The 57,671-nt window shown below is 67.6% G+C and carries 50 protein-coding genes and 2 tRNA genes (2 of these 52 cut by a window edge); 17 read left to right on the forward strand and 35 right to left on the reverse strand.

Features of this window, described 5'->3' with window-relative positions; translation table 11 throughout:
• The 4 genes in view from rpmF to MNR00_RS09505 are tightly spaced (at most 58 nt apart) and all read right to left on the reverse strand, a layout consistent with a single transcriptional unit that may run on beyond the window.
• Nucleotides 1–180, reverse strand: the 5' portion of a protein-coding gene (gene rpmF / locus MNR00_RS09490) for a 50S ribosomal protein L32 (protein WP_241925689.1). It extends 30 nt beyond the left edge of the window; only the first 180 of its 210 coding nucleotides appear in the window; its start codon is at nt 178–180; its stop codon lies beyond the left edge, outside the window.
• A 2-nt stretch (nt 181–182) separates the two neighbouring features.
• Complete coding sequence (locus MNR00_RS09495; protein WP_241928813.1) at nt 183–731, reverse strand: DUF177 domain-containing protein; 549 nt, start codon at nt 729–731, stop codon at nt 183–185.
• A gap of 58 nt (nt 732–789) precedes the next feature.
• Nucleotides 790–1,287, reverse strand: a complete 498-nt coding sequence (coaD, locus tag MNR00_RS09500) for a pantetheine-phosphate adenylyltransferase (protein WP_241925690.1) — start codon at nt 1,285–1,287, stop codon at nt 790–792.
• A 49-nt stretch (nt 1,288–1,336) separates the two neighbouring features.
• The gene (locus MNR00_RS09505; RefSeq protein ID WP_241925691.1) at nt 1,337–3,508 is read right to left on the reverse strand and encodes an ATP-dependent DNA helicase RecG; all 2,172 of its coding nucleotides are present in this window, start codon (nt 3,506–3,508) and stop codon (nt 1,337–1,339) included.
• Nucleotides 3,509–3,582: 74 nt separating this feature from the next.
• Here MNR00_RS09505 and rsmD point away from each other — a divergent pair, with 74 nt between their 5' ends.
• Nucleotides 3,583–4,173, forward strand: coding sequence for a 16S rRNA (guanine(966)-N(2))-methyltransferase RsmD (rsmD, locus tag MNR00_RS09510; RefSeq protein WP_241925692.1), 591 nt, complete (start codon nt 3,583–3,585; stop codon nt 4,171–4,173).
• Here the strand turns inward: rsmD and thiL are convergent.
• A complete protein-coding gene (gene thiL / locus MNR00_RS09515) occupies nt 4,170–5,174 on the reverse strand; it encodes a thiamine-phosphate kinase (protein WP_241925693.1) in 1,005 nt (334 codons plus the stop codon). The genes rsmD and thiL overlap by 4 nt on opposite strands.
• A gap of 23 nt (nt 5,175–5,197) precedes the next feature.
• On the opposite strand from thiL, the gene MNR00_RS09520 reads away from it, so the two are divergent.
• The gene (locus MNR00_RS09520) at nt 5,198–5,686 is read left to right on the forward strand and encodes a DUF3515 family protein (RefSeq protein ID WP_241925694.1); all 489 of its coding nucleotides are present in this window, start codon (nt 5,198–5,200) and stop codon (nt 5,684–5,686) included.
• Nucleotides 5,687–5,719: 33 nt separating this feature from the next.
• On the opposite strand, the gene MNR00_RS09525 is transcribed toward MNR00_RS09520, so the two are convergent.
• The 7 genes from MNR00_RS09525 to MNR00_RS09555 form a co-directional block, all read right to left on the reverse strand.
• Nucleotides 5,720–6,808, reverse strand: coding sequence for a D-alanine--D-alanine ligase family protein (locus MNR00_RS09525; protein ID WP_241925695.1), 1,089 nt, complete (start codon nt 6,806–6,808; stop codon nt 5,720–5,722).
• Nucleotides 6,714–7,844, reverse strand: coding sequence for an NAD(P)H-dependent glycerol-3-phosphate dehydrogenase (locus MNR00_RS09530; RefSeq protein ID WP_241925696.1), 1,131 nt, complete (start codon nt 7,842–7,844; stop codon nt 6,714–6,716). The genes MNR00_RS09525 and MNR00_RS09530 overlap by 95 nt, the downstream gene beginning before the upstream one ends.
• Complete coding sequence (locus MNR00_RS09535; RefSeq protein ID WP_241925697.1) at nt 7,834–8,583, reverse strand: lysophospholipid acyltransferase family protein; 750 nt, start codon at nt 8,581–8,583, stop codon at nt 7,834–7,836. Before MNR00_RS09535 ends, MNR00_RS09530 begins: the two co-directional genes overlap by 11 nt.
• A gap of 4 nt (nt 8,584–8,587) precedes the next feature.
• The gene (murA, locus tag MNR00_RS09540) at nt 8,588–9,952 is read right to left on the reverse strand and encodes a UDP-N-acetylglucosamine 1-carboxyvinyltransferase (protein ID WP_241925698.1); all 1,365 of its coding nucleotides are present in this window, start codon (nt 9,950–9,952) and stop codon (nt 8,588–8,590) included.
• A 106-nt stretch (nt 9,953–10,058) separates the two neighbouring features.
• Nucleotides 10,059–10,679 (reverse strand): 3-isopropylmalate dehydratase small subunit, encoded by a 621-nt coding sequence (gene leuD / locus MNR00_RS09545; protein ID WP_241925699.1) that lies wholly within the window; start codon nt 10,677–10,679, stop codon nt 10,059–10,061.
• Nucleotides 10,679–12,106 carry a 3-isopropylmalate dehydratase large subunit gene (gene leuC, locus MNR00_RS09550; RefSeq protein ID WP_241925700.1) on the reverse strand — a complete coding sequence of 476 codons (1,428 nt, stop codon included), beginning with the start codon at nt 12,104–12,106 and terminating at the stop codon, nt 10,679–10,681. Before leuC ends, leuD begins: the two co-directional genes overlap by 1 nt.
• A gap of 192 nt (nt 12,107–12,298) precedes the next feature.
• Nucleotides 12,299–13,288 (reverse strand): TerC/Alx family metal homeostasis membrane protein, encoded by a 990-nt coding sequence (locus MNR00_RS09555; protein ID WP_241925701.1) that lies wholly within the window; start codon nt 13,286–13,288, stop codon nt 12,299–12,301.
• Nucleotides 13,289–13,514: 226 nt separating this feature from the next.
• Here MNR00_RS09555 and MNR00_RS09560 point away from each other — a divergent pair, with 226 nt between their 5' ends.
• The 6 genes from MNR00_RS09560 to MNR00_RS09585 are packed head-to-tail and all read left to right on the forward strand — an operon-like array spanning nt 13,515 to nt 18,776.
• Nucleotides 13,515–14,069, forward strand: coding sequence for a sigma-70 family RNA polymerase sigma factor (locus MNR00_RS09560; protein ID WP_241925702.1), 555 nt, complete (start codon nt 13,515–13,517; stop codon nt 14,067–14,069).
• Nucleotides 14,066–15,169, forward strand: a complete 1,104-nt coding sequence (locus MNR00_RS09565) for a DUF4349 domain-containing protein (protein ID WP_241925703.1) — start codon at nt 14,066–14,068, stop codon at nt 15,167–15,169. The genes MNR00_RS09560 and MNR00_RS09565 overlap by 4 nt, the downstream gene beginning before the upstream one ends.
• A 32-nt stretch (nt 15,170–15,201) precedes the next feature.
• Nucleotides 15,202–15,552, forward strand: coding sequence for a PadR family transcriptional regulator (locus tag MNR00_RS09570; protein WP_241925704.1), 351 nt, complete (start codon nt 15,202–15,204; stop codon nt 15,550–15,552).
• The gene (locus MNR00_RS09575) at nt 15,549–16,925 is read left to right on the forward strand and encodes a hypothetical protein (protein WP_241925705.1); all 1,377 of its coding nucleotides are present in this window, start codon (nt 15,549–15,551) and stop codon (nt 16,923–16,925) included. Before MNR00_RS09570 ends, MNR00_RS09575 begins: the two co-directional genes overlap by 4 nt.
• 59 nt (nt 16,926–16,984) lie before the next feature.
• Nucleotides 16,985–17,524 carry a helix-turn-helix domain-containing protein gene (locus tag MNR00_RS09580; RefSeq protein WP_241925706.1) on the forward strand — a complete coding sequence of 180 codons (540 nt, stop codon included), beginning with the start codon at nt 16,985–16,987 and terminating at the stop codon, nt 17,522–17,524.
• 1 nt (nt 17,525) lies between these two features.
• Nucleotides 17,526–18,776, forward strand: coding sequence for an MFS transporter (locus tag MNR00_RS09585; RefSeq protein ID WP_241925707.1), 1,251 nt, complete (start codon nt 17,526–17,528; stop codon nt 18,774–18,776).
• Here MNR00_RS09585 and MNR00_RS09590 read toward each other — a convergent pair.
• The 3 genes from MNR00_RS09590 to MNR00_RS09600 all read right to left on the reverse strand — a co-directional run bounded on the left by MNR00_RS09590 (nt 18,745) and on the right by MNR00_RS09600 (nt 21,837).
• Nucleotides 18,745–20,166, reverse strand: coding sequence for an MFS transporter (locus tag MNR00_RS09590; RefSeq protein WP_241925708.1), 1,422 nt, complete (start codon nt 20,164–20,166; stop codon nt 18,745–18,747). The genes MNR00_RS09585 and MNR00_RS09590 overlap by 32 nt on opposite strands.
• 3 nt (nt 20,167–20,169) lie before the next feature.
• Nucleotides 20,170–21,597, reverse strand: coding sequence for a cellulase family glycosylhydrolase (locus tag MNR00_RS09595; protein WP_241925709.1), 1,428 nt, complete (start codon nt 21,595–21,597; stop codon nt 20,170–20,172).
• A 167-nt stretch (nt 21,598–21,764) separates the two neighbouring features.
• Nucleotides 21,765–21,837 (reverse strand) — tRNA-Glu (locus tag MNR00_RS09600).
• Between the two features lie 146 nt (nt 21,838–21,983).
• Between MNR00_RS09600 and MNR00_RS09605 the strand changes: the two genes are divergently transcribed.
• Nucleotides 21,984–22,619 carry an MBL fold metallo-hydrolase gene (locus MNR00_RS09605; RefSeq protein WP_241925710.1) on the forward strand — a complete coding sequence of 212 codons (636 nt, stop codon included), beginning with the start codon at nt 21,984–21,986 and terminating at the stop codon, nt 22,617–22,619.
• A 9-nt stretch (nt 22,620–22,628) separates the two neighbouring features.
• Here MNR00_RS09605 and pepN read toward each other — a convergent pair whose 3' ends face one another.
• Together pepN and MNR00_RS09615 are read right to left on the reverse strand one after the other, a co-directional pair.
• Nucleotides 22,629–25,133: an aminopeptidase N gene (gene pepN / locus MNR00_RS09610; protein ID WP_241925711.1), complete on the reverse strand. Its 2,505-nt coding sequence runs from the start codon at nt 25,131–25,133 to the stop codon at nt 22,629–22,631.
• Nucleotides 25,134–25,209: 76 nt separating this feature from the next.
• Nucleotides 25,210–26,409, reverse strand: coding sequence for a PLP-dependent aspartate aminotransferase family protein (locus MNR00_RS09615; RefSeq protein WP_241925712.1), 1,200 nt, complete (start codon nt 26,407–26,409; stop codon nt 25,210–25,212).
• A gap of 112 nt (nt 26,410–26,521) precedes the next feature.
• Between MNR00_RS09615 and MNR00_RS09620 the strand changes: the two genes are divergently transcribed.
• The 3 genes from MNR00_RS09620 to MNR00_RS09630 all read left to right on the forward strand — a co-directional run bounded on the left by MNR00_RS09620 (nt 26,522) and on the right by MNR00_RS09630 (nt 36,586).
• On the forward strand, nt 26,522–27,013 hold the full coding sequence (locus MNR00_RS09620; RefSeq protein WP_241925713.1) for an Lrp/AsnC family transcriptional regulator: 492 nt from the start codon (nt 26,522–26,524) through the stop codon (nt 27,011–27,013).
• Nucleotides 27,014–27,062: 49 nt separating this feature from the next.
• The gene (locus tag MNR00_RS09625; RefSeq protein WP_241925714.1) at nt 27,063–27,539 is read left to right on the forward strand and encodes a carboxymuconolactone decarboxylase family protein; all 477 of its coding nucleotides are present in this window, start codon (nt 27,063–27,065) and stop codon (nt 27,537–27,539) included.
• Between the two features lie 86 nt (nt 27,540–27,625).
• On the forward strand, nt 27,626–36,586 hold the full coding sequence (locus MNR00_RS09630) for a DUF5979 domain-containing protein (RefSeq protein WP_241925715.1): 8,961 nt from the start codon (nt 27,626–27,628) through the stop codon (nt 36,584–36,586).
• Between the two features lie 84 nt (nt 36,587–36,670).
• Here the strand turns inward: MNR00_RS09630 and MNR00_RS09635 are convergent, their stop codons facing one another.
• Genes MNR00_RS09635 through MNR00_RS09650 form a run of 4 tightly spaced genes read right to left on the reverse strand, consistent with a single transcriptional unit; the run spans nt 36,671 to nt 39,782 of the window.
• Nucleotides 36,671–37,666 (reverse strand): pirin family protein, encoded by a 996-nt coding sequence (locus MNR00_RS09635; protein ID WP_347271907.1) that lies wholly within the window; start codon nt 37,664–37,666, stop codon nt 36,671–36,673.
• Nucleotides 37,667–37,695: 29 nt separating this feature from the next.
• Complete coding sequence (locus MNR00_RS09640; protein ID WP_241925716.1) at nt 37,696–38,202, reverse strand: hypothetical protein; 507 nt, start codon at nt 38,200–38,202, stop codon at nt 37,696–37,698.
• The gene (locus MNR00_RS09645) at nt 38,199–39,038 is read right to left on the reverse strand and encodes a cytochrome c biogenesis CcdA family protein (RefSeq protein ID WP_241925717.1); all 840 of its coding nucleotides are present in this window, start codon (nt 39,036–39,038) and stop codon (nt 38,199–38,201) included. The genes MNR00_RS09640 and MNR00_RS09645 overlap by 4 nt, the downstream gene beginning before the upstream one ends.
• A 6-nt stretch (nt 39,039–39,044) precedes the next feature.
• Nucleotides 39,045–39,782 carry a thioredoxin domain-containing protein gene (locus MNR00_RS09650; RefSeq protein ID WP_241925718.1) on the reverse strand — a complete coding sequence of 246 codons (738 nt, stop codon included), beginning with the start codon at nt 39,780–39,782 and terminating at the stop codon, nt 39,045–39,047.
• Between the two features lie 127 nt (nt 39,783–39,909).
• On the opposite strand from MNR00_RS09650, the gene MNR00_RS09655 reads away from it, so the two are divergent.
• The 3 genes from MNR00_RS09655 to arfB are packed head-to-tail and all read left to right on the forward strand — an operon-like array spanning nt 39,910 to nt 42,146.
• Nucleotides 39,910–40,788, forward strand: a complete 879-nt coding sequence (locus MNR00_RS09655) for an aldo/keto reductase (RefSeq protein WP_241925719.1) — start codon at nt 39,910–39,912, stop codon at nt 40,786–40,788.
• A gap of 13 nt (nt 40,789–40,801) precedes the next feature.
• Complete coding sequence (locus MNR00_RS09660; RefSeq protein WP_241925720.1) at nt 40,802–41,671, forward strand: helix-turn-helix transcriptional regulator; 870 nt, start codon at nt 40,802–40,804, stop codon at nt 41,669–41,671.
• Between the two features lie 52 nt (nt 41,672–41,723).
• Nucleotides 41,724–42,146, forward strand: coding sequence for an alternative ribosome rescue aminoacyl-tRNA hydrolase ArfB (gene arfB / locus MNR00_RS09665; RefSeq protein ID WP_241925721.1), 423 nt, complete (start codon nt 41,724–41,726; stop codon nt 42,144–42,146).
• 71 nt (nt 42,147–42,217) lie between these two features.
• On the opposite strand, the gene MNR00_RS09670 is transcribed toward arfB, so the two are convergent.
• The 9 genes from MNR00_RS09670 to MNR00_RS09710 form a co-directional block, all read right to left on the reverse strand.
• A tRNA-Gln gene (locus MNR00_RS09670) sits at nt 42,218–42,289 on the reverse strand.
• 111 nt (nt 42,290–42,400) lie between these two features.
• A complete protein-coding gene (locus tag MNR00_RS09675; RefSeq protein ID WP_241925722.1) occupies nt 42,401–43,690 on the reverse strand; it encodes a threonine/serine exporter family protein in 1,290 nt (429 codons plus the stop codon).
• A 20-nt stretch (nt 43,691–43,710) separates the two neighbouring features.
• Nucleotides 43,711–45,219: a glutamate--tRNA ligase gene (gene gltX, locus MNR00_RS09680; protein ID WP_241925723.1), complete on the reverse strand. Its 1,509-nt coding sequence runs from the start codon at nt 45,217–45,219 to the stop codon at nt 43,711–43,713.
• A 55-nt stretch (nt 45,220–45,274) separates the two neighbouring features.
• On the reverse strand, nt 45,275–46,033 hold the full coding sequence (locus MNR00_RS09685; RefSeq protein WP_241925724.1) for a class I SAM-dependent methyltransferase: 759 nt from the start codon (nt 46,031–46,033) through the stop codon (nt 45,275–45,277).
• A 37-nt stretch (nt 46,034–46,070) separates the two neighbouring features.
• Complete coding sequence (locus MNR00_RS09690) at nt 46,071–47,339, reverse strand: MFS transporter (protein WP_241925725.1); 1,269 nt, start codon at nt 47,337–47,339, stop codon at nt 46,071–46,073.
• Nucleotides 47,336–48,112, reverse strand: a complete 777-nt coding sequence (locus tag MNR00_RS09695; RefSeq protein WP_241925726.1) for a fumarylacetoacetate hydrolase family protein — start codon at nt 48,110–48,112, stop codon at nt 47,336–47,338. Before MNR00_RS09695 ends, MNR00_RS09690 begins: the two co-directional genes overlap by 4 nt.
• Before the next feature lie 137 nt (nt 48,113–48,249).
• A complete protein-coding gene (locus MNR00_RS09700) occupies nt 48,250–49,344 on the reverse strand; it encodes a branched-chain amino acid aminotransferase (protein WP_241925727.1) in 1,095 nt (364 codons plus the stop codon).
• A 76-nt stretch (nt 49,345–49,420) separates the two neighbouring features.
• A complete protein-coding gene (locus MNR00_RS09705) occupies nt 49,421–50,470 on the reverse strand; it encodes a 3-isopropylmalate dehydrogenase (RefSeq protein ID WP_241925728.1) in 1,050 nt (349 codons plus the stop codon).
• A gap of 123 nt (nt 50,471–50,593) precedes the next feature.
• The gene (locus MNR00_RS09710; protein WP_241925729.1) at nt 50,594–52,138 is read right to left on the reverse strand and encodes an MFS transporter; all 1,545 of its coding nucleotides are present in this window, start codon (nt 52,136–52,138) and stop codon (nt 50,594–50,596) included.
• A gap of 99 nt (nt 52,139–52,237) precedes the next feature.
• Here MNR00_RS09710 and MNR00_RS09715 point away from each other — a divergent pair, with 99 nt between their 5' ends.
• Nucleotides 52,238–52,801 carry a TetR/AcrR family transcriptional regulator gene (locus MNR00_RS09715; RefSeq protein WP_241925730.1) on the forward strand — a complete coding sequence of 188 codons (564 nt, stop codon included), beginning with the start codon at nt 52,238–52,240 and terminating at the stop codon, nt 52,799–52,801.
• Nucleotides 52,802–52,922: 121 nt separating this feature from the next.
• Here the strand turns inward: MNR00_RS09715 and serA are convergent, their stop codons facing one another.
• The 3 genes from serA to MNR00_RS09730 form a co-directional block, all read right to left on the reverse strand.
• Nucleotides 52,923–54,542, reverse strand: coding sequence for a phosphoglycerate dehydrogenase (gene serA, locus MNR00_RS09720; RefSeq protein WP_241925731.1), 1,620 nt, complete (start codon nt 54,540–54,542; stop codon nt 52,923–52,925).
• Nucleotides 54,543–54,685: 143 nt separating this feature from the next.
• Nucleotides 54,686–55,042: a hypothetical protein gene (locus tag MNR00_RS09725; protein ID WP_241925732.1), complete on the reverse strand. Its 357-nt coding sequence runs from the start codon at nt 55,040–55,042 to the stop codon at nt 54,686–54,688.
• Nucleotides 55,039–55,593 carry a DNA polymerase III subunit gamma/tau gene (locus MNR00_RS09730; protein ID WP_241925733.1) on the reverse strand — a complete coding sequence of 185 codons (555 nt, stop codon included), beginning with the start codon at nt 55,591–55,593 and terminating at the stop codon, nt 55,039–55,041. Before MNR00_RS09730 ends, MNR00_RS09725 begins: the two co-directional genes overlap by 4 nt.
• 69 nt (nt 55,594–55,662) lie before the next feature.
• Here MNR00_RS09730 and MNR00_RS09735 point away from each other — a divergent pair, with 69 nt between their 5' ends.
• Complete coding sequence (locus tag MNR00_RS09735) at nt 55,663–56,580, forward strand: hypothetical protein (RefSeq protein ID WP_241925734.1); 918 nt, start codon at nt 55,663–55,665, stop codon at nt 56,578–56,580.
• A gap of 94 nt (nt 56,581–56,674) precedes the next feature.
• Here MNR00_RS09735 and MNR00_RS09740 read toward each other — a convergent pair whose 3' ends face one another.
• Together MNR00_RS09740 and MNR00_RS09745 are read right to left on the reverse strand one after the other, a co-directional pair.
• A complete protein-coding gene (locus MNR00_RS09740; protein WP_241925735.1) occupies nt 56,675–57,436 on the reverse strand; it encodes a copper homeostasis protein CutC in 762 nt (253 codons plus the stop codon).
• Nucleotides 57,433–57,671, reverse strand: the end of a protein-coding gene (locus MNR00_RS09745; protein WP_241925736.1) for an alpha-L-fucosidase. Its footprint extends 1,105 nt past the window's final position; the window shows 239 of its 1,344 coding nt (coding positions 1,106–1,344); its start codon lies off the right edge, out of view; it ends in the stop codon at nt 57,433–57,435. Before MNR00_RS09745 ends, MNR00_RS09740 begins: the two co-directional genes overlap by 4 nt.

Genomic DNA, 57,671 nt, shown 5'->3' on the forward strand with positions numbered 1-57,671 from the left:
CTCGAGGAACAGCTCAGTGCCCTGCGAGTCGGTGACGACCTTGGCCTGGTGCGGACGGCTGTAGACGACCTGACCGTTCTCGATGGTCTTCACCAGAGCGGTGGGCGTCGCCTTCCACTGCGCACGGCGCGAGCGGGTGTTCGAACGGGAGACCTTGCGCTTCGGGGGGTTACCGGCCATGACTAGCTCTCTTCTTTCTCGGCGGCACGACTCTCTGTCGTGTCGTCCTGGTCTGTGATCTGTCGGAGCGCGCTCCACCGTGGATCGATGGGAGCAGCGCTCTCTGCTCCGGTGCTAACGGTCAGCTTCTCGCCCGTCACAGGGTCGAGCCCCAGGCAATCCGGCTGACACACCGGCTGAAAAGGAAGCGACAATACCATCGCATCCCTGACCAGAGTTTCAAGATCCACGTGGTCGTCTTGAACCTCGAAGTCAGTTTCTTCCTGTCCAGGATACGCGAAAAGCTCCTGGAACTCGACTTCGACAGGCGCAGAGATGTCTGTGAGGCATCGACCGCAGACTCCGACGTACTCGGCATCGACCGTTCCTGACACCAGGATCCCCTCGTGCACCGACTCCAGACGCACGTCCAGATCCAGCGTCTCACCGGCTTCGACGGTGACGATCCCCTCACCCCACTTGTCGGCGAGAGTCACTTCGAAGCGATGCTCTCGCATCTCTCCGGGCTTTCGTACGATATCGCGGACGGGCAGGAAGAACGGGCCGTTCACTCGGGACTTCACCCCGCCATGCTACCTGGCCCACATGTCCGCGGGGCCGGAAGCCCGTTCAGAGACCGCGGGCGCCCGTGTCGAGGAACGAGGCCACCACGGGTGGCACGAACGGCGACACGTCGCCGCCGAGAGACGCGACCTGCCGCACCAGCGAACTCGACACCATCGCGTGCGACGGGTCTGGCAGCAGGAACACCGTCTCGATCCCGGCGAGGTGGCGGTTCACGATCGCCATGGGCGATTCGTAGGCGACGTCGACCTGCGAGCGGATGCCCTTGACGAGCACCCCGGCATCGACATCACGCGCATAGTCGACGAGAAGTCCCATGCTCCAGGAGCCGACGATGATGTGCCCTTCGATCCCGGCCTCGGCGATCGACTGCTCGAGCAGAGTCATCCGCTGCGCGATCGGCAGCATCGCCTCTTTGCCGGGGTTGTGCACCACCAGCACATGCAGCTCGTCGTACAGACGCGCGGCACGGGAGATCACATCGAGGTGACCGAGAGTGGGCGGGTCGAAGGATCCTGGGACGACGGCGATCCGACTGTTCACTTCGACTCCCTCCGGCCGCTCACTGCGGCGCGCGATCACAGCCTATCGGTCAGTTCTTTGCAAGCGCCGCACGGTCGGATTCGCTGACGCGCCCCTCGATCGCCGCGCGCAGACCGGGATGGTCGGCCAGCGTTGGGTCCTGTTCGAGGATGCCCTCGGCGAGCTCGCGCGCATGCGCGATGAGCCCGGCATCCTTCACCACGCGCAGCAGTCGCAGCGACGATTTGACCCCGGCCTGTGCGGCACCGAGCACGTCGCCCTCGCCGCGCAGCTCGAGATCGACCTCGGCCAGTTCGAAGCCGTCGATGGTCGCCGCCACGGCCTCGACCCGTTCGCGCGCCAAAGACCCGACCTCGGCCTCTGTCACCAGCAGACACAGCCCGGCGTGCTCACCTCGGCCCACCCGGCCACGCAGCTGGTGCAGCTGCGAGACACCGAAGCGATCGGCGTCCATGATCACCATCATCGAGGCGTTCGGCACGTCGACGCCGACCTCGATGACGGTCGTCGCGATGAGCAGGTCGAGCTCGCCTCGGGCGAAGGCCTGCATGACCGCGTCCTTCTGCTCGGAGGGCATCTTGCCGTGCAGCACCGCCCGCCGCACCTGCGAGAGCACGGGGTGAGTGGCCAGCGTGGCGTCCAGCTGCACGACGCCCCACCTCGGTCCCTTGCCCTCGGCATCCGGTGGCGTCGCGTCGCCCGATTCCACCGCGTCCTTCTCGGTGTCGATCGCCGCGCACACGGCGAACACCTGCCGCCCCTTGGCGATCTCCTCGCCGGCGCGCTCCCACACCCGTCCGAACCACTCCGGCTTCTCGGCGAGGGGGGCGACGAAAGTCTGGATTCCGGCACGACCGGCCGGCATCGAGCGGATGACCGAGGTGTCGAGGTCGCCGAAGACCGTCATCGCGACCGTTCGAGGGATCGGCGTCGCCGTGAGCACGATCGCGTGCGGTGCGGTGCCCTTCGCCCGAAGCGTCTCGCGCTGCTCGACGCCGAAGCGGTGCTGCTCGTCGACGACGACGAGCGCGAGATCGGCGAAGGTCGTCTTCTCGGACAGCAGGGCATGAGTGCCGATGACGATCAGGGATTGACCCGAGGCCACCCGCAGAGCGGCTTTGCGTCGCATCGGCGCCGACATCTGGCCCGTGAGCAGCGTCGGGATGAGGTGAGCTGCGACGTCGGGCCCGAGCATCTTCGTGATCGATCGAAGGTGCTGCGCTGCGAGCACCTCGGTGGGGGCGATGAGCGCGGCCTGTCCCCCGGACTCGGCCACCTGCAGCATGGCGCGCAGCGCGACGAGCGTCTTGCCAGATCCGACCTCGCCCTGGATCAGCCGGTTCATCGGGCGGTCGGCCGTCAGATCTGCCGCGATCTCGGCGCCGACGCGCTGCTGATCGGCGGTGAGGGTGAACGGCAGGGTCGCGTCGAAGCGCTCCAGCAGCCCGCCCGGCGTCGCGTGCCGCGGCGTGGCGGTGAGTGCCCGCACCTGTTCACGCTGCTGCAGCAATGCAGCCTGCAGAGTGAGCGCCTCATGCGCCCGCAGAGTGCGCACGGCCGGGTCGATCTCGTCGCGTCGCTGTGGGCGGTGGATGCTGTCGATCGCCTGCCGTGCCGTCAGCAGCCCTTCCTGCTGCCGCAGGCCGTCCGGCAGCGGGTCCGGCACGTCGCCGAGCTTGTCGAGAACGGTGGCGATCATCTTCGCGAACTGCCAGCTCTGTACGGCGGAGGTGGCCGGGTAGATCGGGATCGGCACGTTCTTCAGCGAATCGGCCTGCTTCTGGGCCGACTCGGTGTCTTCGAAGAGCTCGTAGTCGGGGTGCGCGAACTGCACGGTGTCGCGGAACATGCTGACCTTGCCCGAGAAGATACCGCGGCGTCCGACTGCCAGCTGCCCGGCACGCCAATTCGCGTGGTGCATGTCCTTCGCGAAGAACGTCAGCGACATCCTGCCGACACCGTCGCTGATCGTCACCTCGGTCATCGCTCCCCTGCGGTTGCGCATCTGCCGGGGAGTGGAAGAGACCACTTCGGCGACGATCGTGACGGTCTCGCCGATCGGCAGTTCGCTGATGGGGGTGAGTTCGCCGCGGTCGGCGTAGCGGCGTGGGTAGTGCCCCACCATCGCGCCGACCGTCGTCATGCCGAATGCCTTCTCGAGTGAGCGCGCTGTCGTCTTGCCGAGCGCTTCGGTGAGCGGCGTGTCGAGCGCGAAGACCATGATCCGAGTCTAGAGAGGGCGACGGACGTCCGACGATCGCCAGCACGCCCCCACGCGTGTCGTATCGTGAACGGGTGACCAGGATCATCGCCGGCCGCGCCAGAGGCGCCAGACTCGAGGTGCCGAGCGCCGGCACGCGCCCCACGAGTGATCGGGTGCGCGAGTCGCTGTTCGGCGCGCTGGAGTCGATGGATGCCATCGACGGCGCCCGTGTGCTCGACCTCTATGCGGGCAGCGGTGCGCTGGGGCTGGAGGCCTGGAGCAGAGGGGCAGCGGCGGTCGAGCTCGTCGAACTGTCCCGTCCAGCAGCCACCGCCGTCGGGCGCAACGCTGGTGTGGTGGCGAAAGCCATGGGCGTGCCGGCCTCGGCGAAGATTCACCAGAGCGGCGTGCGGCAGTATCTCGCCCGGGCGAGGGGACCTTTTGACCTGGTGTTCAGCGATCCGCCGTACGACCTCGAGGACGCGGCCATGACCGCGGACCTCGAAGCGCTGGTTCCGCTGTTGAGCGAGGATGCCGTGGTGGTCATCGAACGAGGCAAGCGCGCGACACCGCCAGAGCTGGAACATGCCGGCCTGGAGTTGCTGCGGAGCAAGACCTACGGCGACACGACGCTGTGGTGGGCGACGCCCGCCGGTGAACAGCCACTGGCGTATCGCGACTAGAGCGCGCCGTCCCAGTCCCGATACGGGTCCCAGCCGGCGTGTGTGATGGGTGCCCCATCGACGAGCACGCCATCCGCCGCGCGAGCGGTGACGACACCGAGGCGGTGGAATCCCTCCGGCAGCACTCCGGGCGGGAACGTCGCCAGCAGTCCGTGATCCTCTCCCCCGCCGATGGCACGCTCGCGGTCGGCCGCGAAGGCGAGTGCATCCAGTGCTGCGCCATCCAGAGCGAGCGTCACGCCCGAGGCATCCGCCAGCCGCGCGGCATCCAGAGCGAGGCCGTCGGAGACATCCATCATGGCGGTCGCCCCGGCTTCCGCCGCGACCGGACCGAGCGCGATGGGAGGTGCAGGACGCAGCTGCCTGTCGAGGGCGTGCCGCTGCGCAGCATCCAATTCGCTCCGCTCCACCGCCACCGGCGTCTCCCCCGCGCGGAAGCGCGCGAACAGCAGCGCCAGTCCTGCCGCCGCCGCACCCAGCTCGCCCGCCAGCGCGACCACGTCGCCCGGCCTGGCGCCAGCGCGGGTCACGGCGTCCCGCCCGTCGAGGTCGCCGAGCGCGGTCACCGCGATCAGCAGCAGCTCCGACACGGTGAGGTCGCCACCGACGACTGAGCATCCGGGGGCGAGCGCTGCGCATGCCTCACGGAACCCGTCGGCCATCTGCTCGACGAACGACAGCCGGGTGCTGCGCGGCACGGCCAGCGAGACCAGCAGACCGGTGGGCACCGCGCCCATGGCAGCGATGTCGGCGAGGTTGACGGCGGCGGCCTTCCAGCCGAGGTCGTAACCGCTCGACCAGGCGGTGCGGAAGTCCGGCCCTTCGACGAGGGTGTCAGCGGTCGCGACGACCGACCGTGACGGTGCCGCGATCACTGCGGCGTCATCCCCCGGCCCGAGGATCGTATTTGCGGCCGGCGCCGTGCGTGCAAGGATCGCGCGGAGCACCGTCCCCTCAGAGATGTCGCCGATGCGCTGGTCGTCGTCCGGAGCGGATGCCATGTCGACAACGGTAGCCTGGAACCATGCTCCGTCGTCTCGCCCTGACCGCGGGCGCACTGTCCGCCGGCACCATCATGCTTCTCGCCCTCACCGGCTGCTCGAGCACGGTGGCCCTTGAGCCCGCGGCGGATGCGAACAACCCGCTCTGCGCAGAGGTCAGCGTGCGTCTGCCGGATGCTGTCGCCGGAGAGGATCGCCGCTGGACCGATGCCCAGGCCACCGGCGCCTACGGCGACCCGACCAGTGTCATCGTCTCCTGCGGCGTCAAGGTTCCCGGCCCCACCAGCACCCTCCAGTGCATCACTCTGGAAGGCATCGACTGGCTCGTCGACGAATCACAGTCGCCGAACATGCGCATGACGACCTACGGGCGCGACCCCGCTGTGCAGGTGTTCGTCGACACCGAGGTCGTCAGCGCGAACGAGGCGCTCTCGAACAGCGGCATCGTCTCGGGCATCCGCATGATCCCCGCGACGAGCGCGTGCACCGAGGCGAACGAACTGCCTGAGTGACCTACCCAGGGTTCCCGGCCCCGGGAGCAGCGCTCAGCGCTGCAGCCCGGCCTCGATCAGCTCGGTGATGAGCTCGCTGTAGCTCAGCCCCGAGGCGATCCAGCACTTCGGGAACATCGAGATCGGCGTGAATCCGGGCATGGTGTTCAGCTCGTTCACGACCAGCTCGCCCTCGGGCGTCACGAAGAAGTCGACCCGCGCGAGGCCCTTGCCGTCAACAGCCTCGAACGCCCGTACAGCGGCGTCCTGCAGCGCGGCGATCAGCGGCTCGTCGACCTCCGCAGGGCAGACGATGTCGACGCCGTCGCCGCCGAGGTACTTGCCCTCGAAGTCGTAGAAGCTGCGCGAGGTCAGCACGACCTCGCCCGGCAGCGAGGCCCGCGCCCGCGCGCCGTCGCGGCCGGCCAGCACACCGACCTCGATCTCACGGCCGGTGACCTTGGTCTCGACGAGCACCTTCTCGTCCTCGGCGAACGCGATCCGAAGCGCCTCGTCGAGCCCCGCACCGTCGTCGACGCGCGAGACGCCGACGCTCGAGCCGGCGCTGGCCGGCTTGACGAAGACGACATCGCCGAGCGCCTCCACAGCGGCGCGAATGCGCTCGGGATCGGCGTCCCATTCCACCTGGCGCACCGTGATGCCAGGCGCGACGGCGATTCCGGCTGCCGACAGTGCGAGCTTGGTGAAGTGCTTGTCGAGGCACACCGCTGAGTCGAGGATCCCTCCACCCGCGTACGGCACCTCGATCACGTCGAAGAAGCCCTGGATCGCGCCGTCCTCGCCGTGCAGTCCGTGCAGCAGCGGCAGGACCACATCGATCTCTCCGAGGTCGATGGTCGAGCCGTCCGGAGCGGCGACGCGCAGCATCCGATCTCCGCCGGGTTCGGGCCAGCGCACCCTGGTGCCGTTGTCGATCACCTCGGGAAGGTGTTCCGCATCGAGCGGGAACTTCTCGGGACGGTCCTCCTCGAGCACGAACGCGCCCTCGCGCGTGATCCCGACCGGGATCACCGTGTACCGCTCGCGGTCAATCGCTCCCAGCACTCCGCCCGCCGTTGCGGAACTGATCGAATGCTCGCTGGAACGCCCGCCGAAGAGCACCACCACCGTCTGCTTGTCCATGATTGGTTCTCTCCTCCTGCGGAGTGTCGTCGTCGGTGGTGAGGTGCGGGGCGATGTCGCGCGGGTCGAGGCGCCCGTCGAGCACCATCTTCACCTGCTCGACGATCGGCATGTGCACCTCGGACTCGTGCGCCAGCTGCAGCACCGGCGCGACCGACGCGAGTCCCTCGGCGGTCTGCTCCATCTGCTTGATGACGTCCTGAAAGCTGTAGCCCTGTCCGAGCAGGCGCCCCGCTGTGTTGTTGCGGCTGAGCGGCGACTGGCACGTCGCGATCAGGTCGCCGAGGCCGGCGAGCCCCTGCAGGGTCTCGGGCTGCGCGCCGTTCGCGACGGCGAAGTCCGTCATCTCCACAAGGCCCCGCGTGATGATCGAGGCTTTGGTGTTCTCGCCGTAGCCGACACCGTCGACGATGCCGATCGCGACCGCGATGAGGTTCTTCAGCACGCCGCCGAACTCGGTGCCGATCACGTCCGTGTTCACGAACGAGCGGAAGTACTTGTTGCGGGCTGTGCGGGCGACAGCATCCGCCGTCTCCTGACTGCGCGACGCGATCACCGCCGCCGTCGGCTGCTCGCGCGCGATCTCGAGAGCGAGGTTCGGCCCGGATGCCACTGCGATCCGGTCCGGATCGCACCGCAGCTCCTGCTCGATCACCTGGCTCATCCGCAGCCCCGTCGAGCGCTCCACGCCCTTCATCAGACTGATGATGGGGGCGTCGCTCTCGGTCAGCAGCGGCCTGATGGCCTTCAGGTTCTCGCGCAGCGACTGGCTGGGCACCGACAGGTAGATCTGATCTGCGCCTTCCAGCGCGCGGGCGATCTCGTGCGTGGCCATCATGCTGCGCGGCAGGTTGATGCCAGGCAGGTACTTGGAGTTACGCTTCGCTTCTGAGATCTCCAGAGCCAGCTCAGGGCGACGAGCCCACATGGTCACCTGGGATCCGCCGTCGGCGAGGATCTTCCCGAACGTAGTGCCCCAGCTGCCCGCGCCGATGATGGTGGCGCGCGTGGTGACATCGGTCCGCTTACGGTTCAAGGCGCCCCGTCTCGTTCTGTCCGTGCTGTGCCGGGTTCCAGCGGGTCGCAGGCGCCTTCTCGCCGCGCAGCTCTTCGAGCAGCGCGGTGATCGCGGCCATCAGGCGGTCATTCGCCTCATTCAGCACACCGGGCTCCCCCGCGCGCCCGCGCAGGTCTGTGAGGTCGACAGGGTCGCCGAACAGCACGCGGACCGGCTTGCGCAGCGGCCACAGGCTCAGTCCCTTCTGGTACCGCCCCATGATCTCCTGCGTGCCCCACTGGGCCACCGGGATCAGCGGGATGTCGCCGGAGAGGGCGAGGCGCACCGCACCCGACTTGCCGCGCATCGGCCACAGGTCGGGGTCACGGGTCAGCGTCCCCTCCGGGTACACGATCACCCCGCGGCCGTGCTCGACGAGCTCTTTGGACTGCGCCAGCGTCTGCTTCGCCGCCGCGGCGGAAGACGAGCGTGCGACCGGGATCATGCCGGTCTTCTTCAGTACCCAGCCGACCACCGGCACGCGGAACAGGCTCTCCTTCGCCATGAACCGCGGAAGGCGACCGGTGCGGAACACCGCCAGGGCGACGATCAGCGGGTCGAACTCCGAGTAGTGGTTCGGCGCGAGCACGAATGCTCCCTGCCGCGGCAGCTTCTCGTCGTGGATCGCGATCACCTTGGCGATCAGCGACAGGATCGGCACGACGACAGCCGCGAGCGGCCAGAACATGCTGGGGTGGCTGCGTTCGGATCTTGCCATCAGATCACCGGACGACGTCGAAGTCAGCGCCGAGCACTCGCAGCTTGTCGAGGAACTTCTCGTATCCACGGCTGAGGATGTCGACACCCGAGACCTGCGACTCGCCCTCGGCCGTCAGCGCGGCGATCACGTGGCTGTATCCGCCGCGCAGGTCGGGCACAACGATGTCGGCGCCGTACAGCGGCGTGGGTCCGGTGATCACGGCGGCCTGCTCGAGCTCACGACGCGGCACGCGACGCGGACCGTCCTGCAGGCCGTGCGGGTGCACCTCGATGTCGGCGCCCATCTTCACCAGCGCCTGTGTGAATCCGAAGCGGTTCTCGTACACCGTCTCGTGCACGATCGAGCGGCCGGTTGCCTGGGTCAGCGCGACGATCAGCGGCTGCTGCCAGTCGGTCATGAATCCGGGGTGCACATCGGTCTCGACGATGACGGGCTTGAGCTCGCCGTCGCGGCGGAAGAGGATGCCGTCCTCCTGCACGTCGAACCAGCCGCCGGCCTTGCGGAACACGTTGAGGAAGGTCAGCATCTCCTGCTGCTTGGCGCCGCCGACGAAGATCTCGCCGTCCGTGGCCAGCGCTGCTGATGCCCAGGAGGCGGCCTCGTTGCGGTCGAAGATGGCGCGGTGGTCGTAGCCGCGCAGCTGCTCGACGCCCTCGATGAGGATCACCCGGTTGGGCTCGTACGAGATGATCGCGCCCATCTTCTGCAGCACGGCGATCAGGTCCATGATCTCGGGCTCGATAGCCGCGTTGCGCAGCTCGGTCGTTCCCTCGGCACGCACCGCTGTGAGCAGCACCTGCTCGGTGGCCCCGACGCTCGGGTAAGGCAGGTGGATGTTCGCGCCCCTGAGCCCGTTCGGGGCCGATAGGCGGATGCCGTTCGGCTCCTTCTCGACGACGGCGCCGAACTTGCGCAGCGCGTCGAGGTGGAAGTCGATCGGACGATCACCGATGCGGCAGCCGCCGAGATCGGGGATGAAGGCCTGTCCGAGACGGTGCAGCAGCGGGCCGCAGAACAGAATCGGGATGCGGGATGCACCGGCGTGCGCGTCGATCTCCTCGTAGTGCGCCGATTCGACGGCACTCGGGTCGAACACCAGGGCACCGGGCTCGTCACCCTCGGTGACGGCGACACCGTGCACCTCGAGCAGCGAGCGCACCACGGCGACATCACTGAGATCCGGCACATCGCGCAGGGTGCTGGCCGTCTCGCCAAGCAGCGTGGCGACCATCGCCTTGGTGGCGAGGTTCTTCGCGCCCTTCACGTCGACTCGGCCGCGCAGCGGCCTGCCTCCGCGGATCGCGAGCACGGATGCGGTCTGAACCGGAGCCAGCTCTGCTGCTGCGTCGCGCGCGGATGTCGTCATTCGGGCCTCTTCTTCGTCTCGACAGACGCGGCGGTCGCCGCGAGGTCTGTATTGATCACGGCGGATGCCGCGGGGGCTTGTGACCCCCGGCCCACCTGCTTCTCGTCTAGCGGACGGGGAGCGTACGTGGCCGCCACGACTCGCGGCGGGCCTCGAACTGCGCGATCTTGTCTTCGTTGCGCAGCGTGAGCCCGATGTCATCGAGCCCTTCGAGGAGCCGCCATCTAGTGTAATCGTCGATCCCGATGGCGGTCTGGAAGAGCGGCTCCGAATCAGGAGTGGCGCCGGGAACGGTCACAGTGCGCGCCTCGAGGTCCACAGTGATCGCGCGCCCTGGCTGTTCATCGATCAGCGCCCAGATGCGCTCGATGTCGGCCTCGTCGACGGTCGCGGCGAGCAGTCCCTGCTTACCGGAGTTGCCGCGGAAGATGTCGGCGAATCGCGGGCTGAGAACGACCTTGAAGCCGTAGTCGCGCAGTGCCCACACGGCGTGCTCACGGCTGGATCCGGTGCCGAAGTCGGGGCCGGCGACCAGCACGGATGCCCGCTGGAACGGCTGCTGATTCAGCACGAACTCGGGGTCCTGACGCCACGCGTGGAACAACGCGTCTTCGAAGCCGGTCTTGGTGACGCGCTTGAGGAAGACGGCCGGGATGATCTGGTCGGTGTCGACGTTGGAGCGCTTGAGGGGCGCTGCGACTCCGGTGTGCGTGGTGAACTTCTCCATCAGTTGCTCCCCTCCAGGTCGGCCGGACTAGACAGTGTGCCTCGTACTGCGGTCGCGGCAGCGACCAGCGGCGAGACGAGGTGGGTGCGGCCGCCCTTGCCCTGTCGTCCTTCGAAGTTGCGGTTGGACGTCGACGCGCAGCGCTCTCCCGGTGCCAACTGGTCGGGGTTCATCCCCAGGCACATCGAGCATCCGGCGAAGCGCCATTCGGCGCCGAACGCCTCGACGATCTTGTCGATGCCCTCAGCCTCGGCCTCGAGACGCACGCGTGCGGAGCCGGGGACCACCATGACTCGAACGCCGTCGGCCTTCTTCTTGCCCTGGATGACCGAGGCGAACGCCCTGAGGTCCTCGATGCGGCTGTTGGTGCATGAGCCCATGAACACGGCGTCGACCTTGACCTCCTTCAGCGGAGTGCCGGGGGTCAGGTCCATGTAGTCGAGCGCCCGCTCTGCGGCGGCGCGCTCGTTGGCATCCGTGATCTCGGCAGGATCCGGCACGGATGCTGACAGCGAGCTGCCCTGGCCGGGGTTGGTACCCCAGGTGACGAACGGCTCGAGCTGCGCCGCGTCGATGAACACCTCGGCGTCGAAGACCGCACCCTCATCGGTGGGCAGCGTGCGCCAGTAGGCGACCGCGTCGTCCCAGTCCTGCCCCTGTGGGGCGTGCGGCTTGTCCTTCACGTAGGCGAAGGTCGTCTCGTCGGGGGCGACCATGCCGGCGCGGGCACCGGCCTCGATCGACATGTTGCAGATCGTCATGCGCCCCTCCATCGAGAGGGCTCGGATGGCGCTGCCGCGGAACTCGAGCACGTAGCCCTGTCCCCCGCCGGTGCCGATCTTCGCGATGACGGCGAGGATGATGTCCTTCGCCGTGACGCCGGGGCGCAGTTCTCCCTCGACCGTGATCGCCATCGTCTTGAACGGCTTCAGCGGCAGCGTCTGGGTGGCCATGACGTGCTCGACCTCGCTGGTGCCGATGCCGAACGCCATGGCGCCGAACGCGCCGTGCGTCGAGGTGTGCGAGTCACCGCAGACGACGGTGATGCCAGGCATCGTCAGCCCGAGCTGCGGGCCGACGACATGGACGATGCCCTGTTCGGCGTCGCCGAGCGAGTGCAGCCGCACGCCGAACTCCTCGGCGTTGCGGCGCAGTGTCTCGATCTGGGTCCGGCTGGTCAGATCGGCGATCGGCTTGTCGATGTTCAGCGTCGGGGTGTTGTGATCCTCGGTGGCGATCGTCAGGTCGAGTCGTCGCAGCGGACGCCCCTCGGCCCGAAGACCGTCGAACGCCTGGGGGCTCGTGACCTCGTGCACCAGGTGCAGATCGATGTAGATCAGATCGGGCTCACCGTCGGCACCCTTGACGACGAGATGATCGTCCCAGACCTTCTCGGCGAGTGTGCGCGGCTGTGTGCTGCTGGTCATGCGGTGTGTTCCTTCTGGCTCGATGAGTCGGCCCGCGTTGGACGCCGCGACGAGGAAGGCCTGTGTCAGATCCCGTCGCGGCTGCTAAGAAGAAGAACCACCCGCCGCATGCCGGTCAGTTTACACGGCAGTGACGGGTGGTTCTCGCGGGGCGTGCGCTTTGTGACGCTCCGGATCAGTCGCTTCTAGGACTCAGCTGTTCAGCGCTGAGCGCTTCTCGCGGCTCGAGGCGATCAGGCTCGCGACGGTGGCGACGACCATCGATGTGACGATGACTCCGAGCGAGACCCAGTTGTTGATGTCAGGCGCCCAGGCGATCGGCTCACCGCCGTTGATGAACGGCAGCTCGTTCTCGTGCATCGCGTGCAGGATCAGCTTGATGCCGATGAAGCCGAGGATGAACGCCACGCCGTAGTGCAGGTAGCGCAGCTTGTCGAGAAGGTCGCCGAGCAGGAAGTACAGCTGACGAAGACCCATCAGTGCGAACAGGTTGGCCGTGAACACGATGAACGGGTCGGTGGTCACGCCGAAGATCGCGGGGATCGAGTCGACGGCGAACATCAGGTCGGTGATGCCGAGCGACACGAAGACGATCAGCATCGGCGTCCAGATCTTCTTGCCGTTCACGACCGTGCGCACCTTGGGGCCGTCGTACTCGTCGCTGATCGGGATGACCCGGCGCACCATGCGGACGATGAAGCCCTCAGTCTGCTGGTCATCCTCGTGCTTCTCGGGCATGGCCTGTCGCACAGCGGTGAAGACCAGGAACGCGCCGAACAGGTAGAAGATCGGGCTGAGGTGCTCGACGGCGGCGCCGACGATGATGATGAAGATCGCGCGCAGCACGAGTGCGATGATGATGCCCACCATCAGCGCTTCCTGCTGATAGCGCCGTGGCACCGAGAACTGGGTCATGATCAGCACGAACACGAACAGGTTGTCGATGGAGAGGCTGTACTCCATGGCCCACCCGGTGAGGAAGTCCAGTGAGGTCTTCGCGTCGCCGATGAAGAACAGCACGGCGGCGAAGATCAGAGCCAGGGTCACGTAGAACGCGACCCAGAGGCTGGATTCCTTCGTCGACGGGATGTGCGGGCGCTTCAGGATCAGAAGAAGGTCGCCGATGAGGATGAGGGTCAGGACCACCAGGGAGGTGACCTCGAACCAGACGGGGATAGTCAAGGACTAAGGGCCTTTCGAAAGGGTTGGCGTGAACCGAAAGTCTCTCCCCGCACGTGGTGCGCCGCGCGGCCGGAGCAGCGATGACGATGCTCGTGATGACGATCCGCGCGAAAGTGGGATACTCCCTTTCGCTCGAACGATCGTACCGGAATCTGAGACGATGGGTGATTCTTCGACACTGTGCAGGTGAGAGACAGTGTTGTGACACAGGGCGATCGGAATGGGAATGCCGAGCAGCGAGGATCGTGATTGGGCCGCACGGGCCGCATCCGGTGATCAGGATGCCTTCCGCGCGATCTATCGCGCACACGTCAAGCCGGTGTACTGGATCGCACACGGCATCCTGGGCTCGCCCGCGGATGCCGAGGATGTGACCCAGGAGACCTTCACGGTCGCCTGGCGCAAGCTGCCGGGGCTTGAGTTGGTGAACGATTCGCTGCTGCCGTGGCTGGCGACGATCTGCCGTTTTCAGTCGGCGAACCGGCTGAGGCTGCTGCGCCGCGACCGCGCCAATACCGCGGATGCCCTCGATGAGGCGCTCCCCGACACGGTGAGCGTCGAGGACCAGGTGATCTCGGCGGCGCTCGCAGACCGGATAGCAGAAGAGGTGGGTCTGCTCGACGAGCTCGATCAGCAGATCTTCCGCCTGTGTGCAGTGAACGGTTACGCGTATCAGGCCGCGGCCGAAGAACTCGGCGTGAGCCACGCCGTCGTCCGCAACAGACTCTCTCGAACACGCACGCGCCTGCGGGGTGCGGTGAAGGAAGTGAGAGACGCATGAGCGAGAACCAGATGGAGCTGCCGCCGCTGAGCGAGCAGAGCATCGCCCGCATCGAGCGCGCGGTCTTCGCGGAGATCGACGACGAACGGCCGATGCCTGCGGCGACCTCAAGCACCGCGGTCCGCGCGCGTCGCCGACGACGGCGCTGGGTGACTGGGCTGGGAATCGCCGCGGCTTTCGTCGGCGGCATCCTCATCGCGCCACCGCTGCTGAACGCGGTCGCGCCGTCAGGGGTGGGCGCGGTGTCCTACGACTCCGCCGTGCGCGAAGTAGCTCCGCTCAGCCCGGAAGGCGCCGACATGGCTGTCGACGGAGCCGCCGGCGGTGACGCCGAGGCATCGAGCGCCGACGCCTCCACAGGGGCCGGCGCGGCTGCTGAGGATCAGGGGCGAGAGATCATCTCCACAGCAGACATGACGCTGCAGGTGCAGGACGTGGCGCGGTCGGTGGATGCCCTCGGCGCTCTCGCCGCGGATAACGGCGGCTATGTGGAGGCGACTGACGTCGGCCTCTCGCCGGATGCCGCGATGGAGACGGTACCAGGAGCGCCACGGCAGTCCGGCAGCGGCTGGATCAGCATCCGCGTTCCTGCGGCGGACCTGACCGCGGTGATGTCGGCGGTGGGTGACGAGGGCGAAGTGCTGCGCTCGTCGGTGTCGCGGCAGGATGTCACCTCGACCGTCGTGGATCTGCAGGCGCGTGTCGATTCTGGGACCACTTCCGTGAAGCGACTGACCGAGTTGATGGGCAAGTCGGCTTCGGTGGCTGATCTGATCGCCGCGGAGTCCGCCCTGACGCAGCGGCAGGCGCAACTGGAGAGCGACCAGCAGCAGCTGAAGGGAATCGGCGAGCAGGTGGCCATGGCGACGATCTCGATTCAGCTGACCGAGCAGACGACGACGACGACCGCTGATCCGGCCGGCTTCACAGACGGACTGCTCGCCGGATGGAACGGTCTGATCGTGTCGCTGAACGCGGTGGTGGTCGCCGTCGGCTTCCTGCTCCCGTGGCTGGTGATCGCCGGCGTCGTCGTGCTGGTGATCTGGTTGGTCCGGCGACGCAGGACTCCCGCGGCAGGGGCGCCGGAGGCATCCGAGTAGCGATACTCTCCCTCCCGATATATGCTCGACGCATGAGCACTTCGATCAGCGAACCCTCGTTCTGGATTCTCAGTGCACTCGCCGGCGGGCGCAGGCATGGCTACGGCATCATGCAGGACGCCGCCCAGCTCAGCGGCGGGCGGGCCACGCTGAAAGTGCCGACGCTGTACGCGACCCTCGAGCGATTGGAAAAGGGCGGACTGGTCCGCGCGGACGGCGAGGAGGTCGTGGATGGCAGGGCTCGACGCTACTACGCGCTGACCGAAGCGGGAACGATCGCGCTGCGCGAGGAGGCCGAAGCCCTGCAGGCCAGGGCGCGCATCGCAACGGAGCGTCTGGCCGGCAATCCGCGCGCAGCATGGGCATCGGCGGCCTTCGCATGATGGATCTGGAGACCCGCTATCGACGGCTGCTGCGGTGGTACCCCCGCGCGTGGCGCGCAGCGCACGGTGAGGTGCTACTGGGCATGGCACTGGATGCCGCCGAAGCCGAGGGGCGCTCACGTCCCACCCGGGCCGAAATCCGCAGCATCATCCTGCACGGCACAGGAGAGCGCTTCACCCTGCGCACCGCGCTTTTCGCCGCTTTCGGCGCGCTGCTGTGCTCTGCCATAGCCGTGCTGCTCACTCTGACCGGCGTGCCTGCGATCACGCAGTTCGGAGGCGGGTGGATCCCCCTGGCACTGAGCCTGCCAGTCGCTGGCATCCTCGCGAGCGCGGCGCTCATCGTCGTGCTGCGTCACATCGGCGCGCTGCGCCCTGACCGGGCACTGCCGGCTCTGAGCCTCGCAGCGGCGTCATGGGTGTTCGCGTTCCTCACGGCCTGGTCGTGGTCGGTGGGCTTCGACGAGGCGGATGCCGGATCGGCCCGCACGGCGTTCGCACAGTCGTTCGTACCGCTCTTCCTTACCGCGTGGGCGGTCGGGGGTGCGGCGATCGCGCTCGTCATCTGCGACGCGACGCGGGCGCTGCCACGCGCAGCCCGCATGGCGACGGCCGTCGTGGCTGCCGTGGTGTGCCCTCCGATCATCGGCGTCACGGCCGTCTCGCCATTCGCGGGACTGTTCGCAGCGCTCTGCCTCATCGTGACCGGTGTTCTGCTGTCTGCTCGCGCGAACGCGCCACGTTCGCCAGCGGACTCACGTGGTTCTGCAGATGCGGACGAATACACAGCGCAAGGCAACTCGGTGCACACAATCAGCGCGCCCCGGCGGCGCATCGCCGGCCTCATCGCCTCGTTCAGCACGGTGATCGGCATCGGGTGCGCAGTGTTCGCCCTGGTCGGCGCCAGCCTCGTCCCGGGAATCGACGCCACCCGCGCCATGCAGATCGGGCTCGGCGCTGGGACGCTCGCAGGTCTTCCCACGATGCTCGCGATCGGATGGATGCTTATGGAGCGACGACCTGCCAGCGCGGCTCCGCTGGCAGTCGGAACGCTGCTCATCGGCGGCGGCGCAGCCATTCAAGCGATTACCACTCTGTCGGGCAGTGCCGGCTCTGGCGATCTCCCCTGGGCTGCTGTGCTTCCAGCTGCCGCAGGTGCTGGAATCATGACCTGGGGTCTGCTGCGACTTCGCCATCCGTTGCGGATACTGCTTGCGGCGTCCGTCGCGATCGCCGCGCTGATGCCGCTCTGGCTGTTGCTCGTCGCCGCTGGCCTGGTGATGCCGATCGTGGGTGCCGTGATGACGTTCTGGGGGCTTCGACTGCGCACCGAGAGACATTCGACCGTTCAGAGGATGCAGCCAGTTCGTTGATTTTCCGGGGTATACAAGAACTCTTGTGAGAATCGGCAAGTGCGCTTAGCGTTGCCGACGTGGAAGAGATCTCCGTCATCACCGCCGTGCACCATCCCCTGCGCAGGCGCATCGTCGACCATCTGCTGCTGCATGAGACCGCGCAGGTGGGGGGCCTGGCGCGTGCGCTGGGCGCCCAAGTGGGCAGCATCAGCCACCACCTGCGCATGCTGCAGCGCGCCGAGGTCGTCGAGCAGGTCGAGGACCCCGCCGGCGACCGCCGCACCAGCTGGTGGCGGCTGATCCGCAGGTCGCTCAGCTGGTCGAGCAGCGATTTCGCCGACTCCCCCGCCGACGCGTACCTTGCCCGCGAGGCGCAGCGCCTGAACGTGCGCCACCAGCTCGAACGCCTACAGCAGTGGAACCGCGTGAGTCCGTCGACCGACGTCGAGGCATTCGCCACAGACACCCTGGCCTGGGCGACGCCCGAAGAACTGCTCGATCTGTCGCGGCGCCTCAGCGAGACACTCGATGAGTGGCGTGCGTCGATCGACCGCACAGACGGGCAGCAGCGCATGCCGGTGTTCTTCTTCGCCCACGGCTTCCCCACGGAGGTGTGAGATGGCCACGAGCGAACCCGTGCTGCTGCGCACACCGCCCGCCTTCCGTCGCGACGCCATGGTGCAGACCTGGCTGGTCGTGAAGGCTCTTTCCGATGCCGGCGATGCGGTCTGGACGATCGCCGTGGCCTGGACGGCCGTGCAGATCGCCTCCCCCGCCGTGGCGGGGTTGATCGTGGCCGCCGGAACCGTCCCCCGCGCGGTGATCCTGCTGATCGGCGGCGCCATCGCCGATCGGGTGGATGCCAGGCGAATGATGCTGCTGTTCAACAGCATCCGCGTCGTGGTGCTGGTCGTGACGGCGGTGTGGATCCTCACCACAGAGCCCACCGTTGCGGTCCTGCTCATCGCGACGGTCGCGTTCGGCATCTGCGACGCGTTCTACGAGCCGGCTGCCGGAACGATGCCTCGTCAGCTGGTACGGCCGGCCGATCTGCCGTCGTACTCCGCACTCAGCCAGACGCTGAGCCGGCTCGGGACGATGGCGGGCGCCGCGATCGGCGGCTTCCTCGTCGCCTGGGGCGGGATGCCAGGCAGCGCAGCGGCCGATGCGATCACGTTCACCGTCGTCATCGCGTTCATCGCGATCTGGCTGCGCCCGCGCTTCGCACTCCCCCGCAATACGCAGGGAGAGAGCGTGCTGCAGGGAGTGGCATCCGGCTTCCGCCACCTCGGCTCGGATTCGGCCTCGCGCACGCTGGTCATCGCCCTGTCCGGCCTCAACCTTGCAGTCGGTCCGGCCCTGGCGATCGGACTGCCACTGCAGGCCACCGCTCACGGCTGGGGCGCCGGCGCGGTCGGCATCTTCGAGGCTCTGGTCGGCGGCGGGGCCATGCTCGGCGCGCTTGCCGTGATCCGGTGGCGCCCGCGCCACGAGGCGATGGGTGCGTTCTGGGCCCTGGTGGTGCAGGGTGTCGGAATCGTCCTGGTCGGCATCGGGTCACCGATCATCGTCGGCATCGGCTGTGTGCTGATCGGGCTGACCGCCGGCTTCGCCTCGGTGCTGCTGGGCGCGACGTTCGCCGCCACCATCGCTCCCGACTATCTGGGTCGGATGTCATCGCTCACGCGACTCGGCGACGACGTGCTCATGCCACTCGCCATGGCGCTGTTCGGACTGCTGGCCACAGTGCTGCCGACGTGGCTCCCATTCACGCTCTACGGTGGCGCGCTGGTGCTGCTGATGTCGTTCCCGCTGCGCAACCCCCGCCTGCGGGCGATCACGCTGAGGGTGTCGTCGCCTGCGGAGTGACCTCGGCCGCGCCACGGCCGATCGCCACGTCACCGCGACGGTGCAGCGAGTACTCGCTCAGGCTCGTCTCGATCGCCTTCGTGTACGGCAGGAAGATCAGGGCGATCGCACCGATGACGGCGAAGATGATCGGGACGCCCGCGGTTGCCATCCGGATGCCGAACTGGGCGGTCTCGGATTGCAGGTCGGCGTTCTGGTCGTAGCCGTAGGCCGAGATCACCCACATGAAGATCGCGGTCTGCGTGCCGATCAGCGGTGCCGACAGCAGGGTGCGCAGCGCGATGAACGAGCCCGTCTTACGCACGCCGGTGGCGCGCTCATTGTCGTCGATCAGCGCCCCGTCCAGGGCGATGCCCGCGGTGCTCATGGTGAACCGACCAGCCATGAGCACGACGTAGCACAGCAGCACCTGCCACCACGCCGTCACCCAGAACAGGGCGGCAAGGCCCACCACATAGGGCACCAGTCCGATGAAGATGCTGGTGCGGCTGCCGAACCGCTTGATCATGCGTGCGAACAGCGGCAGGGCGAGCAGCACGACCCCCATCGAGCCGGTGTCGGCGATCGTCGCCTCGGTGCCGGTGCTGCGCACGACATGGTCCATGAAATACAGGAAGGCGGTGAAGTACATGCCCATCGGCGCCATCGCCGTGGCCGTGAATGCGGACCAGGCCCAGAACGCCCGCATCCGGAAGATCGTCTTCGCATCGGCCTTCAGCTGCGCCCATGTGACCGCTTCCTCGCCGGCGTCGCCCTGCTCGTACAGTTCACGCCGATCCTTCAGAGCGATCAGCGGGATCAGATAGAGCACGCCGTTCAGCAGCACGACCCCCATCAGCAGCACCGCGATCGTGGTCCGCTCAGTGATGGCATCCCCCACCAGCAGCTGGGTCGCGACGATCGTCGCGAACGCCGAGGCGATGTTGCCGATCCAGGTCTTGCCGACCTCGACGTCGATGCGGTCCTCGCGCGTTGGCGCCGCCAGGAAGATGCAGCTGGTCGCAGAGATGACGTAGAACGTCGCCGCGACGTCGAAGAGGAACAGTTCGAACAGGAACACCCCGAGGATGACCGCTTCCGGCCAGGAGGGATCAGTCCATGCCATCGCCACCAGACCGAGCAGCATGAACGGCACGGTGATCCGCATGACGCGCAGGAACTTGCCCTTCTTCGGCTTGTAGCGCATCTTGTCGAGGATCACGCCGAAGATGGGGTCGTTGATGATGTTCCACAGGTTGAAGGCGAGATACACCCAGCCGACGTACTTCGGGTCGAGCCCGATCACGTCGGTGTAGAACTTCACGTACACGTTGTGGATGACGACGGTCGACACCCAGCTCGCGGGCAGCGGCGTCGCCAGCAGTGCCTTCTGCTTGAACGTGAGCGCCATGGCTCACTTCACCGTCAGTTCGAAGTCACCTTCTGCTGCCGGCACGCTCACCCACGACCCGGTTCGCGTCGCTTCAGTCGCCGCACCGTTGCGGAGGGCGGTGACCTGACCGCTGGGCGCGAAGAACACCGACGGCTCCGCTGTTGCAGCTCCCCGCCACCGCGCGTGCAGCGTGTCCGCCGTGGCGCGCCATTGCACGCCGTCGCCGGCGAAGGCGATCGGCCGGGGTCGGGTCAGGCTCGCTGCCGCCTCAGAGCCCGCGAATCCCTCTTGCCAGCACCAATAGGTCCATGACCAGCCCCGTTCGTCGAACAGATCCTGCAGGAAAGTGGCGTGACCGGTGACGCCGGGACCCAGATCGAGCGCACCCCACTCACCAACGATCACCGGCATGCCGAGACGATCGGCGGTCTCGGCATGACGGGCGAAGATGGTTCCGGCCCTGGTGTTGCTCGACAGAGCGATCGCCGGGGTGTCGACTGTGAGGTCGTATCCGTGCGGTGAGTAGACCTCGTTCGCGTCGCCGAGCGCGGGCTGCCCCGAGGGGATGCCCATGTTGGCGAAGTATGAGTGCTCGCGCAGGATGAGACTGATCGGGTCGACGGAGCGGATGCTGTCGCGCACGCGCACCATGAGCGGCGCGACGGCTTCGTTCTCGAAAGCCGCGACGAGCGGCTGCACGGCGTCGCCGACCGCACGGTACACCTCCGGATCGTCGAGTCGTCCCAGCTGCGCGAACTTCGCCTCGTTGTCGGCGAAGTCGGCGAACACCTGCTCCGGGTCCTGTCCGGTGACGGTCGCGAACGCGCCGATCAGCGCGGCGAAGGTCTCTGGTGCCTGGCTGCCCGGCGTGGGCTCGTTCAGCAGGTCGTAGCCAACGACAGCAGGGTGATCGTGCAGGCGGGTGGCGACGTGCGCCCACATCGCGGCGAATCGATCCTGCAGGCCGATGCCACCCGGACCCCCTGCGTTCGACCAGAACCGATCGAGCGCCTCGTGCACCGCGGGGCTGGCCAGGTACGCGTCGCTCCACAGCTCGGTGGCGGAGAACTCCTGATCGGTGAGTGTCGCCCAGGTCGGAGCGCCGTCGCTGAAGGCCTGCGAGTAAAGATCCTGGTGGGAGTCGAGCACCGCCAGCATCCCGGCCCCGTGAATGAGGTCGAGCTGGCTGCGCACCCAGTCCAGGTAATCGTCGTCATAGCGGCCCGGCTCGGGCTCGACCGCGGCCCAGATCACACCGAGGCGGATCAGAGTGAATCCCCTGGCGGCGAGATCGGCGATGTCATCCGGGGTCCACTCGCCGCGGAACCCTCGGTCGCTGAAACTGCCAGCGGGCCGCTGGTTGCCCTTGGCCACCAGGTTGATCCCGTGCAGCACACGGTGCCGCCCGCTCGCGTCCCGCAGCTTATGTCCGTCTGATCGCAACTTCATCGTCGCCTCCGTCATTGGTTGCTAAGAACATACACGGAACTGGGTCGATCGTCCCAGTCCCGACGGATGGGCGGACGCGAAAGCGAGGCGCGCCCCAGAAGTCGCACAGCAACAGGCGCAGACGACGAAAGCCCTCCGAGTGATCGGAGGGCTTTCGCTTGTTGTTGTGACCCCAGCGGGATTCGAACCCGCGTTACCGCCGTGAGAGGGCGGCGTACTAGGCCGCTATACGATGGGGCCGTCCGGCCTTTCAGGCCGTCCTTGCAACCGTTCAAGTATGCCATGGCATTTCCGACGATTCCAAATCGGGGTGCAGCCTGCGGGCACCACGGGCGTGTCGCGGCAGGGGGCTTGCTCTGTGCGACTCCCCGGAGTTGACTGCGGGAATGCGCATCACCAAACACGAGCATGCCGCGCTGCGCCTCGAACACGCGGGCCAGACGCTGCTCATCGATCCCGGGACGTTCACCCCTCCCCTGGACGGACTGTCCGATGTGGTGGGGGTCGTCATCACCCACGAACACCCCGACCATTGGACAGCCGCACATCTGGAGCAGATCCGGCTGGCGGCTCCAGGTGTGCCGATCCTGAGCACGGCCGTCGTCGCCGCGGCAGCGGAGCATGAGGTAACCATCGTCGCCCCAGGAGAGACCCACAGCGCCGGCGCGTTCACCCTGCGGTTCTTCGGGGGCGAGCACGCCGTCATCCACTCGTCACTGCCGCAGGTGCGCAACGTCGGCGTGCTCGTGAACGAGGAGTTGTACTATCCCGGTGATTCGTACGCGGTTCCCGAGGACGTCGCCGCGCCGACCCTGGCTGCACCTCTCGGAGCGCCGTGGCTGAAGATCGGCGAGGCGATGGACTTCGTGCTCGCGATCGCGCCGCGCCGCTGTTTCGGCACGCACGACATGACGCTCTCGCCGATCGGCCGCAACATGCACCGCCAGCGCCTGCAGTGGGCGACGGAGCAGAACGGTGGAGAGTTCTTCGAGCTCGATCCGGGAATGTCGTTCGAGGTCTGACGGCGCCGCCTACTGGGCTGCACGCACGCGCAGTTCGCGAGCGAGCTCGTCGCGCTGCTCGATCACCAGGCGGCGCAGCGCCCCGGGTGCATCGACATTCTGCTCGAGCCAGGCGTCCACGGCATCGGTCGTCTCGCTCTCAGGGAACAGCCCCAGAACGAGCCGCCGCGCGAGTTCGATGCTGCGGTCGGCCCACGCGCCGCGCAGACGCGCGAAGTACTCGTCATCGAAGCCCGCGATGAGGTCACGGCGCCCGCCGGCCCTGAATCCGCCGATCGTCGCCGACAGGTGGTCGTTGCTCAGCGTCAGGTCGTTCCACGCCGACTCCCACGCGGCTGCGCGGATCGCCACATCGGGGCGGGATGCCAGTGTTCGGATCTCGGCCGTGCGTCCGGCCGCCGTGTCGTCGGCGCTGCGCTCTGCCGTGATGTCACCGGCATCTGCGTGCCCCGTCGTGGCCAGAGCGGTCAGCAGCAGCCACCGCAGGTCGGCATCCATCGGCAGTCCCTGCGGCGCATCGCCGTCGAGGATCGCCCGCACCTGCACCGCGCGCGAGTCGTCGTACGCCGAGGCGCCTGCGAATGCGCGCGCCCACGAGAGCTGGGCGTCTCCCCCGGCATCCGCGGCCTGCATCGCCGACCAGGTCGCATCCACCCACGCCCGGCGCTCGTCGCTGCGCGAGGCATCCGCCGCATAGTTCTCGATGGCGAACTCGGCATTCATCAGCACGGCCCCGAGCAGTCCCACATTCGACTCCCCCGGCGCATGGCGGCGCACGATCTCGAGGTAGCGCTCGACGGCGAGTTCGCCGTCGCGGGTGGCGTTCCACAGCGATGACCAGACCAGTCCGCGCACGAGGTCGTCGGAGAGCGTTGACAGCGACTCCGTGACGGAGGCGAGTGAGTGCTCATCGAGGCGGATCTTCGCGTAGGTGAGGTCATCGTCGTTGAGCAGCGTCAGATCAGCATCCGGAATCTGCACCTCGGTGCGCTCCTGATCGATGCGCACATCGATTCGCTCGCGCAGCACGAGGGCGCCGTCAGTGAGGTCGTACAGGCCCACGCGCAGACGATGTGGGCGCGGCGCGACAGCGCCGCTGTCCTGCACCAGAACGCGTCCTCCGTCAGCATCCGACTCCAGCCACAGCGTCGAGACGCCGCTGGTCTCGAGCCATGCGCGCGACCAGGCGCGCAGGTCTTCTCCTGAGACGGCCTCGAGCTCATCGAGCAGATCGTCGAGCGTGGTGTTGCCGAAGGCGTGTGCGGCGAAGTAGCGGCGGGCACCCTCGAAGAACGCCTCCTCTCCGACGAACGCGACCAGCTGCTTGAGTACGGATGCGCCCTTGGCATAGGTGATGCCGTCGAAGTTCAGCTTGGCCGCCTCGAGATCGGGGATGTCGGCGACGATCGGGTGCGTGGTCGGCAGCTGATCCTGGCGATATGCCCACGACTTGCGGCTGTTCGCGAATCGGGCCCAGGCATCGGTGAAGCGAGTAGCCGCGACGGAGACGTGCGTGCCCATGTAGTCGGCGAACGACTCCTTGAGCCAGAGGTCATCCCACCAGCGCATCGTGACGAGATCGCCGAACCACATGTGCGCCATCTCGTGCAGGATGGTATTCGCCCGGCCGCCGCGCTGCGCATCGGTGGCGGCACCGCGACTGATGTAGGCCTCGGTGAACGTGACCAGGCCAGGGTTCTCCATCGCGCCGAGGTTGTACTCGGGCACGAAGATCTGGTCGTACTTGCCCCAGGGGTAGGGGTAGGCGAACGCATCGGTGAAGAAATCGAGCCCCTGGCGGGTGATCTCGATGATCTCGTCGCCCTCGAGGTACTCGGCGAGCGACGCACGGCACAGCACCCCGAGGGCGATGTGCTGGTCGTCGCGCGACCACTCGCCGTCGAGTCGGGCGTACGGCCCTGCGGCGACAGAGGTGATGTAGCTCGAGATCGGCAGGGTCGGTGCGAACTCCACGCACTGCACGCCGATGCCCTCGGTGATCTTCGCCGGCGACTGATTCGACAGCACGTGCCATCCGGCAGGCGCAGACACTTCGAAAGTGAACGCGGCCTTCATATCTGGCTGCTCGAAGCACGCCATCACGCGGCGCGAGTCGGCCGGTTCGTACTGCGTGTACAAGTAGGTCTCGCCGTCGACCGGATCCTCGAAGCGGTGCATGCCCTCACCGGAGCGGCTGTAGGCGGCGACGGCCTCGATGCGCACGGTGTTCTCGCTCGCCAAGCCGTCGAGCCGGATGCGGGCGCCGTCGTAGCGCACCTCGCGGTCCTCATCGTTGACGATGACCTTCGCCACCGACTCGCCGATGAAGTCGAGCCACGTCTCGGCGACTTTCGCGTCGAACGTCAGTGTCGTGGTGCTCGGGAATCCCGTGCGCGCGTGCTCGGGGGCGCCGGTGAGGTCGAGCTCGACGCGCACATCCCGCAGCGTGATGGATGCGGCGCGCTGGGCGGTCTCTTCCCTGGTGAGGTTCGCGGAGACGTTCGGGGAGTTCATCCCCCCATCGTGTCACGACAGCCCCGCTCACGCTTTGCGTCTCGTGGCGCGCGTTCCGCCGATCGCCGCAGATGTGTCAGCGGGTCGCGTGGGCCGCGACCGCATCGACCTTCGACAGCGCCTGCTCAAGATCGGCGAGCAGGTCCTCGACGTTCTCGAGACCGATCGACAGCCGCACGATGTCGGCTCCAGGGCGCGCGTCGGGCGCGACAGGGCGGTGGGTCAAGGCAGCCGGATGCTGCAGCAGCGAGTCCACCCCGCCAAGCGACACGGCGTGCGTGAACAGGCGCACCGAGCCGGTGAGCGCCTCCGCCGCGGCGTATCCGCCGGCAAGACGGATGGCGATCATTGCGCCACCGCCGCGCATCTGTCGGCCGACGAGGCCGCGGGTGTCATCCAGTTCGGGGTAGCGCACCTCGAGCACGGCGGAGTTGTCCTGCAGCTTCGCCGCCACGATGCGGGCCGAAGCCTGCTGCGCCTGCACCCGAATCGGAAGAGTCGCCAGCCCCCGGTGCAGCAGATACGCACCGAGCGGGTGCAGCAGCGAGCCCGTGATGGCCCGCACGCGGCGCAGCGCCTCTGCGGTCTGCTCGGAGCAGGCGATGACACCCGCGATCACGTCGCCGTGCCCGCCGATGTACTTGGTCGCACTGTGCAGCGACATCGCGGCTCCCAGATCGAGCGGGTTCTGCAGCAGCGGCGTGGCGAAGGTGTTGTCGACCATCACCGGCACGCCGCCGGCCTGCGCGACGACAGCGGCGATGTCGACGAGATCGAGAGTGGGGTTGGCCGGCGTCTCGAGGATGACCAGGCCAGTATCGGGTCGGATGCTGGCTGCCACCTCGTCCTCATGACAGAAGGTGACTTCGGCGCCGAGCAGACCGGAATCGAGCAGATGATCGGTGCCGCCGTAGAGCGGGCGGACGGCCACGATATGCCGCTTGCCGGCGCCGGTGGTGTGCGAGAGGATCGCCGCGGTGGTGGCGGCCATACCAGAGGCGAAGGCGACAGAAGCCTCAGCGTGCTCGAGTTCGGCGAGGGCTTCTTCGAAGCGGGCGACAGTGGGGTTCCACAGTCGCGCATAGACGTTGCCGCCGTCGGGCAGGGGGTGTCCGCCGTTCGCCATCGACTCGTACGAGTCACCGCCGTGCAGGATGTCTGGCAGCGGATTGGTGGATGACAGATCGATCGGAGCCGCGTGCACGCCCAGCGCGGCGAAGTCGGAGCGGCCGGCGTGGACGGCGACGGTATCGGGATGCAGCGGCTTGTCGGACATGCGCTCATCCTGCTCCAGTCCACAGCTCAGTGCCAGCGAGATCGTCGCGCATGCGGTTCTCGTCGGTCTATGTTGTTCAGTGAACAACGAACGGCGGATATCGGAGCGAAAATTGGTCGCAGCACAGCACAGCGCAAGCGGCGTGGATGCCCTGGATCTGCGCATCCTCGGTGCCGTGATCGAGCACCAGGACGCCTCGGTGAAAGAGATCGCCGCTGGTCTCGGCATCCCGGCATCCACCTGCGCATTCCGACTGCGCACACTGCGCGGTCGTGGCATCCTCTCCGCACCGCGTGTGCATGTCGACCCGACGGCCGTCGGGTCCCCCGTACAGGCGATGATCCGCGTGCGGCTCGGCAACCACAACAAGGTGGGAGTCGATGCACTGTTCGACGCGCTGACGGAGACGACCGGCGTGCTGCAGGTCTTCCACATCGCCGGCGCAGATGACTTCCTGGTGCACGTGGCCGTGTCGGATGCCGCAGCGCTGCGCGACATCGTGCTGGAGAAGATCACCGTGCACGAGATCGTGCGCGCCACCGAGACGCAGCTCGTCTTCGAGCTGCGCGAGGGCGCCGGAGTCGTGCCGAGGCCAGGAATGTGATCGGATGCCGTTCACATGATCGAATGCTGACATGACGCAAGGAGAGAGCATGCGACCGTATCTTGACAAGGCTGCCCCGGAGATCTGGAAGGCGGCATCCGCCTATTCGGCAGTGGTCGGTCAGGAGGCCGACCGTCTGGGCCTGACGCTGCAGGAAGCGGAGCTGATCAAGGTGCGGGCCTCTCAGCTGAACGCCTGCGCGTTCTGCCTTGATCTGCACTCGCGCGAGGCGCGAGAGGCCGGCGTCACTCAGCAGAAACTCGACCTCCTGCCGGCCTGGCGGGAATCGACGCTTTACACCGAGCGCGAACGTGCCGTGATCGCCGTCGCCGAGGCCTCGACGCGCCTGCCGCTCAGCGAGGAGCACAAGGCCGATCTCTCTGGAGCACGCAGCGTGCTGGGCGACGACACGTTCGTGGCCGCGGAGTGGGTGGCCCTGACGATCAACATGTTCAACCGCGTCTCGATCCTCAGCGAGCACCCGGTGCGACCGCGGGATTCGGAGGGCAAACCTCTCACCCGTTGAGGGTGACATTCCGGTATGCCGGTAGACACGTTCTCTGAGCTGAACGTAGGCTGACCGCGACATTTGCGTCTCAGGGGGCCCAGACCATGCAGCGTCGCAGCAAACTGCTTGCCGGCATCACATCGATCCTGCTCGTGTTCGCGTCGATCTTCGTCGGGGCGGTTCCCGCCTCTGCCGCCGACACGGCCGCCTACGGGATCAGCAAGAGCGTGGTGGAGTCCGGACCGTTCGGCCCCGGCGACACGATCACGTACCAGATCACCGTCAACTGCTCTTCCACAAACCAGGGCGGCTGCGACGACACAGTGTTGAGCGACGCGCTCCCTGAGCCGCTGATGCTCAACCCGAGCATCACACCTGCGGTGACCGTGCAGTTGAACGCCGCCGCGGGACAGCCGGTCGGAGAGTATGACCTCGCCATCGACACCGACGAGAACAGCTTCACCGTCAAGCCCGCTGCTGATCTGAGCGCTTCCCCGGCGACGTGGCCTGGTGGCAACAGCATGACGATCACTGTCAACGCCATGGTCAAGCCCACCGCCGACGGCACCTGGGATGGGCAGAGCGTCAGGAACACCGCGAACGTCGATGGCGCCAACGCCCCGCCCGCGAGCGCTCCCGCCGATGTCACCCTGGCCATTGAGACGACCCTGCTCCCGTCCATCGAGAAGACCGTCAGCCCCTCCGGCACGCTGCCGGCCGTGCCGGCTCAGCCCATCGACTGGACAGTCACACCTGGCAACAACTCGAACCAGAACGTCGACACGATCGTGGTGCAGGATCCGATCAACCCGCCCGGCGACTTCGACGGCTATCTCGACATCACGGGCTACGACGTGACCGAACCGCCAGGCACCACCGCGACCACTACCGAGTACTGGGTGAATGGCGGATGGACGGAGACCGCCCCCACTCCGATCTCCGACGCCGGTGGCATCCGCATCACGTTCACCGGGGACTTCGCGCCGGAGGCGACCGGCGAGGTCGTGGTCCACACCGTCACCAACGAGACGGTCACTGACATTCCCGACGGTGAGCACGTGACCGTCACCAACGACGCGTCCAGCACTGTGTCGAAGAACGGCACGACCAGCGATCCCGTCACCGACGACGCGAGCATCATCCTCGCGCAGCGCAAGCCCGACGTCACGATCGAGAAGTCCTTCGCAGACAACACGCTGGTCAGTGGCCAGAGCACGACGGCCAACATCAAGGCCACTGTCGGCGAACAGAACGTGCAGACCCTCACCATCACCGAGCCGTCTGCAGGCAGCGCCACCTTCACCGAGCAGGGCCTCAGCTTCGACGGATTCGGCGACGGGATCGAATGGCCGGTCGCAGCGACCGCAGCCGAGATCACGTACAACTACTCGGACTGCGACTCGACGACCGAGTCGACGACGACGAAGAACACCCTGCCGGCTCCCCAGAACGGCTGCACAGTCGAGTCGTTCACCGTGGTGTACTCAGCAGAGGGCGACGACATCGTCTCGGGCGCCTACGCGACGCTCCCCCTCGACGTCACCGCGCTGCCCACCGAGGACGCTGTCGCGAGCACCAACGTCGTCGACACCGAGGTCGAGAACACCCGCGGCCAGACCGGTGAGGACGACGCGTCGGCCCCATTCACGATCGCTCCGCTCACGCTCGACACTTCAGTGACGAAGGCGATCACCCCTGACACCGTCTGGGGTGTTCCCGGCACCGATGCCGACATGACTCTGACCGGCAACGTCACGCCCGAATCGACGGCGGGCTCTGAGAAGCTCGTCATCTCGGATCCTGCGTTCCCCGCGCTCGACACCCCCTTCTGGAACAACTTCACTGCCACCGAGATCGACAACACCGACATTCCGGAGTGCACCACGCTGACCGTGCGCTACTGGCCGAAGTCGACGAACGGCGACTGGACCGACTTCCCGGACGCCACGGAGATCCCAGGCCCGCAGGCCCTCTGGTCCTACCAGATCCCGGCCGAACTGCAGGACGATATCGGCGGGATCCAGTTCGAGTACCTGCCGATGGATTCTGCGAACTGCCCCGACCTGCTTGCCCCCGGCTTCACCGTGGTCACGCACGTCGGCATCGAGGTGACCCAGCCGCAGGAGCAGCAGGCCACCTTCACCAACACAGCGCAGTCCCTCGTCGACAATCCGGATGCCGGCGGCGAGAAGACCGACACCGCGGCCGACGACATCACAGTCCTTCCCATCGACGGCGATGGTCCCGGCGCGGACTTCCTTGAGAAGGAGTGGACGCCGGACGATGACGTGCCTGCACTCTCCGCCGGAGTGCGCACCGCGCGTCTGTGGTGGTCGACCGACGGTCTGAACATCACCGAGATGACGCTGACCGATATCTCGGAGACCGAGGATCCGACCGCCACCGTCGACTCGGTGTACGACGCCTTCGACCTGGTTCGCATCGACCCCATCACACCTCAGACCGATCCATTGATCGTGAACGACGAGATCACCGAGGTGTCGCTGTATCTCGCCGACGAAGGCTGGACGAACATCACCGACCAGGCTTGTGCTGACGGCTGCGACGGAGCATTCGGCGGCTACACCCTGACCGACGAACAGAGCGCGGATGCCCTCGCTGTGCGCGTCGTGCTCACCGAGAAGGTCGAAGGCGCAGGCGTCGGGTCCTCGTACGAGCGTCGCCCGTTCGACCTCGACTTCCGCGTGCGTGACACGCTTCGCGGCGATCCCGACCAGTGGGTGCTCGGCGACCTGCACAGCTACACCTACAACACCGATCAGACCGGCCTGGTCGACAACACCGCCAGCGCGCATGGCGTCAACGAGTCCACCGGAGTCGACGACGTCGACGTCGCGAACGACACGATCCTGATCGTCGACCAGCCCATCAACGCCGATCTGAAGAAGGAGTTCGACCAGGATCAACTCGGTCTGCCGGATCCAGGTGGCGATGTGGCTCCCTCTGACTACCCGCTGATCAGCGCGACCATCACGGCGACCAACGGGTCAGCGGCTCGGGTGTCGGGCATGGTGATCGACGAGCCGACCGCAGGTGAAGCGCTGGAAGACACGGTCTTCGACACGTTGAATCTGTACGACATCGACGCCATCGTGCGGCCCGCCGGGATCAGTGAGGCTGAGACCACTGTCACCCTCACCCGTGGCGCGGCAACCCAGGACTACACCTACGCCGAGGCGCTCGCGCTGGGACCCGATGATCTGAGTGACGTCACAGCAGTGTCCGTCGCCTTCCGCTCCGCCGACGGCGCGGCAGCCATCCCGTCGACCGCGCAGGGAAAGGTGACCTTCACCTGGCAGCTGCGCGACGCACTGCGCTCCGCACCAGGAACGGCAGTCACGGTCACTCCGGACGGCGACACTCTGATCAACAACACGCACACGCAGCTCGAAAGCCCCGTTCTCGACGACTGCACCGACAACCGATGCGGCACAGGAGCGGCCGATGCCAGCGATGAGTTCATCGTTGTGGATGCGAGCTACTCGATCACGACGACCAAGGTGATCGACCCCGAGTCCATCTACGAGGATGAGTCGAAGGCGTACACGACCACGCTCGGCGGCCGCCCGAACGGCACCGCCCGCACCACCCTGTTCACCCTCACTGACAAGACCCCGACGTTCTGGAACACGATGGACTTCACTGGTGCGCAGATCGTGGTGCCGGCGCCAGTGAACCAGGTCGCGATGGACGTGCTCGTCGGCACTGTGTTCACCTCGGTCGGCGGCGCCCTCGTCGAGACGTGCAACGGCCTGCCGATCACCGACTCGTCGGCCTGCTGGCAGCTGGGCGACTGGGTCGACGCGACTCCCGGCGACACGGAGGTCTTCGATCTGCCGTCTGCCGTCACTGACCCCGACACCGTCGTGGGCGTGCGTTTCCGCGCGCAGCAGGTCGATGACGCCGACGTGGTGCAGCAGTGGGAGCGCCCCTACAACCCCCAGCTGAACTTCGAGCTGTCCACCGATCGCAGAGAGTACCTCCGCAGCGACCCGGCCGTCCTCGTATCGACCACACGCCCCGATCTGCAGCCGAATCCCGACGAGTCCGACCTCGGCGTGATCAGCGACGACGTGCAGTCGTACAGCGAAGCGCAGTTCGGCAGCCAGACCTTCACCGAGACCGGCCACGAGGCAGCATCCACGAAAGTGCTGCACCGCCCCAACGCTGTGAAGATCACCAAGACGCGAGGTGCATCGGCGCTAGTAAGCCCCAGTGGGACGATCCCGTACGTCATCACGGTGACGAACACCGGGCAGTGGGACATGACCGGCTTCCACCTTGTGGACCAGGTGGAGACCGATGCCAACGGCTCACTGCTCGTCGAGCCCGATCCCACGGCATACACGTTCACGCTGACCGGCAGTGGAGCGCCGACGGGCGATCCAGGCTTCACAGCATCGCTCGACGAGACCACGGGCGAGCTCAGCATCGATGGGCCCGCTGACTTCGTCTTCGAGGCCGGCTGGACGCTCACGGTGAACGCGCCGCTGAAGTTCCGCGACGACGTCACTCCTGACACCGTCGTGAACAACGAGGTGACCGTGACGTCGGACCGCCTGTTCGAGACGTGCGAGGGCACCACGGTCGTCGACGGCAAAGACCTCACTGCGAAGCCCGTCGAGAACGGAGTCGCCGACTGCTCAGCGGACACCGAGGTCGCACCGCTCGCCTCCGCCACGATCGCTGCGAAGAAGTACGTCAAGGGCGTGGATGCCGGTGACCCGGCCATCCCTGGCGACGACGATCTCGGAGTGCTGAATGTCACCGGCGATGCCGCGGCATGCGACGCCAGCCAACCGGGTGTCACCGACGACGGCTACTACTCGTACCCATGTGCCCCGATCACGCGGCCGGGCGGCACCGAGCAGTGGCGTCTGGATTTCACGAACACCGGCAACACCAGCGCCCGTGTCGTCGCATCTCTCGACACGCTCCCGACGGTCGGTGACCAGGGCGTGATCGTGCCGGGTGATCGCGGGTCTGAGTTCCCCGTGACACTGACCAGCACTCTGACCGCGAACTTCGACAGCCTGATCGACAGTGCGCACGCGACTCACAAGATTCTTCTCTCCCCTCAGCAGCTCAGTCAGGCCTGCAACACCAACGCCATCAAGGTCTACACCGAAGGGACCGCCGAAGATCCGAGCTGTGACTTCGACTGGCACGAGGCCACCGACGCAACGCCGCCGGCCACCCTGCAGGGTGCTCGCAGCGTCCTGCTGGTGCTCGTATACAGCAATGACGACGATCTGTCGCCCGCCCCCGGCCTGCGCCCCGGCGAGACGCTGCGGCTGACCTTCGACACGCAGACGCCGTACCAGCTTCCTGCCGCGTCCGCGGTTGAGGACGGGCTGCCGGTCGCCTGGAACTCGTTTGCGACGGCTTCGCGTTCGAATGCGACAGTCACCCAGCAGGAGCGCCCGTCGCTTGTGGTCGAGCCGCAGAAGGTCGGCGTGGCCACGTCGACCGGTCAGCTGCTGCTGCAGAAGTCGGTGGACGCGCCCGATTTCTCGGTCGGCATCGATCTGCCGACCGAGTATCCGATGCTGGTGAGCTGCACCTCGGGTGGCGAGGAGGTGACGCTGCTGCACGCCGATGGGTCGGATGCCAGTCGCCCGTCGGTCGACGCCGACGGCACCGTGCTGGTCTACGACAGCACGACAGGGCCCGTGAACCTGCCGCTGTTCGCGACGTGCACGGTCGTCGAGGATCCAGTGATCCCCGGCGTGACTGTGACGGTCGATCCGCAGGACGGCGTCACAGCCGAGCGCGACATCGCACAGGATGACGCGGTCTGGGATCCGTACACTGGTGACGTCGAGGCAGCATCGTTCGAGATCACGAACACGTACGCAGCCGGCGGATTCACCGTCGAGAAGTCCGTGGACGATGGCGGGGCTGAGAACCAGGACGGCACAGCCATCGCCTACGACCGCACGTACAGCTTCGAAGCCAGCTGCACGTATCTCGACCAGGAGGCGATTCCGGCAGGCGACCTCGAATTCACCCTCGAGGACGGCGAGAGCAAGACGTTCTCCAACATCCCGGCCGGCGCGGACTGCACCGTGACCGAGACCGACGCCGGTGGCGCTGCGAATACGACAGTCGTCATCACTGAGAACGGCACTGCCGGCGATCCTGAGGCCGGATCGGAGGCATCGTTCACGATCCTCCCCTACGCTTCGGGATCCACCATCGCGCTGACCACGGTCGGCTATGAGAACGTCTACACGGTCGGCGCTGTCGAGGTCACGAAGGTGATCGCCGGGTCCGGCGGAGGCGCCTGGGGCGGCAGCACCTTCACGGTCGGGATGACATGCACGCTGGACGGCGCGACGCCGAACCCGGTGTTCGAGGGATCCACGACGCTGAGTCGTGATGATCCGACCTGGACGGTCTCGAACCTGCCGACCGGCGCGACGTGCGTCGTCACCGAGACCGAGAGCGGCGGTGCCAACGACTCCAGCGGCAGCGTCACGGTGACCGTCGGCGATGACGTCACCGCTCCTGTCGAGGCGAACATCACCAACACGTTCACCGTCGGCTCCCTGCAGGTGCAGAAGGCTCTCGACGGCGCCCCCGCGAACGCCCTCGATCCGGCAACGACGTTCGAGTACGAAGTGAGCCTCGTCTGCACCCGCCAGGTGAACGGCGAGGCCGTCGATGTCGCAGTCCCCGGCGGCGCGACTCGCACGATCATCGGCGCCGGCACTGCCCTCTACGAAGGGCTGCCCACCGGAGCTTCCTGCACTGTCAGCGAGACCGACGACGGGCACGCCACTGGCCACACGATCAGCCCTGACCAGCCGGTGACGATCGGTGAGGGCGCTTCACCGGTCGTCGTGACGGTCACGAACGAGTTCGCGAACGGTGCGATCTCGGTCGAGAAGACAGTGGATGCCCCGGATGGCTTCCCCGTGCCGGCCGAGTTCACAGCCACCGTGTCGTGCACCTGGCAGGGCGCCGCAGTGCCGCTTGTCGACGACGGTGCCGTCACGATCGTTCCTGGTGAGGCACCTGTCGTGATCGACGATGTGCCGGTGGGCTCAGTGTGCGCCGTGGCTGAGGACGACGCCGGTCAGACCGGTACGACGATCACGCCGTCGGAGATCACAGTCACGGAGACCGACCAGACCTTCGCCTTCGAGATCGAGAACACCTACGAGTGGGCCTCGCTCGAGGTGGGCAAGGTGCTGCAGTCGACCAGCCCGTACGTGCCGACGCAGTTCGAGTTCTCGGTCGTCTGCACCTATCAGGGTGAGACGGTCGTCGACGAGACGTTCACGCTTGACAGCGGCGAGACCGAGACGATCACGGGGATCCCGGCGCGTTCGGAGTGCACCGTGACCGAGACAGACGATCGCGGAGCGGATGGCACGCTTACCGAGGCGGATGTGCCAGGAGCCGACGGAGAGAACGCACCGCAGATCGATCAGGAGACCCGCACCGTCGTGATCCCCGAGATGCAGCCGGACAGCACGGCCGTCATCAACACGGTCACCTACACGAACCTGTTCGACTCGACGGCGATGGTGCTCGTGAAGGAGTTCGAGGGGGCCGGTGCAGACCAGTACGGCCTTGACCAGACCTTCACTTTCACCGTCACCTGCACCTATGCAGATGAGGTGGTGCTCGATGCGCAGGTCGAGCTGAATGCCCAGAACGGCTGGTCCTCAGCGGTTCAGGACGTCGTAAAGGGCTCCGCGTGCACGGTTGTCGAGGACGACCTGAACGGCGCTGACGCCGTGGTGATCGAGCCGAATGACGGTGAGGACACCTCGGTCGGCGTAGGCATCGTTCCGGAGGAGGGCGGTCTCGTGACGGTCACGGCGACGAACTGGTACCTCACGGGCTCGCTCGAGGTCACCAAGACCTTCGCCGGTGACGGCGCCGAGAAGTTCGGCACGTCGGCCTATGAGCTCAGCCTGGTCTGCCTGCGCGACGGCGAAGCCGTCGACATCCCGGACGGACGCATCCGCATGGTGAGTGCGGACTCGCCCACCGCCTTCTGGGAGAACCTGCCCACCGGCGCGAACTGCCGCCTCACCGAGGTGGATGCCGGCGGAGCCAACTCGACGGAGATCCTCGACGCCGATGGCGATGTCGTCGCCGGAGACGGTGAGAGCTACACGTTCACCGTCGAGACGGATCCGACGATCCTGAGTGTCGACGACCAGCCGCAGCCCGGGTTGGAAGTGCGCAACACCTTCAACCTCGCCCAGGTGTCTGTGACGAAGGCGGTCGAGTCCGAGGCAGTGGATGCTGACGGCGAGCCAGTCCTGTACGGACCGTTCGACGTGACGCTGGCCTGCATCTGGGACGAGCAGCAGGTCACTGCCCTCGAGCCGATGACGCAGTCGATCGCCGACGGCGAGACGGTCACGTGGACCGAACTGCCGGAAGGCGCCGACTGCAGGGTCACCGAGACCGATGCGGCCGGCGCCGAGAGCACCACGATGGTCGTCACAGAAGCGGGCGCCTCAGGCGATCCGCAGGCGGCGACCACGACTGCACTCGCACCGCTGCCGAACACGGACGCAGAGAACCAGAGCTCTGTGGCCATCACGAACACGTTCGGTGTGGCAGCCCTGAGCATCTCGAAGATCGTGGACGGATCGGCGGCGTCGACCGTGACCCGCACGTTCCCCGTCGACGTGATGTGTGTGCTGATCGACCCGTCGCATCCCGAGCCCGGACTCGTCGTGCACGACGCGACCTATCGGATCGGTGGCCCGGATCGGCTGACCGCCGACATCGAGAACCTGCCGGCCGGCAGCGAGTGCACCGTCACCGAGACGGATGCCGGTGATGCCGACCGCACCACGATGACGGTCGACGGCGAGGAGCAGAACGGCACCACCGGGTCGGTCACGCTGGCATCCGGCCACGTGTCGATCTCGTTCACGAACACGTTCATCGCGCCGCTGCCGGCGACAGGTGCCGAGTTCCGCAACATCGCGATCGCGACGACGCTCGGAATCGGACTGCTGGTGATCGGACTGATACTGATCGCGTCGAAGCGCCGCCGTCGACTGAGCTGACACCCGGTACGACGAGAACGGCCCCGCGGATCAACGTCCGCGGGGCCGTTCTCATCGACTTGACGCGTTCGCCTGAGCGCCGAGCTACTCGCGCGGTCGCAGCCGAACCGTCGGCAGCGGCGGGGCGGGCAGCGGCGGACGCTGGCCCGGTGCGAACGGTCCGAACAGCTCGGGCTTGCCGACATCATGCGGATCGGCCGCTTCGAACCCCAGTTCCGCCTGGTAGCGGCGTCGGAACTCGACGATCTCGTCGTGGCTGCGCCCGACGAAGTTCCACCACATCACGATCTGCTCATTCAGTGGCACCCCGCCCAGCAGGATCGCCCTGGCACCGGCGGCGCCGGCGGTGATATGCAGTGTGTCGGCACCGGCCGGCACGTAGCCGAGTTCACGATGGGCGACGCGTGCGCGATTGACGATGAGATCGCCGCGCTCGGCGAGCACCGCGAACTCGAAGTCGTGCCGCACGGTGAAGGAGGTCTCCGCCCCCGGCTCGAGGATTAGCTCGGCGCCGAGCAGATCAGGTGTGCGGGTGACGACAGGCGACGCCGAGCCCGCCAGCTCTCCGATGAACACGCGCACGATGACACCTGGCAGGTGCACGGGCTCGGGCGCATAGTGCTCGAAGTGGTGCTCACTGAAGCGTGTCGATTCCGGCAGGGCGTACCAGAGCTGCACCCCGTGCAGCACGGTGGTCTCAGGCGAGCTGATCTCCTGGTGCGTGATGCCCTGGCCGGCGATCATGAGGTTCAGCTCGCCTGGCAGCACTGGTGCGGCGACGCCGCTGGAGTCGAGATGGTCGATCCTGCCGGTGAACAGCCAGGAGACGGTCGCCAGCCCCGTGTGCGGATGCCTCGGCACCTCCATCCCGCCGGTGCGCGCCACGTCGTCGGGGCCGTAGTGGTCGAGGAAGCACCAGGCACCCACGAGCGAACGCCGCTTCTGCGGCAGGGTGCGGTACACGGTCATCGCCCGCGGTCCTCCGAGCGGCACCTCGCGCGGTGCGAGCACCTCGACGTCGGTGCACATCTCCCCCGGGCCCAGGACCGTGAGCTGTGGGTTCTTCTCGGGGTTCGTCACGGGGGCCTCCTCGCTCGGCGCTGCTCTCGTCAGCGTACCTCGGTCATCGCCCGCGGCAGCGGGCAGGCGCGCTCCCGACGGATGCGCATCACCAGCGCGATTCCCAGCAGCAGGATCGACCCGCCGGCGAGGTAGGGCTGCAGGGGCTCGAAGAACTGCAGGGCGCCTGCGTACCCGAGCGCCAGCAGCACGAGTTTGTTGCACACCGGGCATCCGACGGCGAAGAACGTCGCGAACGCGCCTGCCATGCCCAGCGCACCCGCCTTCGTCGTCGCGGTGTCCTTGCGGGCGACGTACGTCGCCGCGACAAGCCCGGACAGGGTTCCGGTGATGATCAGCACCGGCCACGCCCAGGGAGTCGGCGGCATCTCGCGCCAGAACCACGGGTTCGGGATGAGGTCCGTCGGGACCGCGACTGCGAGCACCGTGACCAGCGTCGTGGCTGAAGCGATCAGCCAGCGCCGTGCCGGCCAGGTTCGCAGCTCGGCGAGCACTGTGCGCGCGATGCCCTGCTCGGAAGCCTCGCCGTCGGTCACTTCTCGACCTCCGTCGGGAGTTCGCTCGAGCGGCTCCGCAGCAGCAGCACCGCACTGATCCCAGTAAGCACGACGAGCGCGCCGACCGCGAACCACCAGTCCGGGATCGTGGCTGCCACCGCCGATACCGACGACTCCAGCGCGAACTGCGTGTCGATGCCCACCATCCCGCCCAGATTCGCCGTGCCGTCGGTCACCAGCAGCAGCACGCCGAGCGCAATGGACAGCGCGCCGGTGATGATCATGGTCCAGGAGTTCTGCCAGCGGCCAATCCGCAGCACACGGGGGCGCATCCAGGCCATCGTCTTCGCACCGAACCGGCGCCACAGCAGTGCCAGGATCAGCAGCGGCAGCGCCATCCCGAGTGCGTACACCGCCAGCAGAATCGCGCCGTACAGCGGTGAACCGCCCAGCGAGGCCACCATCAGCACCGAGCCGAGGATCGGTCCGGTGCACACGCCGGCGACCGCATACACGGCCCCGAGCAGGAAGACCGAGACCACCGAGGTGCTGTCCTTGTCAGCACGCTGCACGCGCGCGATGCCCGGAATCGGCACACCGAGCAGTTGGATGAGTCCAACCACGATGATGAGCACCGCGACGGTGGTGATGAGGACGCCGCGGTTCTCGCCCAGCAGAGACCCGAACACCCCAGAGAAGACTCCGAGCGGGATCAGTGTGACCAGCAGGCCTAGCAGGAAGATCCCGGTGCGCGAGAGCAGTTTCGCCGGCGTCGTGAACGCGTAGGCGAAGAAGGCCGGCAGCAGCATGATCGAGCAGGGGCTCAGCAGCGAGAGGATGCCGCCGAGAAATGCCCCGATGTAGCCGATGTCCATGCCGCGCTACCCCGCGACGCGCGCCAGCTCGGCGTCGATCACCTGACGGAACGAATCGATGGGCTGGGCGCCCATGACAGGTGTCTGACCGATCAGGAACGTGGGCGTGCTCTGCACGCCGAGGGACTGCGCCTCCTGCGCGTCGACGGCGACCGCCTGCTGCAGGGTGGGGTCATCAAGGGCGGCCGCGAACGCCGCTTGGTCAGGTACCCCAATCTCGACTGCGAAAGCCAGCAGCTGCTCACGGGGCAGGTCCTTGCGGCCGTCGCCTTGGAAGGCGTACACGGCGTGCTGGTACTCCCAGAACAGGCCCTGCTGTCCGGCGGCGCGCGCGGCGACGGCGGCATTCATCGAGTCCTCACCGAAGATCGGGATGTCGCGCCACTCGACGCGCAACTGTCCCGCATCGACGTACTCGCTCACGATCTGCGGCAGAGTCTCCATCGCGAACACGCCGCAGTAAGGGCAGCGATAGTCGGCGTATTCGATGAGCACCACAGGGGCATCCACGTCACCGATCGCGGCGATGTCACCGTCGACGCGACGGGAGAGATCGGGCAGCTGCGGCGCCTCGGACTCCTCTGCGGTGGGCGTCTGCTCCCCGGCGGCCGGCGGAGCGGCACTCGGCTCGCCCTGCCCTGGCCGCGTCAGCGAAGCGATCAGAACGACGGCGATCAGGGCGGCGCCTGCGAGGGCGATGATCAGAATCCGGCGGCGGTTCCGCGGCGCGCGGGTGGTGGTCACGACAGCATCCTCCAGGGTCCCATCAACCCTATCCGCGCCTTGCTATGCGTTGCCTCACCGGGCCGGCAGGCAGGGGTGTAACGACAGTCACTCCCAGGATCGCGCCGCCCGCTCTAGCGTGGTGGACATGACCGACCACCTGACCTTGAACAACGGCGTCGAGATGCCCGCCATCGGCTTCGGCGTCTTCCAGACGCCACCTGCCGAGACGGCCGACCCAGTGGCATCCGCCCTCGATGTCGGATACCGACTGATCGACACCGCCGCTGCCTATGCGAACGAACGAGGCGTCGGAGACGCCGTGCGCGCGTCCGGCCTCGCACGCGCTGAGGTCTTCCTCGAATCGAAGGTGTGGATCTCGGACTACGGCTACGACCAGACCCTGCACGCGTTCGAGAAGAGCGCTCGCAAGCTGCAGACCGACGTGATCGACCTGTTCATCCTGCATCAGGCGCTGCCCGGCGACTTCGAGCGGACCATCGCCGCGTACAGGGCCCTCGAGACCCTGCTGGCTGACGGCAGGGTGCGCGCGATCGGGGTGAGCAACTTCATGGTCGAGCACCTCAGGGCGCTGCTCGAGAGCACCGACGTCGTGCCTGCCGTGAATCAGATCGAAGTGCACCCGTACTTCCAGCAGCGCGACGTGCAGGCATTCGGCGCCGAGCACGGCATCCTGACTCAGGCGTGGTCGCCGATCGGCGGCATCACGGCGTATCGCGGCGGGACCAAGAGCACGTTCGACGATCCGACGCTCGTCGAGATCGCCGCGAATCACGGCAAGAGCGCTGCTCAGGTGATGCTGCGGTGGCACATCCAGCAGGGTGTGCAGGCGATCCCGAAGTCCGTGAACCCGTCGCGCATCGCCGAGAACTTCGATGTGTTCGACTTCGCGCTCAGCGCTGACGAGACCGCCCGCATCGATGCCCTCGACACCGGTGTGCGTGGTGGGCCGGAGCCCGAGATGATCACCCTCGAGACATTCGGCCGCGACATCCCGGAGTCGTAATAGCGTGTCGGGCATGGACCATCGCAGCGAAGTGCGCGAGTTCCTCTCGACGCGCCGAGCACGGCTGACGCCGGACGTGGCCGGCATCATCGGAGGGGGCCGCCGACGTGTGCCTGGTCTGCGTCGTGAAGAGGTCGCCATGCTCGCCGGCGTGAGCGTGGATTACTACGCCCGGATGGAACGCGGCGACCTGTCCGGAGTCTCACGAGAGGTGCTCGACGCGCTCGCCCGCGCGCTGCATCTGGATGAGGCCGAAGTCGCCCACCTGCGGGATCTTGCAGGCGCTGCGACGCCCGCCCGCCCCGGCCGCGGGCCGACGCGCACCGGCACGCCAGCGGTACGGCCAGGGCTGCAGCGATTGCTCGACGCGATCAGCGCTCCGGCGTACATCGCCAACACGCGCAAGGACTTCCTCGCGGTCAACGCGATCGGGCGTGCCTTGTTCTCGCCGATCATCGATGACCCCGCCAACGGGTGCAACAATGCTCGGTTCACCTTCTTCAACCCCGCCGCCCGGATCTTCTATCCGGACTGGGAGACCGGCGCGAACAGCATCGTCGCCTCGCTGCGGGTCGAAGCGGGTCGTGCCCCGCACGACAAGGCGCTCACGGATCTGATCGGCGAACTCGTGACGCGCAGCGATGTGTTCCGCACGCGGTGGGCGGCCCACGACGTGCGCTTCCATCGCACAGGAAGCAAGCGCATCCGGCATCCCGAGGTCGGAGACTTCATCTTCGACTACGAGGCGCTCGAGCTCCCCGCGGATCCGGGCCTGCTCATGTACACGATGGTCCCCGCCGTCGACGCGCCGACAGAGGAGCGACTGCGGCTTCTGGGCAGCCTCGCCGCCTCCAGGCCGCTGCCGCGGGCATCGACGATCTGAACCGCAGCATGGCGTCGCCGGGCGAAGGCGCGATTCATGCGAGTCTGGATGCATGGATCTGCCGGTGTCGCGTGAACTGGTCATTCCGGCCACAGAGCTGGAGTGGCGTTTCTCGCGCTCCCCAGGCCCTGGCGGGCAGCATGTGAACACCTCGGACAGCCGCGCGGAACTGTCGTGGGATGTCGCGTCCTCGCGGGTCCTGACCGACGAACAGCGCGAGCAGCTGCTCGCACGGCTGAGTGGACGTCTTGTCGCAGGCGTCGTCACCGTCGCAGCGTCCGAGCAGCGCTCCCAGCTGCGCAACCGCGAGACCGCGTTGCAGAAGCTCGCCGTCATCATCACCGCCGCGCTGGCACCTGACGGCCCGAAACGGCGCCCGACCAAGCCCACCAGAGGGTCTGCCCGCCGCCATGCGGCGGCGAAGACACGGCGGTCCGAGACGAAGAGCCTCCGCAAGAGGCCGCATAGCGAGTGACGCCCCGCGGCGGCCCGGGGTGAAGATCCGGGTACAAGAAAACCCCCGGAGAACCGAGGGTTTCAGACTTGCTGGGGTACCTGGACTCGAACCAAGAATGGCGGTACCAGAAACCGCTGTGTTGCCAATTACACCATACCCCAAGGGCAAAACCGGAGTCTTGCACCGAGGTAAAAGCTTACCGGAGCGCGCGGTAGATGGCGAATCGAGATGGGCACCCCGGGCGTGGCGCGAGCGTCATCGTCGCTGGAACCTCACAGCTCGCCCATCCGCGCCGGTCGCGCCCAGTGCCGGAAGACCGTCGACCGGGTGATGCGGGCGAGATCCGCCAGCAGCGCGCCGACCTTGGTGCCGATGCACAGGCTGAGGAACATCATCGGCGCCGATGCCAGTGCCTGTGCATCGAAACTCGCCAGCGCGACGAGGCCGACGGTACCTGGCACGAGCAGCAGGAACGCGGGCTGGAAAGACACCGTCGCCGGGATCGACAGTGTCACGCGCTCCAGCACGCGCGCGGCGACGAACAGCACCGCGGCGGCGATCCCGATCGCCACCACGCTGCCCACCTGCGGACTGAACAGGGCGAGCACCGCGTACGTGCCAGTCATCACGACGATGCACACGACGGTCAGGCGGAACCCCGACCCGAATGCCAGACCGATGCCGACGGCGAGCACGATGACGGCGACCCACGACATCCACAGCGGCGGCAGCGCCGCCCAGCCGCCGCCGTCACCAGTCAACTGCAGGGCTTCGCCGACGAGAGCGGCGGATGCTGAATCGATGCGCATTCCGGTCAGCGCGGCGCCCGAATACACGCCGGCCGCCATGAACGCGAGCATGATCAGGCCGTACATCAGCCGTGACGCGCCAGTGACGATGTCCGTGGAGGTCAGCTCGAGCAGCGCGTTCGTGATCAGCGCGCCCGGCACCAGGATCGCGATCGGCGCACACACAGCGAACAGCGGCACGGGGCCGAGATCAAGCGCGTTCGCGACGACGCCGACGAGGATCGTCGAGACGAACGCCGACACGAACGGGGCGACGGCCGCCGCTGCGCGCACGCGCATCATCACCATCGTCAGGCCGCCGACGACCAGCCCGACCAGCAGCGCCAGCACCACCGCCCACCAGGGGCAGCGGAACAGCACGGCCAGCGACAGCGAGAGCAGACCGCAGCCGATCACGTTCTGCATGCCGGGCATCCGACGCGGTGTGGCGCGGATCGCCTTCATGCGCTTGGGCGCGTCCGCCAACGCGACCGCACCCGACTCGAGATCGCGCACGAGCCTGCTCGCGCGCGCCGATTGACGGAAGGTCAGGGCCTCGCCCTTGCCGATCACGGTCGTGGTGGCCGCCGCGGCGCCTGGGCGGCTCACCATCACCATCTCTGGCAGGATCGCGAACTCGACAGATGTCCCTGGCGCTGCCATCCGGCTGACCTGCTCGAGGGTGCCGCGCACGTCGGTCACCGACGTGCCGCACTCCAGCAGCAGTACGCCGAGGTCACCGAGGATGACATCGGTCTCGGCTGTGGGAATCACGGCATCCGCCGACCCTCGTGTCACGCCAGGTGATCAGCCAGCGCGCGCAGTCGACGCAGCGACTCGTCCTTGCCGAGCAACTCCATCGACTCGAACAGCGGCGGCGAGATGCGACGACCGGTGAGGGCGACGCGCGGCGGACCGTACGCCACGCGGGGCTTCAGCTCGAGCTTCTCGACGAGCTCTGCTGCGAGGGCGGACTGGATCGCCTCCGGGGTGAAATCCTCCACCGGCTCCAGCGCGGTGATGCACGCGGCGAGCACGTCGGCGGCGTTCGCCGGCAGGCCCTTCAAGGCGTCTGCTTCGTAGGTCAGCTCGTCGGCGAACAGGAAGCCCAGCAGGCCGGGCGCCTCACCGAGCAGCTGCATGCGCTCTTGCACCAGCGGTGCCGCGCGGAACGCCAGCACGATCTGCTCGTGGGTCGGCTCGCCGCCGGCGAAGACGTTGCCATCGACGAGGTACGGCAGCATCCGCTCGGCGAAGTCCTTCGCATCCAGCAGCCGGATGTGGTCGCCGTTGATCGACTCGGCCTTCTTCTGGTCGAAGCGGGCCGGGTTCGGGTTGACGTCGACGATGTCGAACGCCTCGATGAACTCGTCGAGTGAGAAGACGTCGCGGTCGTGAGAGATCGACCAGCCGAGCAGCGCGAGGTAGTTCAGCAGACCCTCGTGGATGAATCCGCGCTCGCGGTGCAGGAACAGGTCGGCCTGCGGGTCGCGCTTGGAGAGTTTCTTGTTGCCGGTCTCGCCGAGCACCAGCGGCATGTGCGCGAAGCGCGGCACGAACGTCGTGACACCGGCCTGGATGAGCGCGTCGTAGAGCGCCAGCTGGCGGGCGGTGGAGGGCATCAGGTCTTCGCCGCGCAGCACGTGCGTGATGCCCATCAGCGCATCATCGACCGGGTTCACGAACGTGTACAGCGGCACGCCGTTCGGGCGCACGACCACGAAGTCGGGGAAGGATCCAGCGGGGAACGTCACCTCGCCGCGGATGAGGTCTTCGTAGGTGAGGTCCTCATCCGGCACCCGCAGGCGTAGCGCGGGCTGACGGCCCTCGGCCTGGAAGGCGGCCTTCTGCTCGTCGGTCAGGTCGCGGTCGAAGTTGTCGTAGCCGAGCTGCTTCGCCCGTCCTGCGGCCTCGTTGCGCGCGTCGATCTCCTCGGCGGTCGAGTAGCTCTCGTAGAGCGCGCCTGTGGCTTTGAGCTTCTCGATGACCTCGCGGTAGATGTCGTGGCGCTGCGACTGACGGTAGGGCGCATGCGGGCCGCCGACCTCGACGCCCTCGTCCCAGTCGATCTTCATCCAGGTGAGCGCGTCGACCAGCTGGCGGAAGCTCTCTTCACTGTCGCGGGCGGCATCGGTGTCTTCGATGCGGAAGATCAGCTTGCCGCCGTTGTGGCGTGCGTACGCCCAGTTGTACAGCGCCGTGCGCACCATGCCGACGTGCGGCAGGCCGGTCGGCGAGGGGCAGAAGCGCACACGGACGTCAGAGCCGGTCGCGGTGGTGGTGAGTGGGTGCACGGTAGCCATATCCCCTCGATTCTATCCGGGGCGGGCTGCGGCCACAGGCCCGCCCGGTTACCGCTCAGTCGAGGTGATCCACGGCGATCGCGGCCGTCTGCTGCATCGGGATCCCTTCGCCATCGCCGCGCTCGGCGGCGATGCTGTCGAACGCCTGTCGGAAGCGCTCGCGATCAGCATCCGACAGCGTCCGGTAGAAGGCTCCGGCACCCGCCACTCCCCCGACGACCGACTGCCAGAGCACGGCCGGTCTCGGATGCCAGGTCCAGGTGAGCTCCGTCATGGCAGGGCTCCAACCGGCATCGATCAGCATCGATTCGAACCCTGCGGTGGTGCGCTCGAAGTCCTTGTCGGCGGGCAGGCGGCCGCCGGTTGCCGGGGCGAGGGCGGCTCGATCCATGACCTCGCCCCAGAAGGCGAAGGGTGATCCCGACCACGTGGTCGCGATGACCGTGCTGCGAGCGACGCGCCGCAGTTCGGCTGCACCGGCGCGCGGGTCTGGCAGGTGGTTGAGCACGAAGTTCGCGACGACGACGTGGAACGAGGCGTCGGCGAAGTCCAGCGCCGGCAGGGCACCTGCCGCCAGCGGCAGTGTCGGATGCTGTCGCCTCGCAGCCTCGCGCATGCTGGGTTCCGGTTCGCACGCGGTGACCTGCCAGCCGGCATCCGCCCACGCCGCGGCGAGAGAGCCGTCGCCCGAGCCGACGTCGAGAAGCGACCGGCCGTCGGCCGCACCGGCGAGCTGGCGGAGCCGCTCCCCCGTGCCCGCGCACAACTGCGCATAGGAAGCCGCGTACGCCTCGCCAGTGCCGGCCCAGCTCATGCGTGCTCAGCCCTGGCGCTGCCGCGGCCCGCCAGGCTCACGAGACCGGTGCCGCCACGCGGATGCGCCCGTAGGGCGAGAGCACGATGATCGCTATCACGATCACCAGCGCCGTCACACCGAGGCCCCCGTAGCCGAACTGCGTCAGTACGAGTCCGGCACCGGCGGCGCCGATGGCGGCCGTGAAGCTCATCAGGGAGTCGCTGATGCCCTGCCGCTTCGGACGCATCTCGACCGTGGACGACTCGGTGAGCAGTGCGGCACCTGCCACGGTCGCCGCGCTCCATCCGAGGCCGAGAAGCACCAGTGCGACCATCACTCCGGCCGGGTGCTCACCCGCGAAGATCGCGGCCAGCAGCGATGCCACCAGCATCCCCTGCCCCAGCAGCACGACCGGCACGCGCCCCCAGCGGTCGGCGAGGATGCCGAACACCGGTGAGAGACCGTACATGCCGGCCACGTGCAGGGCGATGGTCATGCCGACGAGCAGCGTCACGTCTGTGCTGGTCGCCATGCCGCCATCGGCGCCGTGCGCCATGTGCTTGAGGTGGATGGGCGTCATCGCCATGACGGATGCCATCACCGCATGCGATCCGGACACCGCGAAGATCGCGTAGCGGGCGCTGACCGGACGATCGACGTCGGCACCGAGGACGGCCGCCTTGGAAGGCGTCGCCGCCAGGCTGAGCGCTGTCAGCAGAGGATCGGGGCGCAGCGCGACCAGGTAGAGCACCAGCGCCGCGGCCTGCGCCACGAGCGAGAACAGGTACGAGCCGGTCAGCGGCGGCATGCCGATCGCCTGCCCGACCACCTCGCCTGGCGTCAGCAGCAGCGGGCCGGCGACACCGCCGACGGTGGTCGACCAGACCACGATCGAGAGGTCGCGCCCGCGGTGCTCGGGAGATGCGAGGTCGGCCGCGGCGAAGCGGGACTGCATGTTGCCCGCATTGCCCATGCCGATCATGATGATGCCGACGAGCAGCAGCGGGAAAAGACGCAGCGCTGCGGCGAGGATGACGATCCCGACACCGACGAGCGCCAGCAGGTTGCCTGCGGTCAGTGAGAGGCGGCGTCCCCGGCGCGCGGCGAAGCGCGCCAACGGGATCGCGAAGGCGGCGGCACCGAGGGTGACGGATGCTGTCGCCAGGCCCGACAGGGCATCGTCCCCTGACAGGTCAGCCGCCAGCAGCGCCCCGAGCGACACGGTGGAGCCGAAGGCGATGCCGCCGAGCACCTGCCCGATCGACAGGACGGTGACGGTGCGGCGTTGCAGGGCATGCAGGCCGTCAGCAGTGAGCGTGCTCACGAGAGCGGGGCCGCGTCGCGCACGGCGCTGCGCAGGATGCCGACTCCGCTGACCTCGACCTCGACGGTGTCTCCCGCGACGATCTCGCCGACGCCGGCGGGGGTGCCGGTCATGATCACATCGCCCGGCAGCAGCGTGAAGACGGCAGAGGCGTACGCGATGATGTCGGCGACCGAGTGGATCATGTCGGTCAGCGGAGCGTGTTGGCGCACCTCGCCGTTGACCCGCGTCTCGATGCTGGCGGATGCCACGTCGAGCTCGGTCTCGATCACAGGGCCGAGCGGGCAGAACGTGTCGAAGCCCTTGCCGCGGGTCCACTGGCCGTCCTTGCGCTGCAGGTCGCGCGCGGTCACGTCGTTGCCGACGGTGTAGCCGAAGACGTAGTCAAGGGCATCCTCCGCCTTCACGTTCTTGGCGATGCGGCCGATGACGGCCACCAGCTCGCCCTCGAACTCGGTGCGCTCCGAGATGGCGGGGCGCACGATCGCGTCGCCGGGGCCGATCACCGACGTGTTGGGTTTCAGGAACAGCAGCGGCTCCTCGGGTGCGACGTTGCCGAATTCCGCCGCGTGGTCGTGGTAGTTGCGTCCGACGCAGACGACCTTCGAGCGCGGGATCACCGGCGCCAGCAGTGCGGCGTCAGCGAGCGGGATGCGCTCGCCCGTGGTCTCGAATCCGGCGAACATGGGATCGCCGTCGAGGACGACCAGTTCGCCCTCGTCGAGGATGCCGAAGCGGATGCCGTCATTGTGGCTGAACCGTGCGATCTTCACCGCAACAGCCTAGCCCGCAGCCGCACCCTCCGGGCCTGCCCCGTCCACCCAGCCCCGTTTCACCGGATCAAATCCGACGACACCCCCACCTGTCGTCTATGACGAGAGGCAGGGGGCGGCGGAACCGGACGAGAGGGTCAGGCGTCGAGACGCACCAGCCAGCCGTGCTTGTCCTCACGGCGGCCGTACTGGATGTCGGTGAGCTCCTCGCGCAGCGAGAGGGCGAGGTCGCCGAGCGGCTGCGCGTCTTCGAAGTCGTCCGAGACGAGCGCGCCGATCGGGGTGACGACGGCGGCGGTACCGCAGGCGAACACCTCGACGATGTCGCCGGATGCCACACCCTCGCGCCACTCGTCGAGCGAGACCGCGCGGCGCTCGACGGTCAGACCGCGATCCTCCGCGAGCTGCAGCAGCGAGTCCCGCGTGATGCCCTCGAGGATGCTGTCGGACTGCGGAGTCACGACGCGGCCGTCCTTGTACACGAACACGACGTTCATGCCGCCGAGCTCTTCGACGTTGCCGTCCGCATCGAGGAAGACGACCTGGTCGCAGCCCTTCTCGTACGCCTCGGCCTGCGGCAGCAGGCTCGACGCGTAGTTGCCGCCGGTCTTGGCAGCCCCTGTGCCGCCCTTGCCCGCGCGGGCGTAGTTCTTCGACAGCCAGATGCGCACGGGCTTCACTCCGCCGGTGAAGTACGCGCCGGCGGGCGAGGCGATCAGGTAGTAGGCCACCTTCTTCGCCGGGCGCACCCCGAGGAAGGCCTCCTTGGCGAACATGAACGGGCGAAGGTACAGGCTCTGATCCGTGCCGGAGGGCACCCAGGCGCCGTCGACGGCCACGAGCTCGCGGATCGACTGCAGGAAGTACTCGCTGGGCAGCTCGGGCAGTGCCAGGCGGCGTGCACTGCGCTGCAGGCGCGCGGCGTTGCGGTCGGGACGGAACGTGTGCACCGAGCCGTCGGCGTGCCGATACGCCTTGATGCCCTCGAAGATCTCCTGACCGTAGTGCAGCACGGCGGCTGCCGGGTCGAGGGCGATCGGTCCGTAGGGCTGCACGCGCGGGCGGTGCCAGCCACCCTTCTCGGACCAGCAGATGTCGACCATGTGATCGGTGAAGCTGGTGCCGAACCCGGGGTTCTGCAGGATCTCCTCGCGCTGAGCAGGGCTCTTGGCCGCGAGGTTCTTCGTCACGGCGAACGTGAGCTCTGCCGTGGGAGTGGCGGTGTCGGTCATCTCTGTCCTCTGTCGGATGCTGCGGAGTCGATTGCGTCAGCGATGTCGGATGCTGCGCAGCGCTCTTACTGTCAGATTACGCCTGGAGGGCCGCGATGATGGCGTCGCCGGTCTCGCTGGTGCTGCGGGCGCTGTCACGGCTCGCGATGTCGGCCTCGACCGCCCGCTGGACGCGGACGGACTCGTCACGCAGCCCGAGGTGATCGAGCAGCATGGCGACGGAGAGGATCGCAGCCGTCGGATCCGCCTTCTGCTGGCCCGCGATGTCGGGAGCTGAGCCGTGCACCGGCTCGAACATCGAGGGGAAGGTGCCGTCGGGGTTGATGTTGCCCGAGGCTGCGAGGCCGATGCCACCGGTGACGGCGCCTGCCAGATCCGTGAGGATGTCGCCGAAGAGGTTGTCGGTGACGATCACGTCGAAGCGGGAGGGGTCGGTCACGAGGAAGATCGTGGCCGCGTCGACGTGCAGGTAGTCTACGGCGACACCGGGGTGCTCTGATGCCACTGTGTCGACGATCCGCTTCCAGATCGCGCCAGAGTGCACCAGCACGTTGGTCTTGTGCACCAGCGTGAGCTTCTGGCGACGGCGCTCGGCGAGATCGAACGCGTAGCGGACGACCCGCTCCACGCCGAAGGCGGTGTTGACGCTGGTCTCGTTGGCGATCTCGTGCGGGGTGCCCTTGCGAATACTGCCGCCGTTGCCGACGTACGGCCCCTCCGTGCCTTCGCGCACGACGACGAAGTCGATCTCACCAGGGTCTGCCAGCGGGCCGGATGCCCCGGCGAACAGCTTCGAGGGGCGAAGGTTGACGTAGTGGTCAAGCTCGAACCGCAGTTTCAGCAGCAGTCCGCGCTCGATGTTCGCATCCTTCAGGCGCGGGTCGCCCGGCACTCCCCCGACGGCGCCGAGCAGGATCGCGTCGTGGCTGCGGATCGCGTCGAGATCGGCATCGGTGAGCGTGTCACCGGTGGAGAGGAAGCGGTCGGCCCCGAGCGAGAACGACGTCTTCTCGAACGTGACATCGCGCCCTGCTGTGACGGCATCGAGCACGCGCTCGGCCTGGGCGATGACCTCACGGCCGATCCCGTCTCCGGGAATGACGGCCAGCTTCACGACGCGCGACATGAGTCTCCTTGCACAACGACCGTCCGCAGCGCTGGTCGCCGCGGACACTCCTTCCAGCGTAGCGGCGCGGGTGCAGCCGCCACGCCGGATGTCAGCACGCGAGGTCCGCAGTGTCCGAGGGGCTCAGCGCGTCGACTTGCGCCGCGGCGGACGCAGCGTGGTCGCCGCGATGACGCCGGCCGCCGCCACGAGCAGCGCCCCGATGATCGACGTCGTCACGATGCCACTGTCGAAGGCGAGCTTCGCGGCCTCCCAGAGCTGCTGGCCGAGGGCATCCGACACGTCGTGCGCGGCGGCGTACGCACCGGCAAGCGTCTCGCGCGCCTCAGCGGCGATCTCGGGCGGCACGCCGTCCGGAACCACCAGCGCACCTCGGTAGAAGGCCGTGATGATGCCGCCGAGCACCGCCGTGCCCAGCACGGCGCCGAGCTCGTACGCCGTCTCGGACACCGCGCTGGCCGCTCCGGCCTTCGCCGGCGGCGCGTGCGCGAGGATCAGTTCATTCGACACCGTCTCTGCCGCACCGATGCCGATTCCGAGCACGACGAACGCGACCATCAGCCAGGCGACGCTGTTCTGCTGCGCGGTCATCGCGACGATGACGTACCCCAGCACCGAGAGCGTCAAGCCGACCGGGACGACGATGTGCGGCGGCACACGCCGCGAGATGGGAACGACGCTGAGGCCGGCGACGATCATCATCACCATGCCTGGGACCAGCGCGAGGCCGGCGGTCATCGGCGACAGCCCCAGCACAAGCTGCAGCTGCTGCGGCACGAAGTACAGGAAGCCGACCAGCGCGATGACGCTCAGCAGGTTCACCAGGATCGCCCCACTGAAACCGCCGCGACGGAACAGCGTCATGTCGAGCATCGGCGTCTCCGCCCGCAGCTGGCGGCGCACGAACAGGTATCCCATCAGCACGCCGATCAGCACCAGCACCACGGCGACCACGTTGGGTCCATCGACAGCGAACGACTTGATCGCGTACACGACGGGGATCATCGCCGCCATCGACAGCAGGATGCCGATCGGATCGATGCGCCCGGGGTTGGGGTCCTTGCTCTCCGGCAGCAGCCAGAAGCCGCCGATCAGCAGCGGGATGAGCACCGGCACCGCGATGAGGAACACCGAGCCCCAGGCGAAGTGCTCGAGCAGGAAGCCACCGACGACGGGACCGAGCGCTGAACCGGCCGAGAAGGCAGACGCCCACACGGCGATCGCGAGTCGACGCTGGTCGCGGTTGGGGAAGATCGTGCGCAGCAGCGACAGGGTCGACGGCATGAGCATCGCGCCGAAGAAGCCCAGCGCCGCACGCGCGGCGATCAGCATCCCGGCGGTCGGAGCGAAGGCTGCGAGGACGGAGACCACGGCGAAGCCGGTCGCGCCGATGAACAGCATCCGACGCCGACCGAAGCGGTCACCGAGCACACCCATCGTGACCAGGAGCCCCGCCAGAACGAGCGAGTACGCGTCGATGATCCACAGCTGCTCCGCACCAGTGGGGCTGAGCGCGAGAGAGATCTCGGGCAGGGCGAAGCTCAACACGGTGTTGTCGACCGAGATGAGCAGCACCGGCAGCATCAGCACGGCCAGCGCGGCCCAGGCTCGGATGCCGACGCGCGGACCGTCCTCTGCGGCGAGGCGGATCGTTGCGGTGCTGGACATGCGGCTACTCCTGGGTTGGCATCACGAATGACGGTTACTATACCGTCCGGCTGGTACAGTAACACAATCGAGTATGTCCAAACACCCTGAGGAGTGATCATGGCCCGTCCCCCGCTGGCCCGAGAGCGCGTGCTGGATGCGTACGAGGGCATCCTCATCGCCGAGGGCGAACGCGCCGCGACGCTGGATGCTGTCGCGAAGGCCGCCGGGGTGTCCAAGGGCGGCCTGCTGTACCACTTCGCCTCGAAGGACGACCTCGCTCTTGGCCTCGTCGCTCGACTTGAGGCGCTCAGCGAAGAGGATCTCGAACGCATGCGCGACGCCGAAGACGGCCCGGTCGCGTACTACGTGCGAACTTCGGTGATGGAGGACGATGCGCTCGATCGGGCCCTGATCGCCGTCACCCGCCTCGCACAGGGTGGCTCAGCGTCAGCATCCGACGCCGTGCGCGAATCGCGACGACGTTGGGCCGACATCATCCGGCCCCATGTTCACGACGACACCGCGCTGGATCTGGTCATGCTCGTCAGCGACGGGCTGTACTTCAACAACTCGCTGATGGGCCCCAGCGACGAGCCCCGCCTGTTCAGCGACTTCGTACCCACCGGGGCCGCACTGGCCGAGCTGGTGCGACTCGTGCAGACGGCGGCCGCACCGCGCTGAGGCTCACGCTCACACTCACACTGGGGCAGGTCCTTTCAATATCTCTCCGCCCGCGAAACGGCGAACGGCCCGCCTTCGCGAGAGGGCGGGCCGTTCCAGTTCGCGAGCAGGGTGGGTCGACTCAGACTTCGGTGATCTCGATCTGGCGGAACAGGTCGGCGTCGATCGCGGCGCTGACGTCCTCGAGCAGCTCATCGTCGACGGGCGAGTCGAGGGTGAGCACGCTGAGCGCCTGAGCACCGGCTGCCTGGCGGGCGATCTGCATCCCGGCGATGTTGATGCCGGCCTCGCCGAACTTCTGGCCGTAGACGGCCACGATTCCAGGACGGTCGGTGTAGAGCATCACGACGTGGTGCTTCTCGATGGGCAGCTCGATGGCGTGGTCGTTGATCGACACCAGCTTCTCGATCTGCTTGGGTCCGGTGAGCGTGCCGGAGACCGCCAGCTGCGAGCCGTCCGACAGTGCACCGCGCAGAGTGATGACGTTGCGGTACTCCTCGCTGATCTCGTCCTGCAGCAGCCGCACGGCCACGCCGCGCTGCTCGGCCAGCAGCGGCGCATTCACGTACGACACGGTCTCGCTCACGATGTTCGTGAAGACGCCCTTCAGAGCCGCCAGGCGCAGCACGCTGACGTCGTAGTTGTTCAGCTCACCGTGCACCTCGACATCGAGGCTGGTCAGCGGCGCCTGCGCGAGGGCGGAGAAGATCTGCCCGAGCTTCTCGACCAGGGCGATGCCGGGGCGCACGTACGGGTCGATGACGCCCCCGGCGACGTTCACGGCATCCGGCACCAGATCGCCGCCGAGCGCCAGGCGCACCGAGCGGGCGACCGAGACGCCGGCCTTCTCCTGCGCTTCTTCGGTGCTGGCACCGAGGTGCGGGGTGACGACGACGTTGGGCAGGTCGAGCAGCGCCCGCGCCGTGCCGCCCTCTGCCGGAGGCTCGGACGTGAAGACGTCGAGGCCCGCACCGGCGATCTCGCCGGCGACGAGCGCCTCGTGCAGGTCGCCTTCGTCGATCAGCCCTCCGCGGGCGACGTTGACCACGAACGCCGTCGGCTTCATGGCCGCGAACTGCTCGGCGCCGATCATGCCGGTGGTCTCGGGGGTCTTCGGCATGTGGATGGTGAGGAAGTCCGCCTCGGCGACCAGTTCGTCGAGTGTGACCAACTGCACGCCGAGCTGCTGGGCGCGAGCGCTGGTGACGTAGGGGTCGTAGGCGATCACACGCATGTCGAATGCGTTCAGACGCGCCGCGACGAGCGCGCCGATACGTCCGAGCCCGACGATGCCGACGGTCTTCTCGAAGAGTTCTGCTCCGGTGAACGAGCTGCGCTTCCAGGCGCCGGCCGACAGCGAGGCGTGCGCGGCCGGAATGCGGCGCGCGAGGCTGAGGATGTGTCCGACCGTGAGCTCAGCGGCAGAGACGATGTTCGACGTCGGCGCGTTGACCACCATGACACCGGCAGTCGTCGCCGCCTTGATGTCGACATTGTCGAGACCGACGCCGGCACGCGCGACGACCTTCAGCTTCGGGGCGTGCGAGAGCGCCTCGGCGTCGATGCGCGTCGCAGAGCGCACGAGCACAGCATCCGCCTCGGCGAGGGCCGCGAACAGGGCCTCACGATCGGTGCCATCGACGTCACGCACGTCGAAATCGGGACCGAGCGCCTCGATCGTGGCGGGCGAGAGCACCTCGGCGAGGAGGACGACGGGCTTGCTGGCGGTCTGATTCGACACAGGTATCCTTCGGGGCAGCGCGGCAGGGTGATGTCAGACGATGCGCCGCACGCCATCGGGGGCGCGATCGGGACACACTTTACCGCAGCGCCGGTGGGCTCCCCGAACGTATGACGCCGAGCGTCCCAGTCGTGCGCGGCGTGTCAGTTGAGCAGCGATGCCCCGTTACGCAGCGCATAGCTGAGGGTGTCCAGCCAGAACACCGCGCTGAGCGCGAGCCCGGCGAGCATGACGAGCACGAACACGCCGATCGAGCGACGCCGGCTCAGCGCAAGAGCCACGATGAAGACGATCATCGGCACGATGGCGGGCAGCAGCAGCACGACCCAGCCGTACCCGCTGATTCCGGCCTGAGCCATCTGCGTCAGGTAGAAGATGGCGTTCCACACGATGAACGCGTACGCGAGACCGAACATGCCGACCAGGAAGCCATGCAGCGCCGAGAGCACCTTGCCGGCGGTCTCGCTGCCCGCTGTGCGCGGTGCGGTGTTGTCAGTCACAGGACTCCCCCTCCGCCGGCGACGACGAACGGCCAGGGCACCAGCAGCAGGGCGCCGACGATGAGAGCCGCGAAGCGCACCCAGGGTTTCGACTCGCGCGTGAGCACGAGGGCCGCCGCGAACCACAGCGCGGGCGCTGCCACCGCGATCCACATGCTCGCCTGGTACATCGGCGCCGGCATCATGAATGCCGCCTTCGACAGCATCCCGGCACCGCCAAGTGCCCAGCCGACCGTGTAGAGCAGATAGATGCCGCCGAGGATGCCGAGGCCGAGCAGGGCCACGGTGCCGATCCCCTGCGGCTCGTCGTCGGCATCCGATGCCGCGTCGCCGGCGCTCGCAGCGTTCTCGACGCGCGCCGCGGCGGTGTCGGATGCTGGCGCACCAGCCGACGGCAAGGGCGCGATCGGCGCATCGAACGCGGGGTCAGACGGCGTCTCGACGCGGGGCGCCACCGGCTTCGCCTTCTGGGCTCGAGGCGTCGGGCGGCGGGCCTCGAGCGCGTCGTCGCCATCCCAGCTGAGGGCGTCATCCTCGGGTTCGGAACTCATGCTCCCAGCGTACCGACGCCGGAGCCGCCATCCCACTAGGCTCGGGTCGACACCACCTGGGAGGCAAGAGTGGCTGAGACCCCTGACAAGACCGCCGACGCGAGCGACGCGACGAGTGGCCGCGAGTGGGCGCCGACGCCCGCCGCGAAGAAGAAGGCGACCACGTTCCGCTGGATCGCGATGGCGCTGTGGATCGTCGCCATCGCAAGCGAGGCCGTGGCCATCTTCTGGCTGCTGCCCCAGCGAGAGGTCGTCGGCGCCGACGGCACGATCGTGCGCAACCCCGACACCGGGCTGCTCGAGGAGCAGGGCGCTTCGGTGACGTTCCCGCAATGGGCCTTCATCACCCTGCTCGTCATGCTGGTGGTCATCGCCGCGCTCGCCATCACCGGGTCGGTGCTGTGGAAGAAGGCCAACACGCTGGACCCGGCGCGCAAGTCCGACAAGGCGCGCTTCTTCGTGCAGAACCAGCTTGGCGCGATCATCGCCGTCATCGCGTTCCTGCCGTTGGTGATCCTGATCTTCCTGAACAAGGACATGGACAAGGGCCAGAAGGCGACCGCCGGAATCCTCGGCATCGTGCTGGCGCTCGCGGCGACCTACTTCGGCGCGAGCTTCAACCCGCCGTCGGTCGAGCAGTACACCGCCGACCAGTCGACAGTGATCATGCTGCTCGGCGAAGACCAGGTGACCTGGGTCGAAGGCGGCGGGGTCTACCACGTGTGCGACACGGTCTCCGATCTGCAGACCGGCAGTGAGATCCAGCACGGCACCACGGCCGAGGCGATCGAGGCGGGCAAGAACCGCCTGACGCTGAAGTTCGTCTCCGAGCTCGAGAAGTGCGGCCTGCCCGTGCCGGAGAACTCCGCGGACATCACTGACGCCCTGCGTGCCATCCAGGCCGGCGAGACCACGACGCTGCCCGCACCGGTGTGGGCCGACGGCGAGGCCCCGATCGAGATCGAGGACGCGCCCGCGTCGGAGTAAGGCCCCATTCTCGCGGGTCTCGGGATGGAGAACGCCGCTTTCGGATGCCCGGAAGCGGCGTTTTCCATCCCAGCGTGGCCGCCAAGGGTGGTGGTCACCGGCGGGCGATCGCCCCCGTGAGGGCCGCACGCGCCGCGGCGACGATCTCGGGATCGGTCGTGTCGAAGCCGGCTGCGCCGCCTCCTGGGCCACTGGGCGCCTGATCGCCGGACGGGCGACGGGCAGAAAGGTGCACAGCATCCACTCCCGCCGCGACGAAGTCGCCGATGTCGCCGACCCGCACTCCCCCACCCGGCATGATCTGCACGCGTCCGGCTGACCGACCCACGAGCGCTGCGATGTTCTGCAGCCCGTCGATGCTGCGCGTCGCGCCGCCGCTGGTGAGCACCCGGCGGATGCCGAGCTCTGCCAGTTCGTCGATCACCGCCACCGGGTCGCTGAGCGTGTCGATGGCCCGGTGGTAGGTGACTTCGGCGCCCTGCGCGGCGTCGATCCAGCGCCGGATGGCCTCGGAATCGATACGACCCTCGGCATCCAGCGCGCCGACGACCACTCCGCCCGCGCCACGACGCACGATCTCGCGCACATCGGCGGCGACCAGCGCGACCTCAGCCGGGTCGTACACGAAGCCCCCTGGACGCGGCCGCACGAGCACAGCGACGCGTTCCGCGCCGCCGGACGCTTCGAGCACCGCGTCGACAGTGCCGGCCGACGGCGTGAGGCCGCCGGTCTCGGCGAGAGCCTGGCACAGCTCCACGCGATCGGCGCCGCTCGCGAACGCGATGCGCGCGCCAGCGGCATCCTGCACCGCGATCTCAAGCTGCACCGCGTCCTCGAGCTGCACGGGTGATGTCATGCGACTGTCGCGACGGCCACAGCCGAGCCGCGCAGCTTCTCAGGGATGATCAGCGAGGTGACGCCGTTCGAGAGCGGCGTGGTCTCAGCGACGGAACCGTCCGCCCATCGGGCGTCACGGCCGGCGAGTTCGGTCGGAAGCGGCACCTCGCCGATCGACGGGTCGATCGCGTGCACGTGCACGCCGGCCGATGAGGCCGTGTACCGCACGGGGGCCAGCGGTTCGCCGAAGCGGA

Origin of the sequence: Microbacterium sp. H1-D42 (assembly GCF_022637555.1) — a bacterium.
Classification (GTDB): domain Bacteria; phylum Actinomycetota; class Actinomycetes; order Actinomycetales; family Microbacteriaceae; genus Microbacterium.

Bases quoted from the DNA above. Each gene is read 5' to 3' on its own strand.
- pepN (WP_241925711.1), bottom strand. From the start codon at position 25,133: ATGAACTCCCCGAACGTCTCCGCGAACCTCACCAGGGAAGAGACCGCC.
- MNR00_RS09565 (WP_241925703.1), top strand. From the start codon at position 14,066: ATGAGCGAGAACCAGATGGAGCTGCCGCCGCTGAGCGAGCAGAGCATC.
- MNR00_RS09590 (WP_241925708.1), bottom strand. From the start codon at position 20,166: ATGGCGCTCACGTTCAAGCAGAAGGCACTGCTGGCGACGCCGCTGCCC.
- murA (WP_241925698.1), bottom strand. From the start codon at position 9,952: ATGACGACATCCGCGCGCGACGCAGCAGCAGAGCTGGCTCCGGTTCAG.
- leuC (WP_241925700.1), bottom strand. From the start codon at position 12,106: ATGACCAGCAGCACACAGCCGCGCACACTCGCCGAGAAGGTCTGGGAC.
- MNR00_RS09595 (WP_241925709.1), bottom strand. From the start codon at position 21,597: ATGAAGTTGCGATCAGACGGACATAAGCTGCGGGACGCGAGCGGGCGG.
- MNR00_RS09685 (WP_241925724.1), bottom strand. From the start codon at position 46,033: ATGAGCTGGGCCGGCACTGGCGAGGCGTACGCGGCTTCCTATGCGCAG.
- MNR00_RS09705 (WP_241925728.1), bottom strand. From the start codon at position 50,470: ATGTCGCGCGTCGTGAAGCTGGCCGTCATTCCCGGAGACGGGATCGGC.
- MNR00_RS09605 (WP_241925710.1), top strand. From the start codon at position 21,984: ATGCGCATCACCAAACACGAGCATGCCGCGCTGCGCCTCGAACACGCG.
- MNR00_RS09715 (WP_241925730.1), top strand. From the start codon at position 52,238: ATGGCCCGTCCCCCGCTGGCCCGAGAGCGCGTGCTGGATGCGTACGAG.
- MNR00_RS09560 (WP_241925702.1), top strand. From the start codon at position 13,515: ATGCCGAGCAGCGAGGATCGTGATTGGGCCGCACGGGCCGCATCCGGT.
- MNR00_RS09570 (WP_241925704.1), top strand. From the start codon at position 15,202: ATGAGCACTTCGATCAGCGAACCCTCGTTCTGGATTCTCAGTGCACTC.
- MNR00_RS09625 (WP_241925714.1), top strand. From the start codon at position 27,063: ATGCGACCGTATCTTGACAAGGCTGCCCCGGAGATCTGGAAGGCGGCA.
- MNR00_RS09575 (WP_241925705.1), top strand. From the start codon at position 15,549: ATGATGGATCTGGAGACCCGCTATCGACGGCTGCTGCGGTGGTACCCC.
- MNR00_RS09630 (WP_241925715.1), top strand. From the start codon at position 27,626: ATGCAGCGTCGCAGCAAACTGCTTGCCGGCATCACATCGATCCTGCTC.
- MNR00_RS09615 (WP_241925712.1), bottom strand. From the start codon at position 26,409: ATGTCCGACAAGCCGCTGCATCCCGATACCGTCGCCGTCCACGCCGGC.
- MNR00_RS09710 (WP_241925729.1), bottom strand. From the start codon at position 52,138: ATGTCCAGCACCGCAACGATCCGCCTCGCCGCAGAGGACGGTCCGCGC.
- MNR00_RS09505 (WP_241925691.1), bottom strand. From the start codon at position 3,508: ATGGTCTTCGCGCTCGACACGCCGCTCACCGAAGCGCTCGGCAAGACG.
- MNR00_RS09645 (WP_241925717.1), bottom strand. From the start codon at position 39,038: ATGGACATCGGCTACATCGGGGCATTTCTCGGCGGCATCCTCTCGCTG.
- MNR00_RS09730 (WP_241925733.1), bottom strand. From the start codon at position 55,593: ATGAGTTCCGAACCCGAGGATGACGCCCTCAGCTGGGATGGCGACGAC.
- MNR00_RS09525 (WP_241925695.1), bottom strand. From the start codon at position 6,808: ATGGACAAGCAGACGGTGGTGGTGCTCTTCGGCGGGCGTTCCAGCGAG.
- MNR00_RS09660 (WP_241925720.1), top strand. From the start codon at position 40,802: ATGGACCATCGCAGCGAAGTGCGCGAGTTCCTCTCGACGCGCCGAGCA.
- MNR00_RS09535 (WP_241925697.1), bottom strand. From the start codon at position 8,583: ATGGCAAGATCCGAACGCAGCCACCCCAGCATGTTCTGGCCGCTCGCG.
- MNR00_RS09520 (WP_241925694.1), top strand. From the start codon at position 5,198: ATGCTCCGTCGTCTCGCCCTGACCGCGGGCGCACTGTCCGCCGGCACC.
- leuD (WP_241925699.1), bottom strand. From the start codon at position 10,679: ATGGAGAAGTTCACCACGCACACCGGAGTCGCAGCGCCCCTCAAGCGC.
- thiL (WP_241925693.1), bottom strand. From the start codon at position 5,174: ATGGCATCCGCTCCGGACGACGACCAGCGCATCGGCGACATCTCTGAG.
- MNR00_RS09655 (WP_241925719.1), top strand. From the start codon at position 39,910: ATGACCGACCACCTGACCTTGAACAACGGCGTCGAGATGCCCGCCATC.
- arfB (WP_241925721.1), top strand. From the start codon at position 41,724: ATGGATCTGCCGGTGTCGCGTGAACTGGTCATTCCGGCCACAGAGCTG.
- gltX (WP_241925723.1), bottom strand. From the start codon at position 45,219: ATGGCTACCGTGCACCCACTCACCACCACCGCGACCGGCTCTGACGTC.
- MNR00_RS09585 (WP_241925707.1), top strand. From the start codon at position 17,526: ATGGCCACGAGCGAACCCGTGCTGCTGCGCACACCGCCCGCCTTCCGT.
- MNR00_RS09700 (WP_241925727.1), bottom strand. From the start codon at position 49,344: ATGACCGACACCGCCACTCCCACGGCAGAGCTCACGTTCGCCGTGACG.
- MNR00_RS09740 (WP_241925735.1), bottom strand. From the start codon at position 57,436: ATGACATCACCCGTGCAGCTCGAGGACGCGGTGCAGCTTGAGATCGCG.